This window comes from Candidatus Methylomirabilota bacterium (assembly GCA_036001065.1).
Taxonomy (GTDB): domain Bacteria; phylum Methylomirabilota; class Methylomirabilia; order Rokubacteriales; family CSP1-6; genus MNEF01.
On record DASYUQ010000169.1, the window covers coordinates 1 to 55692 of the forward strand.

58 protein-coding genes (1 of these 58 only partly in view) are annotated in these 55692 nt (G+C 70.1%); 23 read left to right on the forward strand and 35 right to left on the reverse strand.

The genetic code is table 11. The features are described from left to right. Together VGV13_16365 and VGV13_16370 are read right to left on the reverse strand one after the other, a co-directional pair. On the reverse strand, positions 1-332 hold a 332-nt coding region (locus tag VGV13_16365; GenBank protein HEV8642664.1), incomplete at its 3' end, for an FAD-dependent oxidoreductase. A gap of 34 nt (positions 333-366) precedes the next feature. Beyond that, entirely contained in the window at positions 367-1536 is a 1170-nt protein-coding gene (locus VGV13_16370; GenBank protein ID HEV8642665.1) for a YeeE/YedE thiosulfate transporter family protein, read from the reverse strand. A 164-nt stretch (positions 1537-1700) separates the two neighbouring features. Between VGV13_16370 and VGV13_16375 the strand changes: the two genes are divergently transcribed. The 4 genes from VGV13_16375 (at position 1701) to VGV13_16390 (ending at position 5012) form a co-directional block, all read left to right on the forward strand. Continuing rightward, on the forward strand, positions 1701-1880 hold the full coding sequence (locus tag VGV13_16375) for an ABC transporter permease subunit (GenBank protein HEV8642666.1): 180 nt from the start codon (positions 1701-1703) through the stop codon (positions 1878-1880). A 178-nt stretch (positions 1881-2058) separates the two neighbouring features. After that, on the forward strand, positions 2059-2886 hold the full coding sequence (locus VGV13_16380) for an ABC transporter permease (GenBank protein HEV8642667.1): 828 nt from the start codon (positions 2059-2061) through the stop codon (positions 2884-2886). Between the two features lie 219 nt (positions 2887-3105). Beyond that, positions 3106-4086 (forward strand): hypothetical protein, encoded by a 981-nt coding sequence (locus VGV13_16385; protein HEV8642668.1) that lies wholly within the window; start codon positions 3106-3108, stop codon positions 4084-4086. Positions 4087-4238: 152 nt separating this feature from the next. Continuing rightward, positions 4239-5012 (forward strand): transporter, encoded by a 774-nt coding sequence (locus VGV13_16390; GenBank protein HEV8642669.1) that lies wholly within the window; start codon positions 4239-4241, stop codon positions 5010-5012. Between the two features lie 68 nt (positions 5013-5080). On the opposite strand, the gene fusA is transcribed toward VGV13_16390, so the two are convergent. Further along, entirely contained in the window at positions 5081-7159 is a 2079-nt protein-coding gene (gene fusA, locus VGV13_16395) for an elongation factor G (protein ID HEV8642670.1), read from the reverse strand. 272 nt (positions 7160-7431) lie between these two features. Further along, the gene (locus VGV13_16400) at positions 7432-8667 is read right to left on the reverse strand and encodes a threonine synthase (GenBank protein ID HEV8642671.1); all 1236 of its coding nucleotides are present in this window, start codon (positions 8665-8667) and stop codon (positions 7432-7434) included. Between the two features lie 99 nt (positions 8668-8766). Here VGV13_16400 and VGV13_16405 point away from each other — a divergent pair, with 99 nt between their 5' ends. Further along, on the forward strand, positions 8767-9330 hold the full coding sequence (locus VGV13_16405) for a Uma2 family endonuclease (protein ID HEV8642672.1): 564 nt from the start codon (positions 8767-8769) through the stop codon (positions 9328-9330). Between the two features lie 196 nt (positions 9331-9526). Here VGV13_16405 and ispH read toward each other — a convergent pair whose 3' ends face one another. The 10 genes from ispH to VGV13_16455 all read right to left on the reverse strand — a co-directional run bounded on the left by ispH (position 9527) and on the right by VGV13_16455 (position 18084). After that, positions 9527-10519 (reverse strand): 4-hydroxy-3-methylbut-2-enyl diphosphate reductase, encoded by a 993-nt coding sequence (gene ispH / locus VGV13_16410; protein ID HEV8642673.1) that lies wholly within the window; start codon positions 10517-10519, stop codon positions 9527-9529. A gap of 7 nt (positions 10520-10526) precedes the next feature. Next, the gene (locus VGV13_16415) at positions 10527-11132 is read right to left on the reverse strand and encodes an acyloxyacyl hydrolase (GenBank protein HEV8642674.1); all 606 of its coding nucleotides are present in this window, start codon (positions 11130-11132) and stop codon (positions 10527-10529) included. Then, the gene (locus tag VGV13_16420) at positions 11129-12154 is read right to left on the reverse strand and encodes an alcohol dehydrogenase catalytic domain-containing protein (GenBank protein HEV8642675.1); all 1026 of its coding nucleotides are present in this window, start codon (positions 12152-12154) and stop codon (positions 11129-11131) included. The genes VGV13_16415 and VGV13_16420 overlap by 4 nt, the downstream gene beginning before the upstream one ends. Next, positions 12151-13158 (reverse strand): alcohol dehydrogenase catalytic domain-containing protein, encoded by a 1008-nt coding sequence (locus tag VGV13_16425; protein HEV8642676.1) that lies wholly within the window; start codon positions 13156-13158, stop codon positions 12151-12153. The genes VGV13_16420 and VGV13_16425 overlap by 4 nt, the downstream gene beginning before the upstream one ends. Further along, the gene (gene hpnD / locus VGV13_16430) at positions 13155-14045 is read right to left on the reverse strand and encodes a presqualene diphosphate synthase HpnD (GenBank protein HEV8642677.1); all 891 of its coding nucleotides are present in this window, start codon (positions 14043-14045) and stop codon (positions 13155-13157) included. The genes VGV13_16425 and hpnD overlap by 4 nt, the downstream gene beginning before the upstream one ends. Then, entirely contained in the window at positions 14042-15061 is a 1020-nt protein-coding gene (gene hpnA / locus VGV13_16435; protein HEV8642678.1) for a hopanoid-associated sugar epimerase, read from the reverse strand. The genes hpnD and hpnA overlap by 4 nt, the downstream gene beginning before the upstream one ends. A 192-nt stretch (positions 15062-15253) precedes the next feature. Continuing rightward, positions 15254-15928 (reverse strand): hypothetical protein, encoded by a 675-nt coding sequence (locus tag VGV13_16440; protein ID HEV8642679.1) that lies wholly within the window; start codon positions 15926-15928, stop codon positions 15254-15256. Continuing rightward, complete coding sequence (locus VGV13_16445; protein ID HEV8642680.1) at positions 15925-16257, reverse strand: hypothetical protein; 333 nt, start codon at positions 16255-16257, stop codon at positions 15925-15927. Before VGV13_16445 ends, VGV13_16440 begins: the two co-directional genes overlap by 4 nt. Before the next feature lie 58 nt (positions 16258-16315). Then, positions 16316-17338 (reverse strand): adenosyl-hopene transferase HpnH, encoded by a 1023-nt coding sequence (gene hpnH, locus VGV13_16450; protein HEV8642681.1) that lies wholly within the window; start codon positions 17336-17338, stop codon positions 16316-16318. Then, positions 17335-18084 (reverse strand): carotenoid biosynthesis protein, encoded by a 750-nt coding sequence (locus tag VGV13_16455; protein HEV8642682.1) that lies wholly within the window; start codon positions 18082-18084, stop codon positions 17335-17337. The genes hpnH and VGV13_16455 overlap by 4 nt, the downstream gene beginning before the upstream one ends. A 23-nt stretch (positions 18085-18107) precedes the next feature. Between VGV13_16455 and shc the strand changes: the two genes are divergently transcribed. From shc to VGV13_16500, 9 genes are read left to right on the forward strand one after another with little or no spacing between them, the layout of a single operon-like run. Then, complete coding sequence (gene shc / locus VGV13_16460; GenBank protein HEV8642683.1) at positions 18108-20030, forward strand: squalene--hopene cyclase; 1923 nt, start codon at positions 18108-18110, stop codon at positions 20028-20030. Then, complete coding sequence (locus tag VGV13_16465) at positions 20023-20817, forward strand: MlaE family lipid ABC transporter permease subunit (protein HEV8642684.1); 795 nt, start codon at positions 20023-20025, stop codon at positions 20815-20817. Before shc ends, VGV13_16465 begins: the two co-directional genes overlap by 8 nt. A 13-nt stretch (positions 20818-20830) precedes the next feature. After that, on the forward strand, positions 20831-21586 hold the full coding sequence (locus VGV13_16470; protein HEV8642685.1) for an ABC transporter ATP-binding protein: 756 nt from the start codon (positions 20831-20833) through the stop codon (positions 21584-21586). After that, on the forward strand, positions 21586-22026 hold the full coding sequence (gene mlaD / locus VGV13_16475) for an outer membrane lipid asymmetry maintenance protein MlaD (protein ID HEV8642686.1): 441 nt from the start codon (positions 21586-21588) through the stop codon (positions 22024-22026). The genes VGV13_16470 and mlaD overlap by 1 nt, the downstream gene beginning before the upstream one ends. A 23-nt stretch (positions 22027-22049) precedes the next feature. Then, positions 22050-22682: an ABC transporter substrate-binding protein gene (locus VGV13_16480; protein ID HEV8642687.1), complete on the forward strand. Its 633-nt coding sequence runs from the start codon at positions 22050-22052 to the stop codon at positions 22680-22682. Beyond that, on the forward strand, positions 22679-24346 hold the full coding sequence (locus VGV13_16485) for an isocitrate lyase/phosphoenolpyruvate mutase family protein (GenBank protein ID HEV8642688.1): 1668 nt from the start codon (positions 22679-22681) through the stop codon (positions 24344-24346). Before VGV13_16480 ends, VGV13_16485 begins: the two co-directional genes overlap by 4 nt. After that, entirely contained in the window at positions 24346-25560 is a 1215-nt protein-coding gene (locus VGV13_16490; protein ID HEV8642689.1) for a thiamine pyrophosphate-dependent enzyme, read from the forward strand. The genes VGV13_16485 and VGV13_16490 overlap by 1 nt, the downstream gene beginning before the upstream one ends. Continuing rightward, positions 25557-26297 carry a phosphocholine cytidylyltransferase family protein gene (locus VGV13_16495; protein HEV8642690.1) on the forward strand — a complete coding sequence of 247 codons (741 nt, stop codon included), beginning with the start codon at positions 25557-25559 and terminating at the stop codon, positions 26295-26297. The genes VGV13_16490 and VGV13_16495 overlap by 4 nt, the downstream gene beginning before the upstream one ends. Further along, positions 26294-27457, forward strand: a complete 1164-nt coding sequence (locus VGV13_16500; protein HEV8642691.1) for a CDP-alcohol phosphatidyltransferase family protein — start codon at positions 26294-26296, stop codon at positions 27455-27457. Before VGV13_16495 ends, VGV13_16500 begins: the two co-directional genes overlap by 4 nt. Here the strand turns inward: VGV13_16500 and VGV13_16505 are convergent. Continuing rightward, the gene (locus VGV13_16505) at positions 27450-28202 is read right to left on the reverse strand and encodes a 2OG-Fe(II) oxygenase (GenBank protein ID HEV8642692.1); all 753 of its coding nucleotides are present in this window, start codon (positions 28200-28202) and stop codon (positions 27450-27452) included. The two genes, VGV13_16500 and VGV13_16505, sit on opposite strands and share 8 nt — an antisense overlap. Before the next feature lie 133 nt (positions 28203-28335). Between VGV13_16505 and VGV13_16510 the strand changes: the two genes are divergently transcribed. Next, the gene (locus VGV13_16510) at positions 28336-29409 is read left to right on the forward strand and encodes an inositol-3-phosphate synthase (GenBank protein HEV8642693.1); all 1074 of its coding nucleotides are present in this window, start codon (positions 28336-28338) and stop codon (positions 29407-29409) included. 1 nt (position 29410) lies between these two features. Then, positions 29411-32167, forward strand: coding sequence for an MMPL family transporter (locus VGV13_16515; GenBank protein ID HEV8642694.1), 2757 nt, complete (start codon positions 29411-29413; stop codon positions 32165-32167). A 137-nt stretch (positions 32168-32304) separates the two neighbouring features. Here VGV13_16515 and VGV13_16520 read toward each other — a convergent pair whose 3' ends face one another. Beyond that, positions 32305-33033: an iron-containing redox enzyme family protein gene (locus tag VGV13_16520; GenBank protein ID HEV8642695.1), complete on the reverse strand. Its 729-nt coding sequence runs from the start codon at positions 33031-33033 to the stop codon at positions 32305-32307. Between the two features lie 280 nt (positions 33034-33313). Here VGV13_16520 and VGV13_16525 point away from each other — a divergent pair, with 280 nt between their 5' ends. After that, the gene (locus VGV13_16525; protein ID HEV8642696.1) at positions 33314-33637 is read left to right on the forward strand and encodes a hypothetical protein; all 324 of its coding nucleotides are present in this window, start codon (positions 33314-33316) and stop codon (positions 33635-33637) included. Positions 33638-33643: 6 nt separating this feature from the next. Further along, positions 33644-34906 carry an MFS transporter gene (locus VGV13_16530; protein ID HEV8642697.1) on the forward strand — a complete coding sequence of 421 codons (1263 nt, stop codon included), beginning with the start codon at positions 33644-33646 and terminating at the stop codon, positions 34904-34906. Between the two features lie 13 nt (positions 34907-34919). On the opposite strand, the gene VGV13_16535 is transcribed toward VGV13_16530, so the two are convergent. Next, positions 34920-35408, reverse strand: a complete 489-nt coding sequence (locus VGV13_16535; GenBank protein HEV8642698.1) for a luciferase family protein — start codon at positions 35406-35408, stop codon at positions 34920-34922. Further along, a complete protein-coding gene (locus tag VGV13_16540) occupies positions 35312-35623 on the reverse strand; it encodes a DUF4286 family protein (protein HEV8642699.1) in 312 nt (103 codons plus the stop codon). Before VGV13_16540 ends, VGV13_16535 begins: the two co-directional genes overlap by 97 nt. Before the next feature lie 139 nt (positions 35624-35762). Here VGV13_16540 and VGV13_16545 point away from each other — a divergent pair, with 139 nt between their 5' ends. After that, on the forward strand, positions 35763-37442 hold the full coding sequence (locus VGV13_16545; protein ID HEV8642700.1) for a hypothetical protein: 1680 nt from the start codon (positions 35763-35765) through the stop codon (positions 37440-37442). A 323-nt stretch (positions 37443-37765) separates the two neighbouring features. On the opposite strand, the gene mce is transcribed toward VGV13_16545, so the two are convergent. The 7 genes from mce to VGV13_16580 are packed head-to-tail and all read right to left on the reverse strand — an operon-like array spanning position 37766 to position 43740. Beyond that, positions 37766-38527: a methylmalonyl-CoA epimerase gene (gene mce, locus VGV13_16550; GenBank protein HEV8642701.1), complete on the reverse strand. Its 762-nt coding sequence runs from the start codon at positions 38525-38527 to the stop codon at positions 37766-37768. Positions 38528-38578: 51 nt separating this feature from the next. Beyond that, positions 38579-38704 (reverse strand): hypothetical protein, encoded by a 126-nt coding sequence (locus tag VGV13_16555; GenBank protein HEV8642702.1) that lies wholly within the window; start codon positions 38702-38704, stop codon positions 38579-38581. A gap of 57 nt (positions 38705-38761) precedes the next feature. Continuing rightward, on the reverse strand, positions 38762-39874 hold the full coding sequence (locus VGV13_16560; GenBank protein ID HEV8642703.1) for an aldo/keto reductase: 1113 nt from the start codon (positions 39872-39874) through the stop codon (positions 38762-38764). A 16-nt stretch (positions 39875-39890) separates the two neighbouring features. Continuing rightward, positions 39891-41465, reverse strand: a complete 1575-nt coding sequence (locus tag VGV13_16565; protein HEV8642704.1) for a CopD family protein — start codon at positions 41463-41465, stop codon at positions 39891-39893. Positions 41466-41474: 9 nt separating this feature from the next. Then, complete coding sequence (locus VGV13_16570; GenBank protein HEV8642705.1) at positions 41475-41831, reverse strand: copper resistance CopC family protein; 357 nt, start codon at positions 41829-41831, stop codon at positions 41475-41477. Further along, a complete protein-coding gene (locus VGV13_16575; protein HEV8642706.1) occupies positions 41828-42859 on the reverse strand; it encodes a GNAT family N-acetyltransferase in 1032 nt (343 codons plus the stop codon). Before VGV13_16575 ends, VGV13_16570 begins: the two co-directional genes overlap by 4 nt. Continuing rightward, on the reverse strand, positions 42856-43740 hold the full coding sequence (locus VGV13_16580; GenBank protein HEV8642707.1) for a 2-hydroxy-3-oxopropionate reductase: 885 nt from the start codon (positions 43738-43740) through the stop codon (positions 42856-42858). Before VGV13_16580 ends, VGV13_16575 begins: the two co-directional genes overlap by 4 nt. Before the next feature lie 160 nt (positions 43741-43900). Here VGV13_16580 and VGV13_16585 point away from each other — a divergent pair, with 160 nt between their 5' ends. Further along, positions 43901-44860, forward strand: coding sequence for a hypothetical protein (locus tag VGV13_16585; protein HEV8642708.1), 960 nt, complete (start codon positions 43901-43903; stop codon positions 44858-44860). Positions 44861-44894: 34 nt separating this feature from the next. On the opposite strand, the gene VGV13_16590 is transcribed toward VGV13_16585, so the two are convergent. The 7 genes from VGV13_16590 to VGV13_16620 all read right to left on the reverse strand — a co-directional run bounded on the left by VGV13_16590 (position 44895) and on the right by VGV13_16620 (position 51255). Beyond that, entirely contained in the window at positions 44895-46826 is a 1932-nt protein-coding gene (locus tag VGV13_16590) for an aldehyde ferredoxin oxidoreductase C-terminal domain-containing protein (GenBank protein ID HEV8642709.1), read from the reverse strand. Between the two features lie 157 nt (positions 46827-46983). Beyond that, positions 46984-48330: an FAD-dependent oxidoreductase gene (locus VGV13_16595; protein HEV8642710.1), complete on the reverse strand. Its 1347-nt coding sequence runs from the start codon at positions 48328-48330 to the stop codon at positions 46984-46986. Continuing rightward, positions 48330-48800: a 4Fe-4S dicluster domain-containing protein gene (locus VGV13_16600; protein ID HEV8642711.1), complete on the reverse strand. Its 471-nt coding sequence runs from the start codon at positions 48798-48800 to the stop codon at positions 48330-48332. Before VGV13_16600 ends, VGV13_16595 begins: the two co-directional genes overlap by 1 nt. Beyond that, positions 48797-49114, reverse strand: a complete 318-nt coding sequence (locus VGV13_16605; protein ID HEV8642712.1) for a GYD domain-containing protein — start codon at positions 49112-49114, stop codon at positions 48797-48799. The genes VGV13_16600 and VGV13_16605 overlap by 4 nt, the downstream gene beginning before the upstream one ends. A 137-nt stretch (positions 49115-49251) precedes the next feature. Then, on the reverse strand, positions 49252-50154 hold the full coding sequence (gene mmsB, locus VGV13_16610; protein ID HEV8642713.1) for a 3-hydroxyisobutyrate dehydrogenase: 903 nt from the start codon (positions 50152-50154) through the stop codon (positions 49252-49254). A 34-nt stretch (positions 50155-50188) separates the two neighbouring features. Then, complete coding sequence (locus VGV13_16615) at positions 50189-50842, reverse strand: cyclase family protein (GenBank protein HEV8642714.1); 654 nt, start codon at positions 50840-50842, stop codon at positions 50189-50191. Then, positions 50839-51255, reverse strand: coding sequence for a PaaI family thioesterase (locus VGV13_16620; GenBank protein HEV8642715.1), 417 nt, complete (start codon positions 51253-51255; stop codon positions 50839-50841). The genes VGV13_16615 and VGV13_16620 overlap by 4 nt, the downstream gene beginning before the upstream one ends. 30 nt (positions 51256-51285) lie before the next feature. Here VGV13_16620 and VGV13_16625 point away from each other — a divergent pair, with 30 nt between their 5' ends. Next, positions 51286-51681, forward strand: coding sequence for a hypothetical protein (locus VGV13_16625; GenBank protein ID HEV8642716.1), 396 nt, complete (start codon positions 51286-51288; stop codon positions 51679-51681). 47 nt (positions 51682-51728) lie between these two features. Here VGV13_16625 and VGV13_16630 read toward each other — a convergent pair whose 3' ends face one another. The 3 genes from VGV13_16630 to VGV13_16640 form a co-directional block, all read right to left on the reverse strand. Beyond that, the gene (locus VGV13_16630; GenBank protein ID HEV8642717.1) at positions 51729-52769 is read right to left on the reverse strand and encodes a hypothetical protein; all 1041 of its coding nucleotides are present in this window, start codon (positions 52767-52769) and stop codon (positions 51729-51731) included. 242 nt (positions 52770-53011) lie between these two features. Next, entirely contained in the window at positions 53012-53299 is a 288-nt protein-coding gene (locus VGV13_16635) for a hypothetical protein (protein HEV8642718.1), read from the reverse strand. Between the two features lie 28 nt (positions 53300-53327). Then, the gene (locus VGV13_16640) at positions 53328-53549 is read right to left on the reverse strand and encodes a hypothetical protein (GenBank protein HEV8642719.1); all 222 of its coding nucleotides are present in this window, start codon (positions 53547-53549) and stop codon (positions 53328-53330) included. Between the two features lie 30 nt (positions 53550-53579). On the opposite strand from VGV13_16640, the gene VGV13_16645 reads away from it, so the two are divergent. Both VGV13_16645 and pgl read left to right on the forward strand, forming a co-directional pair. Continuing rightward, positions 53580-55025: a gluconokinase gene (locus tag VGV13_16645; protein ID HEV8642720.1), complete on the forward strand. Its 1446-nt coding sequence runs from the start codon at positions 53580-53582 to the stop codon at positions 55023-55025. Positions 55026-55084: 59 nt separating this feature from the next. Further along, positions 55085-55692: the 5' portion of a 6-phosphogluconolactonase gene (gene pgl, locus VGV13_16650; GenBank protein HEV8642721.1), read on the forward strand. It continues 136 nt past the right edge of the window; 608 of the gene's 744 nt are visible here — the first part of the coding sequence; the start codon lies at positions 55085-55087; its stop codon lies beyond the right edge, outside the window.

A 55692-nucleotide genomic window follows, 5' to 3' on the forward strand; every position in this document is an offset into this window, starting at 1 on the left:
TGGCGCACGCTTACGCCGTGACGCCGCAGCCCGCGGTAGTCGAACGTGAGGCTGTCGATCGTCCGCACCCCGCTCAGCACGAGGTTGCTGAACGGGCAGGAGACGAACGTGCGGTTCGGCTCCAGTAGGATCACCTCGATCGAGGGGTCGGCGAGACGGACGTACTTGGCGGCCGTCGCGCCGCCCCAGCCGCCGCCGATCACGACGACGCGCTTGCCGGTCTTGGGTCCCATGTCTCCCCGGATCGCCTGCGCGCAACCACCCGCGAGGCCGCCGCCGACCATACCCGCTCCGGACGCGCGAAGGAACTCCCGGCGCGTGATTCCTGTCATGACGCTGCTCCTCCCGTTGTCGAGTGTGGAGGCTTCACACCAATGTGCTGAACTTCCCCGACTGTTCGTTCCAGGTCGCGGCGACGGCCCAGGCGGCCATGACCGCGACGATCAGCATCAGGGCCCCCGCCCAGCCGAGCACCGCGGGGAGAAAGACGGCGACGCCCAGCTTCCCGGTGAGCCCGGTCTGCGTGAGCGCGAGCCGCGCCAGTGATGCGCCCAGCGCGAAGCAGGCGATCGCGGCCCAGAGCTTCACCTGTCCTTCGCCGGCCCGCCAGATCGACCCGACGCCGCAGCCGCCCGCCAGCGTCATGCCGATGCCGAAGAGCAGGCCGCCCGCCAGCGCGCCGGCGCCGGCCGCCGCGAACACCCATTCCGATCGGTCCTTGAGGTCGGTGAATTTGAGGATGGCGAAGCCCAGCATGCTGAGGGTCAACGCCAGCGCGGCGGCGCGCGTGTGCTCGGCGTCGCCCGTCATGAAGGGCTCGCGGAAGGCGCGGACCAGGCAGAAGCGCGAGCGCTGGAAGATGACCCCGAACGCCGCGCCGAAGAGGAGGAAGATGCCCTGGGCCACGTAGCCCGCGCCGCTGTAGGCGAAGGGGACCAGCAGGAGCAGCAGGAGCAGCAGCCCGCCCACCAGCGGCTGACGGCTGCGCCTCGGGCCCCGCGCCGCGCCGAAGACGCGCGCGCGGCCGCTGGACCACGACGGGTAGTGCTCGATCTCCCACACCAGATACCGCAGGGCGAGGAAGGCGCCGGCGCCCAGACCGAGCATCATGCCGAGGCCCGCCAGCGACAGCGCGCTCGTCGCCGAGAAGAAGCCGCCGACGTTGCAGCCGAAGGCGAGGATCGCGCCGACGCCCATGAGCAGGCCGCCCAGCGCGCCCTTCACCAGCTCTCCGGGCGGCGGCACCCGCAGGGCGAACTCGCAGCTGAGCAGCGCCGCCACCAGGCCGCCCAGCAGCACGCCGGTGTTCAGCAGCGCTCCCGAGTAGAGCCACGGCGCGATCAAGTCCGGGCGGTGCAGCGCGCCGAGCCCGGTGAGGATCCAGTCCCCCCAGTTGCGCATGCCGTCGGAAGCCGTCCAGGGGCGATCGAAGGCGAAAAGGAAGACGTTCACCGTCGCCACCAGCACGGCCGCGCCCCACACGGGCCAGGGCCGGCGGAACATCGCGTCATACTGCGCGGCGAAGAGCCCCTTCATTTCGAGCGGGATTGTAGCATCTCGCCTTGACCAGCGGCGACGGCGGGGTATCATCCAGCCAAGGGGCTCGAGCGCGTGATCGTGCTCAAGCACAGCCTGCGCAACGCGGTCATCCCGATGCTCACGGTGCTGGGCATCCAGGTCGCCAGATCATCGGGGGGACCGTGATCATCGAGACCGTCTTCGGCCTGCCCGGCATGGGGCGGTTCCTGTTCGATGCCATCAACCAGCGGGACTACCCGGTCATCCAGGGCGTGAACCTCGTCGTCGTCTCCTCCATCGTGCTCGTCAACCTCACGGTCGACGCGCTCTATGCCGTCCTCGATCCGCGGATCCGCTACTAGGTCGGAGGGAGCCTCGGCGGCCCCCTCCGAAACCTCCCCCCCGCTTACTTCGGAGGGGGGCTCCGCCCCCCTTCCCAACCTCCCCCCCTCGGTTGCGCCGGCGAAGCCGGCGCGCGAGCGCGATCATCCCGTAGCGCGTGGTGCCCGAGCGGCCGCGGTCGTCCGGCTGCTGCGAGCGGTGGGGCGGTTCGGGCGGCGCAAGCCGCTGGGCGCCCTCGGCGGCCTGATCATCGGGGCCCTGCTGGTCATGGCGGTCTTCGCCGAGCGGATCGGGCCCTATAGCTACGACGAGACGATCCGCGGCGCGCGCATGAAGCCGCCGGGTCTGGCCTACTGGCTCGGCACCGACAACCTGGGACGTGACATGTGGAGCCGCATCGTGTACGGCGCGCGCGTGTCGGTGACGGTGGGATTCGCCACCATCCTGATCGGGACGCTGGTCGCCACCGCCGTCGGCGTGTCGAGCGGTTACTTCGGCGGGGCCTACGACATGGTCGTCCAGCGCGTGGTGGACGCCTGGATGTCGTTCCCCTTCCTCATCATCATCCTGTCCGTGATGGCCGTGCTGGGGCCGGGGCTCCTCAACGTGATCCTGTCGCTGTCCATCATCATCGCCGCCAACAGCTCGCGCGTCATCCGGGGGGCGACGCTGGCGACGGCCCAGAACGTTTACGTGGAGGCCGCGCGGGCGATGGGCGCCACCCACGCGCGTATTCTCCTGCGCCACATCCTCCCCAACGTCGCCGCGACGATCATCATCCTGGCGACGATCGGGCTGGGGGGCGTGATCCTGGCCGAGTCGGCTCTGTCGTTCCTGGGCTTCGGCGTGCCGCCGCCGTACCCGTCGTGGGGCGCGATGCTCTCGGGGTCGGGCCGGACCTTCATGTTCCGGGCGCCCTGGATGGCCGTCTGGCCGGGCGTGGCCATCTCGCTGGCCGTCTTCGGTTTCAACATGCTGGGCGATGCCCTTCGCGATGTGCTCGACCCGCGCCTGCGCGGGTCGTAACCCCCTGCTGCCGGAACCGATCGGAAACACTCGGCAGTGTCCGGCGTGCTGACACCGATCCCTCCCGAGGCCTCTGCGGGAGGCGCGGCGGAACCCTCGTCAAATCAGCACGATTTCGCCGCCCGCACAGTTTGGCACGAGCGGTGCAAAACCCACAGGCGGTTTCGAATTCGGGCTTGCCCGGATGGCCGAGGCGGGCCGCATGAACGAGGTGGCGCAATGGAATACGAGCAGCCCATCGTGGGGTTGAGGCGCTGGAGCGTTCTCCTCATCGCCGCGCTCATCCTCGGCGTGACGGCTCCGGCGGGAGCGCAGAAGCCCGCGGAGACCGAGACGCAGCTCGGCAAAGAGGCCAGGGAGATCGACGCCTCGGCGAGTCGCGCGGACTCTGCGCGCGTGTCCCGCCGGATCGCCGAGGAATTCTCCGCCGTCCAGGTGAAGTCGTCGGCGACGGACCCGAACGCGCGACCCCTGACGCTCCAGGACGTCCAGAGCCTCCGGAGCAAGGGGCTCGGCTACGGCGAGATCACGAATCTTCTGGCCCTCTACTCCCGCCAGTCGGGGAGCACGTTCTACACGATCGATCAGATCCGGGAGATGAAACGCTCGGGGCAGGGCTGGGGCCAGATCGCGAAGGTCCTCGGCATCGAGCGGCTGGGTGCCGTGCGACGCGACGTCAAGCGGACCGATCACGCCGTCCGCGCCCTCGCCCAACCGGTGAACGCGGGCGAGCAGACGCGCGCCTCCCAGCTCCAGGCGGAGGCCAAGCGCGTCGACGCGGGCGCGGCCGCGGCCGGATCCACTCCGGAGGGCCAGCGGCGGGTGACGCAGGCCATCGCGAAGGAATTCAAGGTCGATGAGTCGGTGGTCACGAGCCTGCGCAATCGGGGGCTCGGGTTCGGCGAGGTGGCCATCACCCTCGCGCTGGCGGACGAGCTGCCGAAGCGCGGGATGACCGACCAGGACGCCATGAAGACGATCCTGGATCGACGTGCGGCCGGCCAGGGCTGGGGCCAGATCGCCCATGACCTCGACCTCAAGCTCGGGCGCGTGCTCAGCAAGGTCAAGAAGACGCAGAAGGAAGTCGCACACGCCGAAGGCGCCAGGGCGGCGAAGGCCGAGAGACCCGAGCGCAGCGACCGCCCGGGCAAGCCCGACAAGCCCGAGAAGCCCGAGCGGGCGGAGCGGGCCGGACGCTGATGAACCGCCGGTCACCGGCGCGGCAACCTCGGCCGCGCCGGTACCGGTTCCTTTGGGAAGGCCCAGTTGTAACGCCGAGCTCCCTGTGACTATCCTGAGGCCCGAGACCGCCCGCTGACAGGCGACTCCATCATCCCGACGGGAGACCAAGTATGCGCTGCTGCGCTGTCATGATTGCGGCCGTGCTCACCCTCGTCGGCGTCACTCCCGCCCTGGCCGAGGACCCGCGCTGGCTGTTTTCGACCTCCTTCAACTACTCGCGCGGGGACTACGGCACCGACGAAGACACCACGATCGCCTACGTGCCGTTCACCTTCGGCGCCGCCTGGGACCGGCTCGAGCTGAAGCTCACCGTGCCGTACATCCGCCAGACGTCGGAGAACGTCACCGTGACCGGCGGCGGCGTCGCCGTGCGGAGCGGAAGCCGGGGGCGGACCACCGAGGACGGCGTCGGCGATATCCTGCTGCGGGGGTCCTACATCATCCTGGAGGAGCACGAGGTGCTCCCCGAGGTCGCGCCCTACGTCAAGATCAAGTTCCCCACCGCCGACGAGGGTCGGGGCCTGGGCACGGGCGAATTCGACGAAACGCTCGGCCTCGACTTTGCCAAGACTTTCCGGGAGCGCTGGACGGGATTTCTGACCCTGGCCTACACGTTCATCGGCTCGCCCTCCGGGACGGACCTCCAAAATTCCTTCGGCTGGTCCATCGGGGCGGCCTACAGCGTGACGCAGCCGCTCAGCGTCTTTGCATTCCTCGACGGCGCGGAGGCCATCTCTCCGCACCAGGTGGATCCCTGGGGGCTGCGCTTCGGCGCGGAGTACCGGCTCACCAGGGTCATGAAGCTCACCGGCTCGGTCGGCGTCGGGCTCACCAAGGGCGAGGCCGACTACTTCTTCTCGGGCGGGGTCGCGTTCCGGTTCTGAGCGGCTACTTTGACGGCCACCGGCAGGACGCGGCCGCCGGCCACGAGGAGCTGGCGGCGCGTCACCGGTCAGTGCTTCTCGGCCTTCTCGGCCTTCGTCTCCTTGACGACCTTCTCGGCGAGGAACGCGGGCAGCTCCTCGTAGTGGGAGAACTCCATCGAGTAGGCGCCACGGCCGCCCGTCATGGAGCGTAGCGAGGGCTCGTAGGTCAGCATCTCGGCCATCGGCACCTGGGCCCGGACGACCGCCGTCTCGCCGGCGGGCTCCATCCCCACGATCCGCCCCCGGCGCGAGTTGAGGTCGCCGATCACGTCGCCCGCCACCTCCGAGGGGCAGGTCACCTCGACGTTCATGATCGGCTCCAGCAGGATGGGATGGGCGTCCATGAAGACCTTCTGGAGTCCCATGGAGGCGGCGATCTGGAAGGCCATGTCCGACGAGTCCACGTCGTGGTAGGAGCCATCGTAGAGCGTGACCTTGAGGTCCACCACCGGGTAACCGGCCAGGATGCCGCGCTTCATGCAGTCACGCACGCCCTTCTCGACGGAGGGGATATAGTTCCGCGGGATGGCGCCGCCGAAGATGTCGTCGACGAACTCGAAGCCGGCGCCGCGCTGGAGCGGCTCGACCTTGAGCCAGGCGTCGCCGTACTGCCCGCGCCCGCCCGTCTGCTTCTTGTACTTGCCCTGCCCCTCGGCCCGGCCTTTCACCGTCTCCTTGTAGGGGATGCGGGGCGGTAACAAATTGACGTCCACGTTGTACTTGCGCTTCATGCGCTCGACGACCATCTCCACGTGGAGATTGCCCACGCCGGAGACCAGGAGCTGCTTGGTCTCGGGATCGAAGTGGTAGTGGACGGTGGGGTCTTCCTCGGCAATGCGGGCCAGCGCGTTGGAGATCTTGTCCTCGTCCCCGCGGGTCTTGGGCTGGATGGCGAACGAGATGGCCGGCTCCGGGAAGGTGATGCGCGGCAGCTCGAAGGGGTTGGCCTCGTCCGCGAGCGTGTCGCCGGTGAGCGTCTCCTTGAGCTTGGCGACGACGCCGATCTCGCCGGGACCGAGCGCCTCCACGGCCTTCTGGGTCTTGCCCTGCAGCCAGGCGACGTGACTCATCCGCTCCTTGGCCCCGCGCGAGACGTTCAGGAGCTGCGACTCCGATTTCAGCGTGCCGCTGAAGACGCGGAAGAGGCTGAGCTTGCCGACGTGGGGATCGCTGAGTGTCTTGAAGAAGAGCGCGACCGCGGGCGCCTTGGGGTCGGGCGCGCGCGTGCCCGGCTGCTTGGTCTTCAGGTCCGTCCCGCTCACCCCGCCGCGGTCGGCCGGCGACGGGAAGGCCTCCACGAAGAGATCGAGGAGGGCGGACGCGCCGATGTTCTTGGCGGCGGCGGCGATGAGGACCGGGACCAGCTTGCCCTCGGCGATGCCGGCCCGCAGCGCCTTGAGCATCTCGGCTTCACCGAGCGAGCCCTCCTCCAGGTACTTGTTCAGCAGCTCATCGTCCGTCTCGGCGGCCGCCTCCACGAGCTTCTCCCGGTACTCCTTGGCGCGGTCGCCGACCTCGGCCGGGATGTCCGTCTCCCTGGGCTTGCCGTCGGCGTGGACGATGCCCTTCATCTTGATGAGATCGACGAAGCCTTGAAAGCCGCTCTCCTCCCCCACCGGGACGTGGAGCGGCACCAGCCGGCCCTTGAGACGGCGTCCCAGCGAGTCGAGAGTCCGGAAGAAGTCGGCGCGCTCCCGGTCGAGGCGGTTCACCACGACGGCGCGGGGCAGGCCGAACTCGGTGGCGAACTTCCAGACCTTCTCGGTCTGGACCTGGACCCCGGCGACGGCGTCCACGACGACGATGGCCGCCTCCACCACCCGCAGCCCCGCCCGCGCGTCGGCGATGAAGTCGCCGTATCCGGGCGTGTCCACGAGATTGATGCGATGGCCCTTCCAGTCGCAGTGGGCGAGGGCGGTGTTGATCGAGATCTTCCGCTTGATTTCATCGGGGTCGAAGTCGGTGGTCGTGGTGCCGTCGTCCACCCGACCCAGCCGGGTCACGGCGCCGGCGGAGAAGAGGAGCGCCTCCACCAGGGACGTCTTCCCGACCCCGCCGTGCCCCACGACACCGACGTTGCGGATCTTGCCGATCTCGATCGTCATTCACGACCTCCTGGGGCCGAGCGATGCGGTGGGGCAGATGCTACCATATTTGCTCGGAGGGGGACTCCGTCCCCCGTCCTCGTCGGAGGGGGCGCCTTCACGGGCGCGCCCAAGGGCGCGACGGCCCCCTCCGAGACCTCCCCCTAGTGCCGTTCCAACTATTCGCGCCTAGGAAGGCACCGTGTACGTCGTTCGTGGACAGATTTAGTATCAACAAGTTGGAACGGCACTAGGATAGGTCGCGCCGGCGGAGCCGGCGCTCGAGCTCCGGTTCAGCGCGTGAGGACCTGCTGGACGCGCGCGACGATGTCGTCTTCGGAGCCTACCAGATCCGTGGCCCGCGGCAACGGTGGGGGCTCGTTCTTGATCCCGCTTCCGGTGAGGACAAGGACGATCCGGGCATCGGCGGCGAGCGCGCCCCGGTCTTTCAGCTGAATCAGCGCCGCGACCGTCGCCGCCGCCTCCGGCGCCGTCCAGACGCCGTCAAGCCGCGCCAGCAGGCGCTGGGCCTGGCGGATGGCGGTCTCGCTCACGGCCAGGGCCTCGCCCTTGCTCTCGCGGATCACGCGGAGCATCTGACGTCCCGCGAACGGAGAGGGCACGCGCAGCCCCGCCGCGTGGGTCACCGGGCTCTCCCAGGCGCTGGTGGTCTCGGCGCCCTCGCGCCACGCCTTGACGACGGGCGCGCAGCCCTCGGCCTGCACGCTGACGAAGCGCGGCAACGCGCCGGGGAGCCATCCCATCGTGCGCAGCTCCTCGTAGGCCTTGGCGATACCGACCAGGCCGGTGCCGCCGCCGGTGGGGTAGATGAGGAGGTCGGGCATCGTCCAGTCGAGCTGCTCGGCCAGCTCGAGCCCCATCGTCTTCTTGCCCTCGAGACGGTACGGCTCCTTGAGCGTCGAGAGATCGAACCAGCCGATCTGGGGCGCGGCCCTCGCGACGATCTTGCCGGCGGTGGCGATCGAGCCCTCGACCGTGAAGACATGCGCGCCGGCGATTAGCGCCTCGGCGACCGCCGCCGGTGGCGTGTCCCGCGGCACGATCACGGCGCAGGGCAGGCCGCACCGTGCCGCGTACACCGCCGCCGCGCCGCCGGCGTTGCCCGCCGACGGGATGAGGAAGCCCCGTGCCCCCAGCGTCCGGGCCCGCGTGATCGCCATGCCGAGCCCCCGGGCCTTGAAGGTGCCGGTGGGATTCTGGCCCTCGTCCTTCGCCAGCAGGTGGCGCAGCCCGAGCTGCGCGGCCAGTCGCGGCAGCGGTAGAAGCGGCGTGCCTCCCTCGCCGAGCGTCACCGGCTCCTCGCCGTCATCCAGTGGCGTCAGCTCGCGGAACCGGTACATCCCCGGCGGCCGACCGCGCAGCGCCTCCTTGCTGACCTGGGCCCTCACGCGCTCGACGTCGTAGCGTGCCGCCAGCATCTGGCTGCACCTCTCGCACACGGTGAGCAGGCGCTTGGGGTCATGGCGGTGACCGCACACGGTGCACTCGACGTGGGTGAGGAAGCTCATCTCCCGGAGTATAGCCTGCACGGCGCCCTGGACCCGGCGTATCGGAATCCCGACGGCCATCGGTACCACCGGCCACGGTAGAATGCGGCCGAGGCAGGGATGGACGAGCTTCTGACGCGGCGTCGGTTCACCGTCGAGGAGTACCACCGGATGGGCGAGGCCGGAATCCTCGCGGAGGACAGCCGGATCGAGCTCATCGCCGGGGACATCGTCGTCCGCGAGCCGGTCGGCGCGCGGCACGCTGGCACCGTTGACCGCTTGAATCGCCTGTGGACGTCGCGGCTTGGGGATCGGGCGATCGTGCGCGTCCAGAATCCCGTCCAGTTCCCGAAGGAAGACACCGAGCTCCAGCCCGACGTCATGCTCCTCCACCCGCGTGACGACTTCTACACGACCAGTCATCCCTTGGCGGCCGATGTGCTGCTCCTGATCGAGGTCGCCGACACGACGCTCCGGCTGGACCGCCGCGTGAAGATCCCCCTCTATGCGCGCGTCGGCATCCGGGAGGTCTGGCTCGTGGACCTGACCTTCGACCGGGTCGAGATGTACCGCCCGGCGCAGGGCGATCGTTACCTTGACGTCACCGTGGTCGAGCGAGGGCAGCGCCTCGGACCGCTGGCCTTTTCCGATGTGACCGTCGCCGTCGGGGATCTGATCGGTTGAGGCCATGGGCGAGCAACTCACGCGGCGCCGGTTCACCGTCGAGGACTACCACCGGATGGGCGAGGCGGGAATCCTCGCCGGACACCTCCACGCATCGCGCGGGCGCGATTGAGACGGCATTTCGAGCGCGGGCTTTTGCCCGCGCAACCCGGTCCGGGGGGAGGAATCGGAGGGGGCCGTGGAGGCCCCTTCGAAATTAAATCGACTGACGCATGACGGTCCGCGAGGGCAGTGTGATCTCCCGCTCCCGAGCCATGTGCTCGAGCTCCGAGGGCAGCCCGAACCTCACGTTCTCCTCGACAACGTGAACTTCCCGCACCGCCGCGCCGCCCCGTCGGAGCGCTGCCACCGTCTCCGTGACCAGGATCTCGGGCGTGGACGCGCCGGCGGTCACGCCGATCCGCCGGGCGCCCTGCAGCCACTCGGGCTTGACGTCCTGGACATTGTTGATCAGATAGGCCGGCGTGCCGGCCGACTGCGCCACCTCGACCAGTCGGATAGCGTTCGAGCTGTTGGCCGCCCCGATCACCAGCAGCACGTCCACGTCGCCCGCCACCGTCTTCACGGCCGCCTGGCGGTTCTGCGTCGCGTAACAGATGTCGTCCCGGGACGGGCCCACGATCTTGGGGAACCGGCGCCGGAGCGCCTCGATGACGTCGCGGGTGTCGTCCACCGACAGCGTCGTCTGCGTCAGGTAGGCGATCTTCTTCGGGTTGGGGACCTCCAGCTTCTCGACCTCGGCGACGCTATCGATGACGAAGATGCGGTCGGGCGCCTCGCCCAGGGTGCCGATCACCTCGTCGTGGTCCTCGTGGCCGATGAGGATGATGGAGTAGTGCTCCCGGGCGTACCGGATCGCCTCCAGGTGCACCTTGGTAACGAGCGGGCACGTCGCGTCGATCACCCGCAGGCCGCGGCGGCCGGCGTTCTCCCGGACGGCCGGGGAGACCCCGTGAGCGCTGAAGATCACCGTGGCGCCGTCGGGAACCTCGTTCAGCTCGTCGACGAAGACCGCGCCCTTGGCCCGGAGCTTCTCCACGACGTAACCGTTGTGGACGATCTCTCGCCGGACGTAGACGGGCGGTCGGCAGACTTCCAGCGCCAGCTCCACGATGTCGATGGCGCGCTCCACCCCGGCGCAGAAGCCTCGGGGACCGGCCAGGACGATTTCGGCGATGGACGTGGCCATGGGGCTCCTATCTGAAGAAGAATGATACGCCCGCCAGGCCCGTATGCGCCTCGAAACCTCGGTTGGGGGTCTCGGTGTTCCCGTTGGACATGTGGACCAGGCGGTAGCCGGCGTAGATCGCGGTGTTGTCGGTGATGAAGATCGAAGCCCCCACGCCGCCGACCACCCAGAACGCGAACTCGGATCGGATCTCGCTGACCTTGAGGTCGGTGGCCCCCGCGGCTCCGGCGATCTCCACGTAGGGCACGAAGCGCCCGAATGACAGGAAGTGGTACCGGCCCACCAGGCCGAGACCGGCGTAGAACGCCGCCACCGGGTCGGTGTACCGCTGGTAGATCGGCTCCAGTCCGATCTCCAGCGCCCCGTGGAAGATGCCGTTCCCCAGCGGCGCGAAGGGCAGCAGCGACGCGCGCACGCCCGCGTACCAGAGATCGAGACCGGTCTGGATGTCCTGGCCGTCGAGGTTCTGTTGGGAGCCGCCCCCCGCCTCGAGGGAAAAGATGACAGTCCCCTTCTGGTACGTTTCGTCGGGGTCGAACGCCAGGGCGGGCTCGGCCGTCGCCAGGAGTGCCCAGACCAGCGCGAGCCCGAGGCCCCTCGCCGGCCGCGTCACGGCTCGATCAACACTTTCAACGCTTCCCCTCTCGCCATGAGCTCGAGCGCCTCCTGGACGCGCTCCAGCCCCATGCGATGCGTGAGGAGGCCATCAGGATTCAGCGCGTCCGAATCGAGGAGCTCGACCGCCCGGCGGATCAGATCGGGCGTGTGATGAAACGCGCCGACCAGGGTGAGCTCGTCGTAGTGTACTCGCCGTGTATCGAGGGGCACGGTCGTCCCCGGCGCGCAGCCGCCGAAGAATACCACGGTCCCACCCCGGGTCGCCGCCGCCATCGCCTGCTGCCATACCTCCGGCCGGCCGGTGGCGTCTACGGTGACATCGGCGCCCCGGCCCGCCGTCGCCGCCCGGAGGTCGGCCACGACGTCGGCCGAGGCCGTGGCGTCGAGGCACTCCCCGATCGCCAGCGCGCGCACCCGCTCGAATCGCCAGCCGCGCTTGCCCACCAGGATCACGCGCGCCTTGCGGGAAGCCGCCACCATGCCGAGCAGGCAGCCGAGCGGCCCATGGCCGAAGACGACCACGGTCTGCCCGGGTTCGACACGGGCTCGTTCGATACCGAGCAGCGCGCAAGCCAGAGGCTCGGCGAACGCCGCCCGCGCCGCCGAAAGCGCGCGGCCCAGGGGCACGACGTTGCGCCGGACCAGACGCGGCGGCAGGACGATGGCCTCACCGTAGGCGCCGTTGACGAAGAGCAGGTCCTCACACAGGTTGGCCCGACCGCCGAGACACAACGCGCAGGCGCCGCAGGGCGCGGAGTTGGCCGCCACCACGCGATCCCCGTCGCGGAGACCGTTGACCCCGGCGCCCACGGCGGTCACGGTGCCGGCGAGCTCGTGGCCGAAGACGGTGGGCACGCGGGGGATCATGACCGGATGCCCGCGCCGGAGCGTCTTCACGTCGGTGCCGCAGGTGAGGGCGGCGTCGATCTTGACGACGATCTCGCCGGGCCCCGGCGTGGGCCAGGGCAGGTCCTCGTAGCGGAGATCGCCGGGGCCGTGGAAGACCACGGCCCTCATGGCGTCACGTACACCTTGACCGCATCATGGGTGCGCAGAAGATCGACGCCCTCGCCGAGACGCTCGAACGGCACCCGGTGGGTGTACAGCCGCGCCACGCCGATCTCGCCTCCCGTGATGAGTCGAGACGACTCCGCCAGATCCGCCGGCGATGACGAATAGGTCGCGGAGATGGTGAGCTCCCGGTGATAGAGCGTGTCGAGCGCGATCGGCAGCGCGTCGCCGTGACCGCCGGCGAAGTAATGGATGCTCCCGCCGTCCCGGACAACTCGCACCGCCCACTCCAGCACTTCGGCGGCGCCGCCGGTGACGATCACGTGATCGGCTCCCCGGCCCTCCGAGAGCTTGTCGATCCGCCCCCGGGCGGCCGTCGGGCGCAGCGCCTCCACGCCGAGTCGCTCGGCGAAGTCGATGCGGTGACCCGCGTCGTCGACGCCGACCACGGTGGCGCCGGCCCGCTGGAGCAGGGGGACGAAGAGGTGCCCGATCGAGCCCAGCCCCACCACCACGGCCGTGTCGCCTGTCTCGACACCGGCGCGCCGCACCGCGCGCAGGCAGCAGCCGAGGGGCTCGATGAACGACGCCGCCTCGTCGCTGACGTGCGGCGGGATCCTGAAGGTCGCGTGCCGCACATTGGGGGCGGGCACGCGGACGTACTCCGCGAACCCACCGGGGTCGAGGTGGCTGATCTTGAAGGCCGGGCACATGGAGTGGCTGCCGCGCCGGCAGTAGTGACAGTCGCCGCAGGGCACGTGGTGGGCGGCCACGACACGGTCGCCGGGCGCGAAGTCCGCGACGCCCGCGCCGGCCTCCACCACCTCGCCGACGATCTCGTGGCCGAAGACGGCCGGCGCCGCCGTCGTCGGCGCCAGCATCTTCACGATGTCCGAGCCGCAGAGCCCGCACCCGCGCAGCCGAAGCAGTAGCTCCCCGGAGCCGATCGAGGGGCGGGGCCACTCTTCGGTCGCCAGGCGCCCCGCGCCCCGGAAGACGGCGGCTCTCATGCCGTGGCCCCCCGGAGGCGCGGGGCGCCCGGCAGGCGCGCGGCCGTCCAGCAGGCGAGCGCGATCGCGAGCTTGCGACGCCTGGTCACGGTGATCCGCTCGTCGAAGACCCGGAACCGGCGCGCCTCGATCTCTCCGAGCAGCGCGTAGTAAATGCGCCCCATGATCTCGGCGGCCACCAGGGAGCGCGCGTCGGCCGGAGGAAAGGCGGCGCGGGCCCGGCGGTAGAAGGCATGGGCCCGGCCGGCCTGCCGCTCCATCAGGCCGACGAAGGCGGGGGTGTAGCGGCCGGCGCCCAGATCGTCGACGCTGACGCCGAACGCGCGCAGGTCCGCCTGCGGCAGGTAGACACGCCCGGCGCGGGCATCGGCGCCCACGTCTCTCAGAATGTTGGTGAGTTGCAGCGCGATCCCGAGGTTCACCGCGTACTCCCGCGCGCGCGGATCCGTGTAACCGAAGATCTCGATGGAGGCCAGGCCCACCGCGGAGGCCACCCGGTAGCAGTACGGGTAGAGCGCCTCGATCGTCTCATAGGTGACGCCGGCGAGGTCCATCTGGACGCCATCGATGATCGCCTCCAGCGCCTCGCGGGGGATGGCGTACCGATGAACTGCGGCGGCCAGCCGCTGCGCGATGGGGTGCTGGGGCACGCCGCCCGGCTCGTAGCCGCAGGCCACCTCGCGCCGCCAGCGTCCCAGCTCCTCCCGCAGCGTCGCCGGATCGGCGCCCCGCTCCAGCCCCAGGTCGGCGATGTCGTCCACGGTCCGGCAGAACGCATAGACGGCGTAGAGCGCCTCCCGGCGGGGCCGGGGCAGGGTGAGGAAGGCGTAATAGAAGTTCGAGCGGCTCCGGCGCGTGAGCCGGGAAACCAGGTCGGTGGCGCTCATGTCACGGCGGCGCGCCTGGTCGCCCCCTGCCTCACATAGCCGTGCTCGGAAAACCACTCGACCGCGTCGACCAGCGCCTCGCGCACGTCGGTCTGAGGCAGCCCGAGCTCCCGCACCGCCTTGGCCGGGCTGAAGAACATGCGCTTGCGCGCCATGCGCACCGCCGTCAGCGACACCTGCGGGCGGCGGCGGGTCAGGCGTGCCGCGCCCTCCATGCCGGCGGCGGCCAGCCAGGCGATCGCGTACGGGATGCGGAGCCACGGGGGCCGAAGCCCCGCGATGTCGGCGAGCAGGCGGAAGATCTCGGCGAGCGGGAGATTGGCGTGGCCCAGGATGTACTTCTCGCCGACCCGCCCGCGCTCGGCCGCCAGGAGATGACCGCGGGCGACGTCGCGCACGTGCACGACGTTGAGCCCCGTGTCGAGCGAGGCGAACATCCGGCCGCGAAGAAAGTCCACGATCATCTGCCCGGTCGGCGTCGGCTTGACGTCCCACGGGCCCACCGGCGCCGACGGATTGACGATGACCACGGGCGCGCCGGCGCGGGCCCGCTCGAGCGCCACCTGCTCGGCCAGGAACTTGGAGGCCTTGTAAGGGCCGACCATGTCCGCCAGCGACACGGGCGTCTCTTCGGTCCCCGGGCTGCCGTCCTTGGGGATGCCCAGCGCCCCGACCGTGGACGTGTAGACGATGCGCTTGGCCCCGGCCTCGGCCGCGGCGTCGAGGATGGCCCGCGTGCCTTCGACATTGGTGACGAAAAGCTCCTCCGGCCGCGACGCCCACAAGCGATAGTCGGCGGCGACGTGGAGCACGGTGTGAACGCCGGCGACCGCGCGGCGGAGCGAGGCGGGGTCGCGCAGATCGCCCTCGCAGATCTCGACCGCGAGCCCGGCCAGCGCGCGCCGGTCGCCCCCCGACCGCGCCAGCACGCGGACCGTCGCGCCCTGGCGCAGAAGCTCGCGCACGACGTTGGCGCCCACGAAGCCGGTGCCACCGGTGACGAGCGCCTCAGGCATGAGGGTCGTCGGGTCGAGCGGGTGGCGGGGGAGCGGTTCCCGTCCGGCCCTCGCGTGGCACCACGCGCGGAAAGCAGTGAGATATGACGCCGGACGCGACGGGTTGATCCGCCCCACCCGCAACGCAAGCCACCGACAACGAGGCCGGACGGGGGCCGCGACCCGGACAGGACCCGCTCGGCCCGACGACCCTCATGACCGCGCGATCCTTCCCAGCGCGGCCGCCACGGTTTTGAGGGCGGCGGCGGTGCCGTGCCCGAGAGTCACCGCGTCAGCCACCGCGCGCGGGCGCCCCAGCGCGACGCGCAGGGCCCGCCCGGCGCGGACGCCGCCGCCGGGCTCCACCAGCGCGGCGAGATCGGCGGGCACCGTCTGCTGCGCCGTGTCGGCGACGCCGCGCACGACGACGACCGGCACGCCGCGCGCGCGGGCCCAGGCCAGGATCGTCGCGGACTCCATGTCGACGGCCAGGGCGCCCGTCGCCACCCAGAGCCTGGCCTTGGCGGCGGGGGTCTCCACGAGCTCGGCTACGGTGAGGAGCGCGCCGGCGCGGAGGAGCCCGGGCCAGGGATCGGTTGCGTGCCGGGCCCCGGTGGGGGCCATCACGGTCTCGGGCACGACGAGATCACCCGCGGCCAGATCCGGCGCCAGCGCGCCACAAGCGCCCGCCGACACGACGAGCGAGGGCGGAGGACCGCCGGCCACGCGCTCCTCCAGGCAGGTTCCGCGCACGCCGATGCCCGCGATCTCGAGCGCGCCCCCACGATAATGCGGCCAGCGGGCGTCGCCCACGGGCGCCAGGCCCAGGTGCCGGGCCAGGCCCCGGGCTTCCAGGTCGACGGCGGTGAGCACGAGGACGTGCGTCACGCCAGCGGTGCGGACTCTTCGGCCTGGGCCTTGCGACGGAGCCAGGCCTCGTACGACTTTCCGGCCGCCGTGTCCTTGCCCGTGAACCGGACCGTGCGGACCGCGGCGTAACGCAGGGTGTGCGAGGCGCCGGTGGGGTCGAACAGCTGCAAGAACGGCTCGGGCACGTCGCGGTTGCGGTTGTAGACGTAGCCGACCACCTCGGTGCCGTCCCGCCGGACGATCGTGACGTCCCCGCGATAATCGAAGGCGAGGTCGATCACCTCGTCGAGGGTGACGCCGGCGCCGATCGTCGGCGACCAGCCCTCGACGGACCGCTCTTCCGTCATAACCTCGTCTCGGACGCGGGGGCCCCAGCCCCCGGCCGGCCTGCGACTCGCACGACCATCAGAGCCGGCCGGTGACGGTGGCGACGACGGAGTCCCTGAAGCCGCGCCAGGAACTGAAGGTGTGATCCACCGCGGTGGCCTCGTACCCGCAGTGAACCATGCAGTCACGGCACTTCGGGTTGCCGCTCTTGCGGCCGTACTGATCCCACCTGGTCGTCTCCATCAGCTCCTGGAACGTCGACGCGTACCCCTCTTGCAGCAGATAGCAGGGGCGCTGCCAGCCGAAGAGGTTGTAGGTCGGATTGCCCCAGGGCGTGCACTCGAAGTCCTGCTTGCCCATGAGGAACTGCAGGAAGAGCGGCGACTGGTTGAACCGCCACCGCCGCTTGGCCCGGGCGAGCATCGTCGAGAACAGCTCGTTGGCCCGCTGGCGCCGCAGGAAGTGCTCCTGGTCCGGCGCCTTCGAGTAGCTGTAGCCGGGGGAGATCATCATCCCCTCGACGCCGAGGTCCATCATCTCGTCGAAGAACTGGCGCATGCGGAGCGGGCTGGCGCCCTCGAAGAGGGTCGTGTTGGTGGTGACGCGGAAGCCCCGCCGGAGCGCCTCCTTGATCCCCTCCACCGCCTCGTCGTACACGCCCTCGCGGCAGACGGACTCGTCGTGCTCCTGGCGGGGGCCGTCCATATGGATGCTGAAGGAGAGGTACTTCGAGGGTGCGAACATCCCCTCCTCCAGTTTCTCCTTGAGCAGGATCGCATTGGTGCAGAGGTAGATGTACTTCTTCCGGACGACCAGCTCCTTCACCAGGGGGCCGATCTCCGGGTACATCAGCGGCTCGCCCCCGGGGATGCTGACCATCGGCGCGCCGCACTCCTCCACCGCCTGCAGGCACTGCTCCACCGTGAGGTGCCGCTTCAGGATGTGGGCGGGGTACTGGATCTTGCCGCAGCCGGCGCAGGCCAGGTTGCACCGGAACAGCGGCTCCAGCATGAGGACGAGCGGATAGCGCGCTTGCCCCTTGAGCTTCTGCTGGAGCACGTACGTCGCCACGGTCCACATCTGCGACAGCGGAACAGTCATGCGCTCTCGACCCCCCTCGCTCCGAAACCGCCGCCCCTCTCGGCGGTCAGACGCACCGCGCGCAGAGAGACCGCGCTGAGCGCGTGGAGCGCGAGGCCCACCCCGAAGAGCGGCCACTCACCGATCCACGCCGTCACGGCCAAATTGAACCCGAGCACCGCGTAGTATAGCGCGATGCCGGGCCAGAGGCGGCGGTCTCCGGGGGCTGCGCCCGCTCCTCCCGCGAGCAGATACGCGCCCACGCCGACCGCCCCCACCAGCCACCACCCGGCGAAGTTCGACAGCGGGACACCGAAGTAGGCGCCGCCCTCCGGATAGTAGAAGACCCGTCCCAGGAACCAGCGGTCGCCGCGCACGGCGAGGGGATCGATCACCACGTCCAGAAGCATCATCACGAACCCCGTGCACCCAGCCAGCGCCAGGCGGGATACCCGCCGACCGGCGAGGGCCGCGCGGGCCAGGCAGAACGCCGCGTAGGCCAGGAACGTGAACGAGAGCGAATCCATGAACGGCACGTTGGCGATGTAGAGCTCCTGCCCTCGCGTGGTGGCGGTGTAGTGGTAGAGCCCGAAGGGCACGCCCACGCGCGTCGAGGAGAACTCGGCAAGCCACGCCACCGGCCAGACCCCGGCCGCGAAGAGCAGCGTGCGGCGCCACCCGAGGTCGGCGGCCCCGGCGGCCAGGAACGCCGCCAGGAAGCCGAAGACATAGGGGCGCAGCACGATCGTGCCGACGAGCAGCTCCATTGGGTTTTCCGCGACGAATCCGCATGTTACCATCAGCGATCGTGACAGGGCTCCCCGAAGCCATTTCCCGCGCCCAGGCCCACCTCCTCTCCCGTCAAGCCGACGATGGCGCCTGGGTCGGCGAGCTGGAAGCCGACACGACGATCACGTCCGAGTACCTGCTGCTCGGTCACCTCATCGACCGGGTGAATCGGGAGCGGGAGCTCAAGGCGGTGCGGTATCTGAGGTCGCGGCAGCTCCCCGACGGGGGCTTCAATCTCTTCGAGGGGGGGCCGACCAATCTGTCGGCCACGATCAAGGCGTACTTCGCCATGAAGATGGCCGGCGTGGCGGTCGACGATCCGGCCATGGTTCGGGCCCGCCAGCGCATCCGGGCCATGGGTGGTCCGGCCCGGGCCAACGTCTTCACCAAGATCCAGCTGGCGCTCTTCGGCGAGTACGACTGGAACGGCGTGCCGGCGATGCCGGTGGAGATCATGCTGCTGCCGCCGCCGTTCTTCCTGTTCAACATCTACGAGGTCTCGTACTGGTCGCGGACCGTGATCGTGCCGCTGCTCATCATCATGGACCGCAAGCCGGTGAAGTGGCTCCCGCCTCACCTCTCCCTCGACGAGCTGTGGCCGGTGCCGCGCGAGCAGACCAGCCTGCGCTTCTCCCGCGTGCCCGAGCCGTTCTCGTGGCGCGCGCTGTTCTGGAAGAGCTTCTTCATCGCCGTGGACGACGGTCTCAAGATCTGGGAGCGGTTCTCGCCCCGGCCCCTGCGCAAGCGCGCGGTGGAGGCGGCGCGGTTGTGGCTGGAGGAGCGACTGGCCGTGCCCGGCGGGCTGGGCGGGATCTACCCGGCGATGGCCTACGCGGTGCTGGCCTTGCGACTGCTCGGCTATCCCGACGACCATCCTCTGATCCGTGGCCAGCTCAAGGAGATCGAGGCGCTCGCGCGCGAGGATGCCGACGAGATCCACTACCAGCCCTGCGTGTCGCCGGTGTGGGACACGGCGCTGGCCATCAACGCGCTCGTCGAGAGCGACCTCGAGCCCGACCATCCCGCGCTGCGACGCGCGGGCGAGTGGCTGCTCGATCGCCAGGTGCTGGTGCCCGGCGACTGGCAGGTGAGGCGGCCGTACGTGCAGCCGGGCGGCTGGGTCTTTCAGTACGCGAACGACTACTACCCGGACCTGGACGACACCGCCATCGTGCTCATGGCGCTCGAGAAGCTCCGCGGCCTCGACCCCGACCGCGTGCGGACGGCTCAGGAGCGCGGCCTGGGCTGGCTCCTCGGTATGCAGGCGACCGACGGCGGCTGGGCCTCGTTCGACACCGACCAGAAGCGGCTCTACCTCAACAACATCCCGTTCGCCGACCACGGCGCGCTGCTCGATCCCTCCACCGAGGACCTCACCGGCCGCGGGCTGGAGCTGCTCGGCACCTGTGGCTACCGACCGGACTTCGAGCCCTCCCGGCGCGCGCTCCAGTTCCTCCGGCACACGCAGCGCCACGACGGCCCCTGGTTCGGCCGCTGGGGCGTGAACTACATCTACGGCACGTGGTCGGTGCTGCGGGGACTGCGCGCGATCGGCGAGGATCTCCGGCAGGAGTACGTGCAGCGGGCGGTGCGCTGGTTGGAGCGTCACCAGAATCCGGACGGCGGCTGGGGCGAGACCTGCGAGAGCTACGACCGGCCGGAGCTGGCCGGCAAGGGCGACTCGATCCCGAGCCAGACCGCCTGGGCCTTGCTGGGGCTCCTGGCGGCCGGCTCCACCAACCGGCGCGTCATCGACGCCGGCATCGGTTATCTCTTGAGGTCGCAGCGCGAAGACGGCTCCTGGGAAGACTCGCTCTGGAACGGGACCGGCTTCCCCCGCGTCTTCATGCTCAAGTACCACCTCTACGCCGCGTACTTTCCCCTCTGGGCGCTCGGGGTCTACCGCCGCACCTTCGATGGCTGACGCTCCCACCTGGGTGGTGCTCCGTCCGTTCGAGCTGCTGGGCGAACGGGTGCTCGGCCTGCTCGAATCGCTCGGGCGCTTCGGCTCGTTCTTCGCGCGCGCCCTCCTCTCCATGGTCACGCCGCCGTTCAAGGTCCGCGCCTTCGTCGACCGCATCGATTACATCGGTTACCGCTCGCTGGTCATCATCGTCCTGACGGGCGCGTTCACCGGGATGGTGCTCGGCCTGCAACTCTTCCTGACCCTCTCCCGGTTCGGCTCGGAGGCCTTCCTGGGCCCGGCGGTGGCGCTGGGGATGATCCGGGAGATGGGGCCGGTACTGGCCGCGCTCATGGTGACGGGCCGGGCCGGCTCGGCACTCACCGCCGAGATCGGGATCATGCGGATCACCGAGCAGATCGACGCGCTCACGGTGATGGCGCTGAGCCCGTTTCGCTACCTGGTGACGCCGTCGATCCTCGCCGGCCTCGTCACCTTCCCTCTCATGACCGCGATCTTCGACGTGGTGGGGATCTTCGGCGGCTACCTGGTGGGGGTGAAGCTTCTGGGGCTTTCGGAAGGCACCTACTTCGGCGAGATGCAGACGTTCGTCCGCCTGGACGACATCCTGACCGGCTTCTGGAAGTCGCTGTCCTTCGGCGTGCTCGTCACCTGGGTCTGCACCTACAAGGGCTACTACGTCGGCCGCGGCGCCGAGGGCGTGGCGCGGGCGACGACGCAGGCGGTGGTGCTGTCGTCCGTGCTCATCCTGCTCTGGGACTACTTCATGGGCTCGGTGCTGCCGTGATCGCGGCGAGCCTATGATAAAGGTCGAGGGGCTCACCAAATCTTTTGGCAGCCAGCCGGTCCTCCGCGGCCTGGAGCTGGAAGTGCGCGATGGGTCGATCACGATCATCATCGGTCGGAGCGGCGGCGGCAAATCGGTCTTCCTCAAGCACCTGCTCGGCCTCCTGCGCCCGGACGCCGGCCGCGTCCTGGTGGGCGGCGTCGACCTGACCGGCGTCTCCCGGCGCGAGGTCGACCGGGTCCGCGAGCGATACGGGGTCGTCTTCCAAGGAGGCGCGCTCTTCGACTCGCTGACGTGCGCGCAGAACGTCGCCTTCCCGCTGCGCGAGAAGACCCGCCTGGGCCACGCGGAGATCGCCAAGCGCGTGGAGGCGGCGTTGGCCCAGGTCGGGCTGGAGGGCGTCGGCCCCAAGTTCCCGGAGGAGATCTCGGGGGGCATGCGCAAGCGCGTGGCGATCGCGCGGGCGCTCATCACGGAGCCGGAGATCGTCTTCTTCGACGAGCCGACGACCGGGCTCGATCCCATCCTCGTGAACAGCATCCACGGGCTCATCCGGGATCTCCACCGGCGCTTCGGCTTCACCGCGGTGATGGTGAGCCACGAGATCCCGGAGATCTTCGGAATCGCCGATACAGTGGCGATGCTGCACGACGGCCGGATCGTCGAGGTCGGCCCGCCGGAGGCGATCCAGGGGTCGCGGAATCCCATCGTCCAGCAGTTCATCCGCGGCGAGCCCGACCAAGGCATGGCCTTCAAGGAGAGCGGCTGATGGAGCGGTCCAAGGTGAATATCGCGGTGGGGATCTTCGTCGTCCTGGGTATCTTGGCATTGGGGTACCTTTCCATTAAACTCGGCAGGGTCAGTTTGTTCGCGGGCGGCGGCTATCTGCTGACGGCCGAATTCCCCTCCGTGGGAGGCTTGCGACCCGGAGCGAGCGTCGAGATCGCCGGCGTCGAGGTCGGACGGGTCGAGTCCATCGGGTTGGCGGACTACCAGGCGCACGTCGTCCTCCGGCTCGATTCGGACGTGAAGCTACAGGAAGATGCGATTGCGTCGATCAAGACGAAGGGCCTGATCGGGGAGAAATTCATTCGCATCAGTCCCGGCGCCTCCGAGAAGCTCATCGCGCCGGGTGGCCGCATCCGCGAGATCGAGGCTCCCGTCGACCTCGAGGAGCTGATCTCCAAGTACGTGTTCGGAAAGGTGTAGTCGCAGGAACGGGAGGTCCGCCGATGACGTCGCTACAGTGTGGGTTCGCGCTCGTGGTCGCCCTCGCCCTGGCCGCGGTGGTCCGCCCGGCGCCCGCGGCCGCCGCCGGTCCGACCGAGCAGCTTCGCGCCCAGATCGACAAGGTCGTGAAGACGCTCGAGGACCCCGAGCTCAACAAGGAAGGCAAGAACACAGAGCGCCGGGTGGCGGTGCGCAAGATCGCGGAGGAGATCTTCGACTTCGGCGAGACCGCCAAGCGCTCGCTGGCGCGCCACTGGCTGGCGCGCACGCCGGCCGAGCGCGGTGAGTTCGTGGCGCTGTTCGCCGATCTCCTGGAGCGCTCGTACATCTCGAAGGTCGAGCTGTTCGACGGCGAGCGGATCACCTACATCGGAGAGACCATCGAGGGCGACCAGGCCGTCGTGAAGACCAAGATCATCACCAAGCAGGGGACCGAGATCCCCGTCGACTACCGCCTGCTGCGGAAGGGCGAGCGCTGGCTCGTCTACGACGTGATCATCGAGGGCGTGAGCCTGGTCGCCAACTACCGCACGCAGTTCAACAAGATCATCCAGACCTCGTCCTACCAGGAGCTGGTCAAGAAGATGAAGACCAAACAGGAAGAGTTCCTCGAGCAGGAGAAGAAGCGGACATGAGCAAGGCGCGCGCGCTCCGCGAGTTGCTGGCCCGTCCCGGCCTGGTCCCCGCGGTGGGGGCCCACGACGCGCTCAGCGCCAAGCTGATCGAGGCCGCGGGGTTTCCCGTGGTCTGGTCGTCCAGCTTCACCGTCTCCGCCGCCCAGCGCGCCATGCCCGACGTCAACCTCCTGACGATGACCGAGACGCTGGAGGCGGCGCGGCACATCGACAACGCCGTGAGCGTCCCCGTCATCGCGGACTGTGACAACGGCTACGGCAATGTCGTGAACGTCGTGCGGACGGTGGAGGAATACGAGCGGGCGGGCATCGCCGGCATCTGCATGGAGGACAACCTCTTTCCCAAGAAGTGCAGCCTCTACCCGGGGATGCGGCGCGAGCTGGCATCGATCGAGGAGCACGCCGGCAAGATCCGCGCGGCCAGGAAGGCCCAGCGGGATCCGGCGACGGTCATCATCGCCCGCTCCGAGGCGCTGATCGCCGGCTGGGGGATGAAGGAGGCGCTGCGGCGCGCCTACGCCTACGCCGAGGCCGGGGCCGACATGATCCTGATGCACTCCAAGGCGCCGACCGCGGCCGAGGTGCTCGAGTTCATGCGGCTCTGGGACCGGCCCACGCCCATCGTGGTGGTGCCCACCCTCTACCCGTCGGTGACCTTCGAGGAGCTGGAGGCGGCGGGCGTCAAGCTCGTCATCTGGGCGAACCAGGTGCTGCGGGGCGCCGTGAAGGGAGTGCAGGAGACGCTGGCGACGCTCCGGCGGGCCCGCTGCCTCGACGCCCTGGCCCCCCACATCGTCACGCTGGAGGAGATCTACCGCCACGTCGGGGTGGACGAGTTCAAGCAGATCGAGACGGAGTTCCTGCCGCGGGGCGCCTCCGACGTGCGGGCCGTCATCATCGCGGCGGGCTCGGGGAAGTCGCTCCTGCCGCTGACGGAAGACCGGCCCCAGTGCATGCTCGACATCAAGGGGCGGACGGTGCTGGAGCGGCAGCTCGAGACATTGCGCGCCTGCGGCGTCCAGGAGATCGCGGTGGTCCGCGGCTACCGCAAGGAGACCGTGACGGCCCCGGGGGTGCGCTTCTACGACAACGATGCCTTCGACGAGAGCGGCGAGCTCGCCTCGCTCTTCGCGGCCGAGCCCGAGCTGCACGGCCGCGTCCTCTTCCTCTACTCGGACATCCTGTTCGAGCGCGCGGTGCTGGAGAAGGTGCTCCGCGCCGAAGGGGACGTCGTCATCGCCGTGGACCGCGCCTGGGTGGACCAGCGGGACCGCCTGCTGCCGCTGGCCAAGCCCGTGGATCTGGTGGTCACGTCCGACCCGCCCCGGCCCGGCCGCCGCTCGCTCGGCGAGGACTGGCGTGACGAGCTGGTGCTGATCGGCCAGCGCATCGCCCCGGAGGCGGCCACCGGCGAGTTCATCGGGCTGGCGGCGTTTTCGCCGCGGGGCGTGGAGCTCGCGCGCGAGACCCACGCCCGCGCCGTGGCCGCGGGCGCCGCGCCCTTTCACGAGGCGGCCAGCATCCGGTACGCCGCCTTCACGGACCTGCTGCAGACGCTGGTGGCGACCGACCACCCCGTCACGTGCGTGAGCACGTGGAAGGGCTGGCTCGAGATCGACACGTTCGAAGACTACCAGCGCGCCTGGGCCGAGATCAGGTCGTAGTGACCGGACGCGAGTTCGCCGCCCTGCTGGAGCGCCGGGGATTCGATTTCTTCGCGGGCGTACCCTGCTCGCTGATCGAGGACCTGATCGCGGCGCTCGAGAGCCATCCGCGCCTCCCCTACATCGACGCCGTCCGCGAAGACGTGGCGGTGGGCCTGGCCGGGGGTGCCTGGCTCGCCGGTCGGCGCCCCGCGGTCCTCATGCAGAACTCGGGGCTCGGCACGAGCCTGAACGCGCTCGCCTCCTTCGCCTTGATGTACGGCCTGCCGGCCCTGCTCCTCGTCACCTGGCGCGGCTTCGGCGGCCAGGACGCGCCCGAACACATTCTCATGGGCGAGATCTCGCCGCGCCTGCTGGACCTGCTGGGCATTCCCTATCACGTGCTCGCCCGCGACTCGCTCGAGGCTGACGTCGCCTGGGCGCGGGAGCAGATGGACGCCCGCATGAGCCCGGTCGCGCTGCTCGTCCCGCCCGGCCTATTTCATTCGGAGGGGGCATCTTCCTCGGAGGGGGGCTTCGCCCCCTTGCGATCGTCGGAGGGGGCCTCGACGGCCCCCTCCGAGGCCTCCCCCAGGACGAGGATTGCGCCGGCGAAGCCGGCGCTCGAAGTGCGGTCGCTCCACCACGCCGAGGATAGGCCGTTGGTGGCGAGGATTTCGCGGATGCAGGCGATCGCGGCGGCGATCAAGCAGTTGGGCGACGAGCCGGCCATCCACGCCAACGGCTACCCGTCGCGCGAGTCCTGCGCGATCGCCGACCGCCCGCAGAATTTCTACATGATCGGCTCCATGGGCCTCGCTTCGGCCATCGGCCTGGGCGTGGCGCTCGGCCGCCCCCAACGGCGCACGATCGTCTTCGACGGCGACGGTAACCTCCTGATGAACCTCGGCATCATCGCCAACGCCACCGCGCTGGCTCCCCCCAACTTCATCCACTGCGTCTTGGACAACGAGGCGTACGGCTCGACCGGCAACCAGCGGTCGGCGTCGGCCCACGTCCGGCTCGATCGAGTGGCCCGGGCAGCCGGCTACCGGACGGTGGCGGCGGTGACGGAGGCCGACGAGGTCGCCGCGGCGCTCCGGACGATGCTTTCCTCGGACGGTCCCCACTTCCTCCTCGTGAAGGTGACACGGGAGCAGGCGAAGGTCCCGCGGATCCCCCACACCCCGCCGGCGATCCGCGACCGCTTTCGCGCCACCGTGCTGGGAACATGAAGGCCATCATCCTCGCCGCCGGCGTGGCCCGCCGGCTCGCGCCGCTCACCGACCGGACGCACAAGTGCCTGCTGCCCGTGGGCGACCGGCCCCTGCTCACTCGGATGCTGGCCACCCTGGAGGCCGTCGGCGTCGCCGAAGCGGTGCTCGTCGTCGGTCACTGCGCGGACCAGATCCGCGCGGTGGCGGGCGCGCGCTTCGGCCGGATGAGGGTTCGCTATATCGACAACCCCGAGTACACCAGGGGCTCGGTGCTGTCGCTCTACGCCGCGCGCGAGCACCTCGCCGAGCCCGCCCTGGTGATGGACGCCGACGTGCTCTTTCCCCGCGAGCTCCTGCGCCGCCTGCTGGCGGCGCCGGCTCCCAGCGCCTTCCTCCTCGATCACGGATTCCAAGACACGGGTGAGGAGGTGAAGTACTACACGCGGGGCGATCGGGTGATCGCGCTCGGCAAGAAGGTCGTGCCCGAGTCCTGGGAGCTCGTGGGCGAGGGCGTGGGCTTCTTCAAGTGCGGCGCCGAGGCCGGCCCCCAGCTGGTCCGCCTGCTCGAGCGCGTCATCGCCGAGGGCAACGGCCTCAACGAGTACGAAGACGCCCTGCACCTGCTGGTCGCGCGGCATCACGTGGGGTGGGTCGACATCACCGGCCTGCCCTGGACCGAGATCGACTTCGCCGAGGACCTGCGCCGGGCGCGGGACGAGGTGCTGCCGCACGTCGTCCGGCTCGACGGCGCGTGATCACCGAGGCCGCGCTCTATCTCGCGAGCCCCGCGGACGCGAGCACGGCGAGTTCCGCGGTGGCGGGACGGCCGGTCGCCTTCCGGATGCTGATGGCGGCGGTCCGCGCGGGGTGCCGCCGGGTGTACGTTCCGGACATCTTCCGCGCCAGCCACGTCGAGCGCGCCATCGCGGCCACCCCCTCCGCGCGCGCCGCCGCCGTCTGGCTCGCTCACGACGCGAAACCGCCGGGTGGGCCGCTCCTGCTCCTGCCCGCCGCCGCCGTCGTCCCGCCCTCCGCGCTGGCCCCGCTGCTGACCGCGCCTCCCCTCGCGCTTCTGACCGCCTCCCGCGGCGGCGACGCGCCCGTGGTCGCTGCCGGCGCGGCCCTGGCCGCGACGCTCTGGACGTCGATCGCGGCGGGTCGGCCGCTGGGAGACGCGCTCGGGCGCGCCCTCCAGAGCGCGGAGGTCGCGGCGATTCCGGGCCCCGGCTGGTACGTGCGAGCGGTGTCGCCCGCGGCCCGGAAGGAGGCGGAGGCGCATCTCTGCGCTGACCTGGCCAGTGCCATCGACACCTGGCTCGACACGGTCTTCCATCGGCGCCTGTCGCGTCCGCTGAGCCGGGCGGCGGTCGCAGCGGGCATGACGCCCAACCAGGTCACCCTGGCCAGCCTGCTGGTGGGCCTGGGGGCGGTCTGGTGCTTCTGGCAGGCGACGCCGGCGCGCGCGCTCGTCGGGCTGGTGTTCTACGCGGGCGCCGTCGTCCTCGACCACGCCGATGGCGAGGTCGCGCGGCTCACGCTCAGCGAGTCACCATTCGGCGCCTGGCTCGATGTGGCGGTGGACACCGCCATCCACGCGCTGCTGGTCGTGGCCATGGGCATGACGGCCCAGCAGGTCGGGGGCGACGGCGCCGCGCTGGCCGGGTTGTTGGCGGCGATCGGCGTCGTGGCCAGCGCGACGCTGACGCAGACCTCGCCGCCGGCCCGAGGCGGCCGGATCGGTGTGCTGCTCGACGCGCTGAGCAACCGAGACGGCTTCTACGCGATGCTCGTCATCTTCATCCTGGGGCTGGCGCTCCGGCCGGGCGCGCTCCCCGCGCTCATGATCTTCCTGGCGGTCGGCTGTCACGCTTTCTGGTTGAGCCGCCTCGTCTACCGGCTGACGCGGCTCAGCTGAGGCCGCCACGGCGGGCGCCGCCGAAGACCGAGCGGAAGCCGAAGTAGGCGATCGAGTCCTTCATGTTCGACACGAACCGCGCGAGCGGACTCATCGCCGGGTCGCTTACGTACTCGAGCGTGAGGCTCACGCGCTCCTCGCCCTCGCCCAGCGGCGTGATCGCGTGCCAGAGCTTGTCGCCGTTGAACAGGACGAGGGTGCCGGGCTCGGTCGCCAGCCGGAGCTCCAGGGGCTGGCGCCGCGGGTCCTTCCGGTACGGCTGGCAGAGCAGGCGGCTCGACGACCGCTCGACGAGGCCCACCAGCACCGTGTAGCGGGCGCCCCTGTAGTAGGACGTGTCGAAGTGGAAGCCGATATGATCGCCCGGCTCGGTGTAGTAGTAGAGCGCGCACGCGTGCGGATCGGTGGCGGGGCAGCACTGGAGCGCTTGTCCCGTCACTCGGCGCAGGAAGTCGATGAACGCGGGCGAGCGGTAGAGCGCCAGGATGGCCGGGGCTTCGGCCGCCAGCGTGAAGTAGCTGACGCTGCCGCCCTTCTTGTGCCGGGGAATGTAGTTGCGGTGAACGGCCGGCCGCACGCGCTCGAGCTCGGCGACGAACGGCTCGATGACGGACGGAGGCAGGCAGCGCTCCAGATAGACGAACTCGTTCTGCCGCCAGTACGCTGCGCGCACCGCTTCCATATCCAGCGCGCGGATCACGCGCGCGATCTCTTCCTGCACCGGGTCCATCACGGGATCGAGCACTGGGACCTCCCCGCGGTCGTGTCGGCTCGCCCGCAGGCAGCGAGCCCTCGCCGCCGACTATGTTACACTGCGCGTTGCGATCGTCTCCGCTCGTCGCGTCGGGACATCGTTCACATCGGCCAAGGAGGCATCCGTGGCGTCTGTACGCGTCGCCCTCATCGGCGTCGGCAACTGCGCGTCGGCCCTCGTCCAGGGCGTGCAATTCTACCGCACCACGGTCGAGGACGGGTTCGTGCCTGGCCTGATGCACCCGCGGCTGGGCGAATACCATATCGGCGATATCGAGTTCTCGGCGGCGTTCGACATCGACGAGCGGAAGGTCGGCCGCGACCTCTCCGAGGCCATCGGGGAGGCGCCGAACAATACGGTGCGCTTCGCCCAGGTCCCGCCGCTGGGGGTACCAGTGTACCGGGGCATGACCCATGACGGGCTGGGAACCTACCTCTCGCAGATGATCCGCAAGGCCCCCGGCTCGACCGCCGACATCGTCGGTATATTGAGAGAGACGGGGACGCACGTCGTCGTCAACTTCCTCCCGGTCGGCAGCGAGATGGCGACCAAGTGGTACGTCGAGCAGATCCTCGACGCCGGCTGCGCCTTCGTCAACTGCATCCCCGTCTTCATCGCGCGGGAGGCGTACTGGCGCCGGCGCTTCGAGGAGCGCGGGCTGCCGATCGTGGGCGACGACGTCAAGTCCCAGGTGGGCGCCACCATCGTCCACCGGGCGCTGGCGCGGCTGTTCATGGACCGCGGCGTGCGCCTGGAGCGCACGAGCCAGCTCAACGTCGGGGGCAACACCGACTTCTACAACATGCTCGAGCGCGAGCGGCTGGTGTCGAAGAAGATCTCGAAGACCGACGCGGTGCGTTCGCAGCTCAGCCACGACCTGCCCAGCGAGGCGATCCACATCGGGCCCAGCGACTACGTGCCCTGGCTGGAAGACCGCAAGTGGGCGTACATCCGCCTGGAGGGCCGCAGCTTCGGCAACCAGCCGGTCACGGTGGAGCTGAAGCTCGAGGTCTGGGACTCGCCCAACTCGGCCGGCGTGGTGATCGACGCCATCCGCTGCTGCAAGATCGCGCTCGACCGCGGCCTCAAGGGCGCGCTCCTGGCGCCCTCGGCGTACCTCATGAAATCACCGCCGGAGCAGTGGGCCGACGACGCGGCCCGCCAGCGTCTGGAGCGGTTCATCAGCGGCGAAGAGTAGCTTGGCGCTCGTCACCACGACGGGCGGCGTCCTGCGCCGGCTGGTGCGGGCCGCCTGCGCGTTCCCGGCTCTCACGGTGGTCGGCGCGCTGGCGCTGTCGGCGGCCTCCATCTGGTACGCCCTCACCACGCTCACCTTCGCGACCTCCACGCGCGCGCTCCTGCCCCAGGGGCAACCCTACATCGAGCGCTACGTCGAGTACGACCGCGAGTTCGACGAGCTCGAAGACCTGGTGATCGTGGTCGAAGCGCGGTCGCTTCCGGAAGCGAAGGTCTACGCCAGCCGCCTGGTCCGCGAGCTGCGCGGGCGGCACGCCCCCCTCCGCCGCATCGCCTACCGTATCGATCCCAAGCAGTTCGAGGGCCGCGCGCTCCTGTACCTGTCGAAGGAGAAGCTGGGCGAGATCCGGGACAAGGTTTTCGACTATCAGGAATTCATGGAGACCTTCGCCGCCCGCCCCACGCTCGACCAGGTGGTGGCGGGTCTGGCCACGCAGATCGCCAACGCCTTCGTCACCGGGTTCTTCGACCTGGGGCTCGACGACTCCAAGGGCAGCAGCGACCTGCGCTTCATCGAGGACCTGGTGGTCCAGGTCTCAGCGCGCCTCGAGCGCCCGGCCCCGTATCGATCGCCGTGGGGCGCGCTCTTCTCGGCGGATGTCGACGAGTCGGGCGCCGGCTATTTCCTGTCCGACGACCAGCGCCTGCTCTTCATCCTGGCCGAGCCGGAGAGCGAGACCGGCAGCTTCAGCCGCGACCGCCACGCGGTCGAGGCGATCCGCACCGTCGTCGCCTCGCTCCGGCGCGATTTTCCCCAGGTCAACGTGGGCGTCACCGGCAAGCCGGCCCTGGCCACCGACGAGATGACGGCGGCGTTCCAGGACAGCGAGAAGGCCACCCTGCTGGCCTTCGCGCTGACGCTGGTCCTCCTGATCGTCGCCTTCCTGCGCGTGGGCAAGCCGCTGCTCATGCTGTTCGTGCTGGCCATGAGCCTCTGCTGGTCGATCGGGGTCGCCACCCTGGCCGTCGGCCACCTGTCGCTCTTCTCGGTGATGTTCATCTCGATCGTCATCGGCATCGGCATCGACTACGGCATCTACTTCTTGTTCCGCTACGAGGAGGAGCTGTTTCTGGGCCGGAGCCTGCGGGAGGCGATCGAGGTGACGGCGGCCCGCAGCGGTCCCGGCATGCTGGTGGGCGCGGCCACGGCCGCGGCCACTTTCTACGTGCTCATGCTGACGGACTTCCGGGGGCTCCAGGAGCTGGGGCTCATCGCGGGAAGCGCGATTTTAGTGTCCTGGCTGGCGATGATGACGGTCTTCCCCGCCGCCCTCATGCTAGTCGACCGGCGGCACGCCGAGCGGCCCCAGCGGTCGATCCCGCGGGCGATGGAGCTGGAGCGGATCCGCGTGCCGTTGCTCGATCTCATCGCCGCCCACCCCAAGACGGTCCTGGCCTTGGCGGTCCTGGTCACCGCCGTCTCCGCCTGGGGACTCGGCTGGGTCCAGTTCGATTACAACCTGCTCAACCTCCAGGCGAAAGGCACCGAATCCGTCGTCTGGGAGAAGAAGGTGCTGGCAACGGCGGGGCGCTCGGGGTTCGCCGCGCTGGCGAGCGCCGACTCGTTCGAAGAGCTGCGGCGCAAGCACGCGGCCTTCAGCCGGCTGCCCAGCGTGTCGGAGGTGGATTCGGCGCTGCTCCTGATCCCTGAGGACCAGGACGAGAAGCGGAAGATCATCAGTGACTTCGCCCCCCTGGCGGCGCCCGTGCGGGTGAACCGACCGCTGCCGGTGGACCTCGAGCGCCTGATCAGCGCCTTCGAGACCCTGAAACGACGCCTGGACATCGCGGCGAACGAGGCGCCGCCCGGTGACGCCAAGCGCCGCCTCGGGCGGCTGGCCGAGCGGCTCAGCGAGCTGCTGACGAAGCTCCGGCAGAGCGACCGCGACGCCACCGAGGCCGCGCTGGCCCATCTCCAGCAACAGCTCTACCGGGACTTCCTGCGGAGCTTCCAGAGGCTGCAGGCGAACCTGACGCCGCCGCGGATCGGCCTGACTGACCTGGCTCCCGAGATCCGGCGCAAGTTCGTCAGCGACCGCGGCCAGTTTCTGATGCAGATCCATCCCGCCGTCGACATCTGGGGCCGCGAGGGCGCGCGGCGTTTCGTCACCGAGCTGCGATCGGTCGACCCGGAGGTCACGGGGACGCCGGTCATCACCTTTGAGGCGATCCGGCTGATGGAGCGCGCCTATCAGCAGGGTACGGTCTACGCGATCCTGGTGGTGGCCGCCCTCACCGCGCTCACGATCCGGCGCTGGCGCGAGGCCCTCCTGGCGCTGCTGCCACTGGGGCTGGGTCTCCTGTGGACGTTCGGTCTCATGTACTTCTTCGACCTGAAGCTCACCCTGGGCAACGTCTTCGGGATCCCCCTGATACTCGGCGCGGCCGCGGAGTTCGGCTCGAACATCGTGCTGCGCTTCATGGAGGATCAAGACTACGAGGGGCCGCTCATCGCGCGCAGCACGGTCATGGCCGTGCTGGTCAACGGCCTGACCACGATCGTCGGCTTCGGCAGCCTGATGCTCGCCAGCCACCGGGGGATCTTCGGGCTGGGGCTCCTGCTCACGCTCGGGATAGTCACGAGCCTGATCGCGGCGCTGGTCGTGCTTCCCGTGCTGCTGCGGATGGTCCGGCAGATGCGCACCGCCCGCCGGGCGCCGCCCGCCCCGCGCTCGGTCGAGCCCGTCGGAACGGGTTAGGCAGGTCGGAGGGGGCGGACGTTACGGCCCCCTCCGAGATTCCTAGTCAGAGGGGGCCGCGCGCGGCCCCCTCTGAACCTCCCCACAGGTTGCGCGGACGAAACCCGCGCTCGAGCGGTGCTTAATCCGACGCGCGGCTAGGCGGCGGCGCCGACGAAGGCCTCGAGCATCCCGTCGGCGCAGATGCGCCGCACGGTGATGGCGCGCCGCATCGCCAGCCGGCCCCAGGTCTGCTGTTCATCGGTGACGGCCAGCCGCTCGAGCAGCCGCACGGCGCGCGCGGCGTGATCGCCCTCCACCTCCATGTGGACGAGGTAGAAGTCGAGCGCGTCCCGGGCCACTCCGTAGTGCTTCTCCATCGCCTCGGCCATCCGCTGCATGTGGAGGGGATTGATCGACTCGGTGGCGATGTTGCCGCCGCACAGCGCCTCCAGCGTGGAGGAGCGCTGCAGGAGGAACAGCTCGTTCTTCTCGATGATCGTGGTCGGCAGATACTCCGTCGCGAACACCTCGGCCCGCGAGATTCCCAGCGCCTCGGCCAGACGGAGAAAGAGGTAAGCGTGGGCGGTGGCCTTGCCGCCGATCGTATCCTCGCCGCCCTCCTCGACGACCAGCGGGATCAAGGCGCGCTGGCGCTCGAGGTCCTCGAACGTGGGCGTGTAGCCGCCGACGGAGACGATCTTCCACGCCGCGTGGCGGAGCGTGTCGAGGAAGAAGCAGCCCTGCTGCCGGATCACCCGCTGGACCTGGCGCCGGTCGAGCCGGCCCTCGTAGATCAGGTGAAAGAGCCGGTGGTGGAGCCAGGGGTGCGTCTCCCGGGCTTCCTCGAGTAGATTCGCCGCGAACTCCGCCGGTGACAGCGCCATGGGATCCTCCTCCAGTTCGAGCGCCGGCTCCGCCGGCGCAACCCCCTTCTTTGGGGGAGGCCTCGGAGGGGGCCGTAACGTCCGCCCTCCGATGAGTACCCGCCGGCCGGGCGTTACACCGGCGGCTATCCGCGACGATGGCCCAGGGGCCTCTGCATAGGCTCGCCTCGGGCGCAGGGGCCCCAGCCCCTGGCCGCCCTGCGGCGCGCACGACCATCCCTGGCTTGCTGCGCTGGCCGCACCGGCGCGGCTTCACCCGTCCCCGGAGGACGCGGCGGGCATGACCGGATCATACGCCGGCCGCGGGAGCGAGCGCGACCTCGACGAGGTTCGAGTGGAAGGCGTGGCCGCCGCCCAGGTCCGTTACCCGGTCGCTGGTCAGCACGTTGACGGCGCGGTCGCCCGAGTGAACGCGGTGCCACCAGATGCCTTCGATCACGACCACGCCCGGTCGCGTGGCATCGCTGACGCGAGCCGTGAAGCGCGACGATCCTCGATCGTTGAAGACACGCACCGGGTCCCCATCCCCGATCCCGCGCCGGGCCGCGTCGGCGGCGGCGTCAACACCGTGGGCGTCTTCTGCCGGCTGCGCAGCAGCGGATAAAGTATCATGGCGCCCGGGATGCTCGACCGCCTCCGAAGGCTGCACCCCTTCCAGACTCCCGACGCTCAACGCCTCGCCCTTCTCTTCGCCATCGTCTACTTCGCCCAGGGCATGTGGTACCTGCCCAACCAGACGATCACCATCGTTCTCAAGGAACGCGGGCTGTCGGCCGGCCAGGTAGCGACGTTCTTCTCGATCACCACGATCCCGTGGCTGATCAAGCCCGTCTACGGGCTCGTCTCGGACTTCGTCCCGCTCTTCGGGCGGCGGCGGAAGAGCTACCTGCTGCTCACCTCCGCGCTAGCGACGAGCGCCGGCGCCACCATGGCGCTCGTCGCGGACCATTCCTACTGGCGGCTGGCGATCTTCTTCACGATCATGGGGCTGGGCCTGGCCTTCACGGACGTGCTGGTGGACGCGCTCATGGTGGAGAACGGCCGGCCGCGCGGCCTCACCGGCGCCTTCCAGTCGGTCCAGTGGGCCGCGATCTACGCCGCGACGGTGCTGGTCGGGGTTCTCGGAGGCCATCTGGCCGAGAAGCGCGACCTCCACGCCGCCTTCGCCATCGCCGCCTGCTTCCCGCTGATCTCGTTCCTCATGGCGGTCCTGTTCGTCACCGAGGCCCCGGCGCCCGCCGACCGCGAGGCCTTCCGTGAGACCTTGGCGGCGATACGGGGGGCCCTGGGGGAGCGGGACGTGTGGGTGGTAGCCGGCTTCATCTTCTTCTGGACGTTCAGCCCCTCGTTCGGGCCCGCCCTCATCTACTACCAGACGGACGTCCTGAAGTTCAGCCAGCGGTTCATCGGCATCCTCGGCTCGCTGGGGGCCATCGCCGCCGTGGTGGGGGCGTTCGTCTATGCGCCGCTCTCGCGGTGGGTGCCGCTCAAGAGGCTGATCAACCTGGCGATCGGCATCGGCATCGGGGGCACGCTGGCCTACCTCGGCTACCGCGGCCCGCTCTCCGCCGTGGTCATCGACACGGTCTTCGGCTGCATCGGCATGATCACGCAGCTCGCCTTCCTGGACCTGGCGGCCAAGAGCTGCCCCCGCCGGGTGGAGGCGACGTTCTTCGCCCTGCTGATGTCGGTGTTCAACGGCGGCGTGCAGGGCTCGCAGATCGTGGGCGGTTACCTGTACGACTGGCTGGGCTACACGCCGCTCATCTTCATCTCGACCGGGATGACGGCCTTGGCGTGGTTCCTCGTCCCCCTGGTGAAGATCCACCGGATCGACGCCAAGGCCCGCGCCGAGGCCGCCACGTCGGGCTAGGGCCCGGCCGCGATCAGTCGGCCGCCTCGGGGCTGCGCGTGACGGCGGACCAGGCGCGCCGGAGCCAGCGCAGCGCCAGCTCCATCTGCGCGGGGTCGTCGATGATCAGTTCCACCCAGCCGCGGCGGGCGAAACGGCGGTGCGGGCGCACGCGCGGATCACGGAGCGCGCGCGTCTGGTCCTCGACGGTCAGGCGGATCCACAGGTCCCGGTCCTTCTCCCGCACGGGAAAGCAGGCGAAAAGCCGCGGGCCCACGAAGTAGCCCCAGCGCCCGAACATGGGCGTGATCTTCACGCCCGTCCACCGCGCCAGGGCCTCGTTCAGGCGGTAGGCGGGCCCGGCCCCGCCCCGCGTGAGCGTACGCCGCGTCCGGCGCCCACGGCCGAGACCGCGGAACCGCCGGACTATGGCCAGACCTGCGTGTACGCGAAGCGCGCCCGCTCGCTCGCCACGCCGAACGCGGCGTCGTACTCGGCCTTGAGCTGCTTGAAGTGCGGCGATCCCATGAGCCGGCGGAAGGTCGCTTCGTCCTGCAGCTCGTAGACGGCCATGTACTGGTAGCGGTCCTCCCCCATGATGGCCTTGTACCGGCGGGCGCTGACCGCGCCCTTGAACTGGAGAAACTGCGGAATATGCTCCTCGTTGTACCAGCGGTTGAAGGCTTCCTCCCGATCCTTGGTGATGGTGGCCTTCACCACGAACAGCACGGTGGCCATGGCGAACCTCCTGGGGACATTTCATCGCCGCGCGGCCCGCGGCGCCCGCATTCTGCCATTGACAGCACTCGGTCGCCATGCGAAAAAGGTTTGTTTTTACGCTGAAGTCGAGCCTTTATCCCGGATCAAGGAGCGATTCATGGCCGGTTCGGCAACCACCCGTGCGGGTTGGCCGCGGGTCGAAGGGGCGGCGGAACTGTTCACGCCGGCCTTCCTCGACTACCTGGTCAGCCTCCACGATCAGTTCGCGCCGCGCATCCGCGAGCTCCTGGCCCGGCGGGCGGAAGCGCTCGACCGGGCCCTCCGGCAGGGTCGCCTGCCCGCCCATCCGCCGGCCAGCGCCGCCACCACGGGGTCCTGGAAAGTTCCGCCCGTGCCGGACGATCTCCGCAAGCCCGGCATCGAGATCTCGGGGCCCTGCTCGATCACGCCCATGTTCATCAATGCGCTCAACCCCGGGCCGGAAGGCGAGCGCGCCGAGGGCGACCTGGACGACGACGAGGATTCGGGCGGCCATCGCCTCGGCGACACCGTCCGGGCGGCCCACAATCGGATCGCGGCCATTCAGCGCGAGCTGAACTACTTCGACCGGGAAAGGAACAAAGAGTACAAGATCGTCGAGGGCGAGCTGCCCTTCTTCATGCACCGCGAGCGCGGCATCCACCTGGAGGAGCACGAGATGGCCATCGACGGCGCGCCCGTGAACGCCGCCATCCTCGGCACCGCGCTGACGCTCTTCCATGCGGGCCGCGCCCAGGCCGAGCGCGGTCAGGGCATCTACTTCTACCTGCCCAAGCTCGAGTTCGCGCCCGAGGCCCGCCTCTATCGGGATCTCTTCGACGCCAGCCGCCCGCGGCTGCCCTGGCTCAAGAGCGCGACCATCCGGGCGGTCGTCCTGGTGGAGGCGCTGCCCTGCGTGTACGAGATGGAGGAGATGCTGTACGAGCTGGGGCCTTACGCGGCGGGTCTCAACGCCGCGCGCTGGGACCTCAAGGCCAGCATCTTCGAGTACGTCATGAGCGATCCCCAGTCGGTGTGGCCCGATCGCTTCGGCGTGGACATCAAGACCACGCCGTTCCTCGCCGACATCTTCCGACGCCTGGTCGCCATCTGCCTCAAGCGGGCCGCCGTGCCCATCGGGGGCATGGCCACCGCCCTGCCCAGCTCCGATCCGGAAGTCAACCGCGTCGCCGCCGAGGCGATCCGAAGCGACAAGGAGTGGGAGGCCCGGCAGGGCTTCATCCGCGGCTGGGTGGCGCACATCTTCCACATGAAGACCGCCGCCGACCCCTTCAAGAAGCTCATCGCGTCGGGCTGGAAGCCGACGCCCGAGATGGCGAATCCCGAAAACTACCCTGTGCGGATCGAGGTCCCCCGGGGACCGATCACGGTCGAGGGGACGCGCCGCAACTGCCGGATGATCACCGAGTACGTGGAGGGCTGGCTCAACGGCCGCGGCGCCAAGGGCATCGACAGCCTCGCCGGCAGGCCCGGCGTCCACCCCGCACTGATGGAAGATCTGGCCACCGGCCGCATGTCCGTGGCCCAGATCGCCCAGCGTATTCGTCACCGGGTGCGCCCGACCGAGGGACCGGCCGACGTCCACGATGTCGCCCTGGTGAAGCGGCTGCTCCAGCAGGAGGTCGAGGACATCCTGGCGCGCTCGAAGCCCGACGCGCCGGGTCAGGCGCGCTACCGCAAGGCGGTGAAGATCGCCATGAGGTGGATCAAGAACTACACCGAGCTGGACTTCCGTAGCCTCGGCTCCTACCCGCGCGCCGATCTGGAGAGGATCGCCGCCGGGCCTGACGCGCTATAGCCTCGGAGGGGGGCTTCGCCCCCCTTCCGAAATTCCTGGTCAGAGGGGGCCTCGCGGCCCCCTCCGAACCTCCCCAATGGATGTTGCGCCGGTGAAGCCGGCGCTCGAAGGCCGCGAGATCTTCCCGGTCCGCTACGGGCGCGTCGGAGTAAGCACTGTTCGAGCGCGGGCTTCGCCCGCGCAATCCTTGCTGGGGGGGAGGCCTCGGAGGGGGCCGTCGAGGCCCCCTCCGATGACCTAGTGCCGTTCCAACTTGTTGATACTAAATCTGTCCACGAACGACGTACACGGTGCCTTCCTAGGCGCGAATAGTTGGAACGGCACTAGGGGAAGCGGTAGCGGCTGATGTGCAGATGCACGCCGTGACTGGACACCGGCTCGATAGTCACCTCGCCCGTCCCCCGGAGGAACTTCACGCGGGCCCGGTCGCAGGCCTCGGTCAGCGCGGCGAACTCCTCGGCGACGAACGACAGCGCCACCAACCCCTCCGTCCCGCCCACCTCGTCGGCCGGCACGACCAGCAGCGCCCCCTGGCCCACGCCCAGCATGGTGCGGAGCCCGCCGTTCATCGCCACCTCCGGCAGCGCGAAGAGCGACCGGAAGACGTCGGCGGTGCGCTTCGGCTCGCTGGCTCCGATCACCAGGCGCTTGAGCTGCAACGGTGAGGGGCGAGCGTCCCTCCCGTCCTCGACCGGCGTGGCCAGCTCCACCAGCACCCCGGCGCACGCCCGCGGGTGCAGGAAGGCGATACGGCCGGCCAGGCCCGGGCGCGGCGCCGTGTCGATCAGCTCGATGCCGCGGTGCTTGAGCCCGTCGAGCGCGGCCTCGACGTCGGGGGTGTCGAAGCAGAGGTGGTGGAGGCCCTCGCCGTGGCGCGCGAGATAGCGCCCCACGCCGCTCGCGTCATCGAGCGGCTCCAGCAGCTCGATCTCGCACTCGCCGGCGCCCAGCAACGCCGCGCGCACGCCCTGATCCGGGAGGTCCGCCTTCCTGAGCAGCGGCAGCCCCAGCGTGTCGCGATAGAACCTATAGGACTCCGTGAGACGCTTCACCACGATACCCACGTGATGAATCCGTCGCACCACGTTCGGTCCCTCCTTTAGCGGATGAATGCCGCGACCCGGGGCGCGCGGCCGTCACGGACGCGGATGCGGTGGTTGGACAGCGGCGGGGCCGGCCGCGCCGCAGGGGAAGTCGCGAAGCGCGAGGGTCTCGACGCACGCCGCCAGCTGGCCGACGACGTCGGGGTCGATCGTGATCACCCGCACACCCTACCCGAGGGCCGGCGGCTCTGCAAGGTGCCGGGGCCGCGCCTCGAATCAAGCCGGGGTGAACAGGCGCCTGAATTTCTCCCAGGGCATCGGTGACGTCGCAGCCACGACCGCGTTCTCCTCCACGTGGGGCGCCGACTTCATTCCAATGAGCGCGGTGCCGATCCCGGGCGTGGACCGTACGAACTGGAGCGCGCGCTGCGCGTCCGTCGTGAAGCCCGGCAGGTACTCGGCGACGACCGGGGGCAGGTTCCGCGCAAGCTGGCCCTGGTACACCGACGCCGAGGCCATCACGTAGATGCCGAGGCGGCGCGCCGCCTCCAGGGCCGTCACCGTCTGGTCCCCTACGCGCTGGTTGGCGCGGGTGAACGCCTCGGGCATGGCGAGGTTGTAGGGCAGCTGAATCACCTTGAAGTGGTGATCGGGGCCGCCGACGTCGCGCGCGGCGGTGACCATCTCCTCGAGCGACAGATAGTCGGGCGCAGTGGGCAGCTGGCGGTAGCCGTTCCACGTCGCCGTGCCGTAGCAGCCGATCTTCCCCTCCCGGACGGCCTGCTCGAGGGCCTGGAAGGCGGCGCGCGTCCGGGTCAGGAACTTCTCGTGCTCGACCTCCTGGAGCTGGGTCTCCGGGTTGTGCAGGTAATAGATGTCGACGGTCTCCAGGCCGAGGTTCGCGCGGCTGCGATCGAGCTGCTCCTGAAGGTACCGCGGCGTCATGCAGTGGGCGCCGGCCACCACATCGTCGGGCCGGACGATCCCCGGGCGGAGATAGGTCTCGGTGAAGTACGTGCGCGGGTCGAGCGTGGACTCGGCGTCGAGCGGGATGTAGCCGCCCTTGGTGGCCACGACCACCTCGCCACGCTGGAAGGGGCCGCGGCCGACGAGGTCGCCGAGGGCGGCGCCGACGGCGCGCTCGCTCCGCTGGTGGCGGTAGTTCACCGCGGTGTCGATCACGTTGAAGCCGCGCTCCACCGCCCGTACGATCGCGCGCCGGTAGAGGGCGTCGGTCGCGGCGTCGTCGGCTCCGAGATAGGTGCCGAGGCCGAGGCTCGCGAGCAGTCCCAGGGGCCTCCAGCGCCGAAAATGCTCGGTGGGGACGCTCGGTGCACAGCGGGCGGCGTATCGCTCGGTGCCGGCGTCCGTCGCGCGACCGGTCAGCATGGCGCCATTATGCCCTTCAGCTCTCGCGATAGAACAGCAGGAGCAGCCCGACACCGACGAGGCAGGCGCGCCAGATCCAGCCCGGCGTCTCGCCGGCCTCGGGCAGTCGGACCTCCAGCCAGCGCCCCCAGCCGGCGAAGCTCCCGAGGATCCCCAGCGGCGCGTGCGTCACCTCGGTCAGGAATTCGTCCTTCAGGCTGAACATCGCGTGGGAGTGCGTGAGGAGGAGCCCGCCACCGACGGCGCACAGGAGTGGAAAGACGTAGCTCCAGGGCCGGGGACGCAAGCGCCCGGTGCGCACCATCCACTCGAAGACGCCGAAGGCGACGATCAGCAGCACGAAGGCGCGGTGCTGCAGGACGTCCGGCAGCGTCATGCTCTCCCAGAAGCCCGCGGGGCCGAGCGGCCAGGCGCGGGGGTCGTTGCGAATGAAGAGGAAGATCGCCAGCCCCAGCAGCGCGAGCGGCCAGTGGCGCCCCCCGCGGAGGCCGAGACGCTCGAGCACCGCGAGCAGCCCCATGGCCAGCACGAACAGTCCCGCCCAGTGGTGGTTGTACTCCGACCACGCGCGCTCGACGGGCTTGCGCTCCCCCGGCGGCGCCATGAGCGGATCGGCGGTGCGCAGCAGCTCGTCGATCGGAGGACTGGCCAGGCGCGGCGGCGCGGGCACGAACCGCGACGCGACCTCGGCGACGGTCGCACGGTCGGCCCCCACGTCCACCGCCGGCGGCAGCGAGGTGAGGGACGCCGCCACGAAGAGAACGGTGACGCCGAGCCCGAGCTCCACCTCCACCAGGCGCGCCAGGCGCGCGGTCGACGCGGCGGCGGCCCGGCGCACCAGGCGGAAGTTGGCGTAAGCGAGCACCAGGACGGCGCCGAGCAGCGTCACCTTGCTGAGGATCATCACCCCGTACGCGGTGCCTACCAGGGCCGCCAGGTCGCCGACGTAGATCACCGTCAGCGTGACCCCCGTCGCGGTCAGCGCGGTGACGGCGCCGAGCGCCACCGACGAGAAGCGGCGCGCCACCACGCGGTCGCGAGGGTCCGCCTCGCCCCGGCCCCGCACCGCGTGGAGCGTCAGGTGGGCGAGACCGCCCACCCAGACCGCGACGGCGAGCTGGTGGGCGGCGTCGACTGCAAAGAGCAGCGCGCGATCGCTCACGCGGGCGACGGCGTGGCTCAGCGCGGCGGACGAGACGACGAGGGACAGGCCCAGCGTCGCCAGCGCCGCCCAGGCGCGCCGCCCCGCCGCCCGGCGCGCCAGTCTCGCCGCCACGACGCCCAGCATCACGCCGAGGACGACGCGCCCCAGCGCGATGCGCGCGAAGGTCGTTTCTAGATAAGGCCCCAGCGGCAGTCCGCCGGTCTGGGCGGTGAGATCCGCGAGGAGCAGCAGCAGGATCACGCCCTGCACGGCCGCCGCGAGCCACGCCGCCGTCGAGACCGCGCGGAGCGAGGCGGCGGCGGCGACGTCGGGCTTCGCGTAGGGCTCCGCCCGGAGGACCAGGCGGAGCCAGGCGATGCCGCCGACGGCGACGCTGACGAACGTCAGCAGCAACCCGCGCAGGAGCACGTCCAGGAAGCCTGCCATCGTGACGCGCTACGGCCTGATCCGGAAGGGGAAGGCGCCGCTCACCAGGTGGCCGTCGGTGGAGAGCACGGACCACTCCAGGCGGTACGCTCCCGGCCCGAGGGCCGGCGCCACCGCCTCGAGCCGCTCGGGGGGCCCGCCGGGCAGCGTCGCTAGCACGCGCGCCTCACCGCGCGGGTCGACCAGACGGATGCGCGAGAGCCGCTTCTCGATCCGGTTGTTGAACCTGAGGCTGACGCGGCCCGGCCGAGCGACCACGGCGCCGGCAGCGGGTGACGAGTCGAGCAGGAGCGAGTGGGCGGAGGCGGCCGGCCCCCGGCTCAGGAGCAGGGCGCCGACGATGAGGGCAAGCCAGAGGGACGTCAACGCCAGTCGTCGAGCACCAGGTGGGTGGGGTCCTCGTACCCCTCCTGCTTGCCGCGCTGCATGCGGACCATCGTGAAGTCGACCTGATACCCCCCCCGGAGCAAGGTGCTGTAGGCCGTCCAGTAGGTCGTGTAGACAGGCAGGATGACCCGCTGGATGCCCAGCTCGTGGCCCAGATCCTCGAGGGCCGCGATGAACTGCTCGAGGTACTCCACCCGCTTCTGCTGGGGATCGAGAGCGAGGTACTTGACGTAGAGGGCGCCCGCGGGCGCCTCGCTCACGCCAGGCGTGTGATAGATCGCAAAGCCCACCAGATCGCGTCCCCGCTCCAGCAGCAGGGTATCCCCCAGCGCGAGGCCATCGACGATCTCGACTTCTTTGGCCAGGTCCAGGCCCCGGCAAACGGCGTTGGTGATCCGGTGGAATCGCGCGAGCGCCGCCTTCTTTTTCGTCTCCTCCAGCGTGGAGAAGCGGCGCGCGGCCAGCGGCGCCTTCGGCGGGCGGGGCGCCGAACCCCGGCTGTCGCGCCGCTCGAGCACGCGGCTCATCACCACCATCAGACCCTTCGGCCGGTAGCCGAACTTGTGATAGACGGCGAGGTGCTTGGGGCTCGTCGGATAGGTGACGCAGCCGTGCAAGGCGACCTTGTTCTCCTCGAAGAAGTCCTCGACCGCCTGGATGAGCTGCTGGCCGATCTTCTGGTTCTGGTAGTTCGTGAGCACCGCGATGGGCCCGAGCACGCCGACGGCGCCCCACGTCACGCCCAGCCCGGCGCCGACGATCTTGGACTGATCCTCCTCGGCGACGAAGCAGCCCCAGGGCTCCATGAGCCAGCGGTGGTGGACGTACTGGGCGCCACCGAACGGTTGCCGCGGGCGCGTTCCCAGCTGGCGCTCGAGGAAATCGCTGAAGGTCTGCTCGATGACGTCGCGGACCTTGGAGAGATCGCCCTTGCGGACGCGCCGGATCTGGACCTTGGTCGAACGCCCGTGGGAATCGACCCCGACGCGATCGACCGTCGCCCTCACGCGGAAGCGCCCGCGAGGTCTTCCAGCAAGGTGATCACGGCGGAGTGGTCGAGGCCGCCACGTCCCTTGACGCGCAGCGCGTTGAACAGCTCCTGCACGACGGCCGTCGCCGGAAGGGGCACGCCGAGCGCGCGCGCGGCCTCCATGATGAGGCCGAGATCCTTGTAGTGCAGGTCGATCTTGAAGCCCGGCTTGTAGCTGCCGGCGATGTAGTTGGGCGCCTTCTGGTCGAGGCACTTCGAGCCGGCCAGTCCGCCCGCGAGCGCCTTGAGCGTCAGCTCACGGTCGAGGCCGGCCTTCTTGGCGAGCGTCAGCGCCTCCCCGAGCGCGGTCAGGTTGATGGCGACGATGATCTGGTTGGCCAGTTTGGTGAAGCCGCCGAACCCGAGCGGCCCCAGGTGCGTGATCGTCTTGCCCATTGCCTGGAAGATCGGAAGCACCGCCTCGAAGACGGCCTTGTCGCCGCCCACCATGATGGAGAGCGCTCCCTCGATCGCGCCCTTCTCGCCCCCGGAGACGGGGGCATCCAGCATCCTGACGCCCTTGGCCTCGAGCGCCTTGCCGACCTTCTGCGACACGATAGGCGAGATCGTGGACATGTCCACGAAGACCAGCCCCGAGCGCGCGCCCTCGATGATCCCGTCCTTGCCGAGCGCGACCAGCTCGACGTCCGGGGAGTTGGGAAGCATGGTGACGAGGACGTCACACCGGCCCGCCACATCCCTGGGTGCCGTAGCGGCCTTGGCCCCGGCCGCAACCAGCTCGTCGACCGGTCCACGGCTCCGGTTGTGGACAACCAGTGGGTAACCCGCCTTGAGTAGGTTCTTGGCCATGGGGCGGCCCATGATTCCAAGGCCAATGAATCCAATTACTTGCGCCATGAAACCCCCGGAGGAGGCTGGGTGTGCTCAGTTTTGGATCGTGAGCCCGCCGACACATAACATACGGTTGCGCAGTGGGTCAAGGCGAATTCGGCCTATTGACACGCATGCACGACCATAGCAGTATTCTTGATAATCCCGGTCGAAAATAGGATTTTGCGTGATCGGAATACTCGACGAGCACCCAGAGTGGTCGAACCGGCTCCTGGCCGAGCTCGCCCAGCGTCGCTTGGCCTTCGAGAAGATCGACCTCTCGACCCACGCCCACGACCCGCGCCAGCGGGAGCGCCGCTACTCCGTGATCGTCAACCGCACGAGCCCGTCGTCGCACCGGCGGGGGCACGGCAACGTCCTCTTCTACGCCGAAGCGCTCCTCAACCATTACCAGGGGCTCGGCATTCCCGTGATCAATTCCCTCGCGGCGTGGCGCTTCGAGAAGTCCAAGGCCCTGCAGATCGACCTCTTCGAGCGCCTCGGCGTCCGCTACCCCCGGACGATCGTGGTCAACCACCGCGACCAGATCCTGAAATCCGTCGACCGCCTGCGGTTCCCGCTCCTGCTCAAGCCCAACATCGGTGGTTCGGGCGCGGGCATCGTGCGCTTCGACGCGCTCGCGGAGCTCGAGGCGGCGATCGAGCGGCTCGATTTCGGCCCCGACGGCACCGCCCTCCTCCAGGAGTTCATCGACTCCGCGGACGGCGCGATCGTGCGCGTCGAGATGCTGGACGGTGAATACCTTTACGCCATCCGCGTCGTGCGGCAGGTCCAGAGCGACTTCAATCTGTGCCCCGCCGACCTGTGCCGGGTGCCCGAAGGCGGCGGCCGGCCACCGGACGAGCTGTCGGCCTGCCCGGCCGATGCGAAGCCCGGGCTCAGCGTCACGCGGTTCGACGCGCCCGCGGAGGTGATCGAGGCGGTCCGCCGGCTCACCCGCGCCGCCTCCATCGACGTCGGCGGGATCGAGTATCTGGTGAGCCAGGCCAATGGGCAGGTGTACTTCTACGACATCAACGCCACGTCGAACTTCGTGGCGAACGCGCCGGCGGTGCTCGGCTTCGACCCCTTCCCCCGCTTCGCCGACTATATCGTCCGCGTGGCGACGCGCGGCCGGCGCGGCTGAAGCCGGCGCGCGCCGACCGGCCACCGCGGCGGCGCTACCTCTTCGGCCCCCAGAGGTCTCGCGCGAGCCAGTCGAGCCCCAGCTCCTTGAGCGTCTGGGGGAGCGGCTTGCCGGTCTTGCGGTCGTAGCCCACCTGCGTGTACCAGGTGTCGACCATCTTCTCCCATTGCTCGCTGACGGCCTGCCCCTTGGCGGGGCCGTCGTGCGGCGTGGAGCCGTAGCGGGCCGACGGCCGCTCGAGCTTCGGGCCGATGCCACAGCGGAGCCGCACCGATCGGAGGATCGCGGCGGTGCGCCGCCCGAACCTCATCGCCTCGTCCAGGGTGTAGTACCAGCCCGTGGCCGCCGAAAGCGCCCGACAGAGGTTCTCCATGCGCGTGCGCGCGGTGAAGATGCAGATGCCCAGCGAGTCCTCGAAGTGGCGACGCCCGAGGATACCGGCGACCTGCCGGGCCACCGCCTCGCCGTCGAAGGGGGTGATGCGCGTGGGCAGCCCCAGCTCGGCCACGTGGACGGGGACGCCGCTTTCCAGGGTCCCGGTGCCGGCCATGCAGGTGTCGAGCATCTCGTCCCAGCGCCCGCGGTGATCGTGGCCCCGCGGTGAAGCGCCCAGCAGCGTGTAGATCGCGCACTCCTTGGCCCGGCCGCCCAGGCGCTCGGCGGCAATCTTCACGCCCTCGGCCAGCAGGTCGCCGAACCCCTCGCGGTGCGAGATCATCCCCAGCAGCCGGCGGGCGCCCTTGATGTCGCCCCAGCCGAGCTCGAAGCCGAGCTGCTCCTTGGTGAGGTAGCCCTTCTCCTGGCACTCCATCACCCAGCCGCAGACCCAGCCGAACTCGTTGACGTCCACGCAGGCACGATCGCACTCGGTGTTGAGCCAGGAGATCCCTTCCTTGTCGCGCGCGCCGATCTGCCAGCCGCAGCCCGACCACCCCTCGTACTCCGGCTCGTCGACGACCTTCCCCTTGTGCTCGCCGCCGCGGATCACCTGCATGTGGCAGTGGTGCATGCCACAGGCGTTGCACTGGTGGCCGCGGTGGTCGAAGCCCTCCCGCAGCTTGGGGGCCTCCCAGCTCGACGTGTCGTCGTAGGGCACGTTGGTCGTGTAGTTCTTGATGGGCAGCACGCCGAGCTTGGAGAGGTTGACGACGCCCGGCAGGGTGCCGTACTCGTACAGCGACTTCGCCGAGGGATCGGTGCGGAGGTCGTGGGCGATGTCGTCGGCGGCCTGGATCACGCCGCGGTAGTCGGCGGCCGTGAGGGCCCGCGTCCCCTTCACGATGGCCACCGCCTTGAGCTTCTTCTTACCCATGACCGCGCCGCACCCGTTCTTCGAGGCGACGTGGCCATAGTCGCCGTGGATGGCCGCGAAGCGCACCAGGTTCTCGCCGGCCGGGCCGATGGCATAGACGGAGAGCTGATGGCCGGAGAGCCCGTGGGCGGCGCCGAGCGCCTCCTGCGTCTCCCAGGTGTCCTTGCCCAGCAGGAACGTCGCCTCGCGCAGCTCGACGACGTCGTCGTCGATGTAGAGGTAGACCCAGTCCTTCGACTGCCCCTGCACGATGATCGCGTCGTACCCGGAGTACTTGAGATTGGTCCCAAAGAACCCGTTGGCCTGGGTGGACGTGGGGCCGTTGGTCTGGGCGCCGATGGTGACGACCGTGAGCGCGCCCGTCCCCCACACCGGCAGGCCCGCCAGCGGACCGGTCGCGAGCACGAGCCGGTTGTCGGGATGGTCCCAGGCGACGTTGCCCTTGCCGCCGCGCGTGGCGGTCTCGCGGTACAGGATCAGCGCTCCGAGCCCGACGCCGCCCAGCAGCTCACGCATCTCGTCCGGGCTCCAGGGCTCGGCCCAGCACGTCTTGCGGGTGAGATCGACGCGGAGGAGGCGGCCGGCGTAGGCGCCGGGGCGCGCGGGGGCCCGCTTCGTCTTCGTCGCGGGCGTGGCGAGGGTGGTAGGGCTCATACGTGCTCGGAGGGGGGCTCTGCCCCCCTTCCGAATCCATAGCTGGAGGAGGCCGCACGGCCCCCTCCAAGCCACCCCAATGGTTGCGCCGGCAAAGCCGGCGCTCGAAGGAGCACGCTGGGGACGCGATACCACTTCGAGATGGACACAGGATGTCTCATACGGCCACCGGAGTCGTGCCGGGCGCCTTGGACGGACGCCCCAGCACGGTCTGAGGGAGCAGCTTGCTCGTCGCCTTCGAGGCGATGTAGGCCGGCTTGATGTCGAACGGGTTCTTCCGGAGGTAGTCCTTGAAGCGCGCGAGCGAGACCTGGGAATGCACGAGGCCCTTGAGCATGCCGATGTCGTTCGTCGTCCAGATGGCGCTCGACGGGCCCACGATGATGGCGCCGGTCAGCCGGTCGCCCGTCCACAGGAGCTTGCGATAGGCGGACCGATCCGGCTTGAGCCCCGTCACCGCCTCGGCCTTGGGGTCGTCCCAGGCGCCGAACGACGCGATGTCGAGGTGGCCGACCTCGACGATGTTCATGGAGAGGCTCCCGCGGTAGGGGACGTCGCGCCCCGCCATATTGGCGCCGACCACCCGCCCGTGCTCCTGCGCCGTCGGCTCGATGGCGTGCACCACGCTGGCTCCGGAGATCAGCTCGCGCCCCTCGGCGACGTCGCCGGCGGCATAGACGTTGGGTACGCTCGAGCGGAGATGGTCGTCGACGACGATGCCCTGGTCGATCCGGAGGCTAGCGCCCTTCAGCCATTCGAGATTCGCCTTGATCCCGGTGGCCATGATGACCACGTCGGCGACGATGTCCGCGCCTTTGGCGAACCGGAGCCGCTTCCGAATTGTCTTGGAGCCGCGGGCGCCGGGGACGTCCTCGATCTGGGCGAGCCGGGCGTCGGTGCGAATGGTGACTCCCTGGTTCCGCAGCCACGCCTCGACCACGTCGGCGCCGGTGGCGTCGATCATGCGCGGCAGGATCCGCGGCGCGATCTCGACGATGGTGAGCGTGGCGCCCAAGGCCAGGATCGAGTTGAGGATGGTGAAGGCGATGAAGCCGGCGCCCACCATGACGACATGGCTTCCCGGCCTGGTGTCGGCGATGAGCCGGCGGCACTCGTCGAGCGTCCAGAACGAGTGGACCCCCCGGCCGTCGGCGCCCGGCACCGGCGCCTTCACCGGAGAGGAGCCCGTGGCGATCAGGCAGTCGTCGTACGCGATCGTGGTCCCGTCGTCGAGCGCGCAGACGTTGGCCTTGGTATCGAGGCTGGCCGCCCGCCGGCCGAGATGGGCCTTCACCCCCCACTCGGCCAGCACGCCCGCCGTGGCCGTGAAGACGTGCGACTCGGCGATCGAGCGGTCGAGATAGTACGGCAGCACCATCCGGGAGTACGGCTTCTCGGCGCTGACGAGGGTGAGCTCCGACCGCTCCTTCTCCTCTTCGCGGATCGTGCGCATGGCGTTCATGCCCGCCGTGCCGCCGCCGATGATCAGATGGCGCGCCGGCATCACCGGACCCCCGCCAGCAGGCGCACCGTCCGCTCGGCGGCGAAATCGCCGAGCCAGTCGACGGTGGGGACGTCGTCGTAGGTGATGGCGGCGGTGGGACAGGCATGAGCGCAGGCGGGATCGCCGCCGCACAGGTTGCACTTGAACGCCTTCCGCGTGTCGGGATCGTAGAACATCGTCCCGTAGGGGCAGGCGATGGTGCAGAGCTTGCAGCCCACGCAGGTGTCGTCGAGCACGTCCTTGGCGCCCGCCGCGTTGATCGTGATGGCCCCCACCGGGCACGCGGTCATGCACCACCCCTCCGCGCACTGCGGGCACGTGTAGGGCGCGTAGGAGGTGAAGCCCTCGAAGGGGGAGACGCGGATGACCGACTTGGCCGGCTGGAACGTCCCCGTCTGTGTGTACGAGCAGGCGATCTCGCACCGCAGGCAGCCGGTGCACTTCTCGGGCGTGATCTTGAGGACTCTCATCGCTTCTTCCGCACCCTGCCCTTCCCGTTGTGCTCGAGCCGGCTGATGAACTCCTCGAGGGGGATGGCGGCCATGGTCATGCCGGCCACGCCGCCCCGCGCACCGAGCTCGACCGACACGCGCGAGATGGTGGCGTTGTCCGGCGCCTCGATGACGGTGACGAAGTCGTAGGGACCCAACACCGCGTACTGCGCGAGCACGCGGGCGCCCATGCGCTTGACGTCGCCGTTGACCTTTCGAATCCAGCCGGGACGCTCGCGAAGGACCCGCCGGCCCGATTCCGAGAGCGTGCTGAGCATGATGTAGAGACTCACCGCCGATCTCCTCTCGCCCGAAGCGCCGGCGTAGTATAGCACGCGCGTACTGACGCGCCGTTCGAGCGCGGGCTCCGCCCGCGCGATCGAATTCCTGGGGGGAGGCTTCGGAAGGGGGGCGAAGCCCCCCTCCGAGGCTAGACCGGCACCTCCCGACTCGACGGCTTGAGGAACGCGTAGACCGACGAGAAGTCCTGGCGCCCGAAGCCGTGCGACGAGGCCAGGCGGAGCAGCTGCTGGGCCGCCGGCGCCACCGCCACCGGAATGCGGAGCTCACGAGCGGCGTTGACGGCGAGCCCTAGATCCTTGGCCATCAGATCCGTCATGAACCCCGGCGCGTAGTCGCGGCTGGAGGCCGCCTTCTCCACGATGCCCGGCACCGGATGGCCGTGCTCCATCACCCAGGTGCTGCCGGAGGACTTCGAGATCACCTGGGTGAGGATCTTCGGATCGACGCCGAAGCCTTCGGCGATCCGGAAAGCCTCGCTCACCGCCACCATCGCCACGCCGGCGATCAGGTTGTTGCAGAGCTTGGCGACCTCCCCCGCGCCCACGTCCCCCACGTGGATGACGTTGGTCCCCATGGCCGCCAGGGCGGGCCGCGCCTCCTCCAGATCCCGGGCGTCGCCGCCCACCATGATCGTGAGCGTGCCCTCGACGGCGCGCGGCACCGCGCCGGACACCGGCCCATCGAGAAAGCGCACGCCCCGCTCGCGCAGCCGGCCGGCCACGCGCCGCGAGGTGCCCGGGTCGATCGTGGACATGTCGACGCAGAGCCGGCCCCGCGCCGCGCCCTCCACGACGCCCCCGGGGCCGAGGTACGCGCTCTCGACGTGGGCCGATGAGGGCAGCATGGTGATGACCAGGTCGCCCTCCTTGGCGGCCTCGGCCGCCGAGCCCGCCCGGGCGGCGCCCAGCCTCAGCGCGGCCTCGAGGGCCGCCGGGGCCACGTCGTAGGCCACGACGGCGAAGCCCTTCTTCAGCAAGTTGTTCACCATCGGTTGTCCCATGGTCCCCGTTCCGATGAACCCGACTTTCATGGGTGAGCTCCCTCGCAGATCAAGGGTGGTGCCATCATCTTTCTTCCAGCGCGAAGATGCGCGCGGGAGCGCCATCGCCGCCGCGGACTTTGAGCGGGAAGGCGCCGATGGTCAGGCGTCGCCCCCTGATGCCGGTGAGGTTCGCCAGGTTCTCCGCGATGAGGACGCCCGCCCCCAGCAGCCGGTGGTGCACCGGCCAGTCGAAGCCTGGCGGCCGCAGGGGCACCGGCAAATCCGCGGAGAAGAAGTCCACGCCTACCATCCGGGCGCCGCGCTCGACCAGCCAGGCCGCGGCCTCATCGCTGAGATAGGGGTGCGTGTGGTAGTCCGGCGTCGAAAACTTGCGGTCCCAGCCCGTCGCCAGCAGCACGATGTCGCCGCGCTCGACGGTCAGGCCCGTGGCCTCGAGATGGCGGACGGCGATCGGCTGGCTCGCCTCCGCGTCGACGGGCAGCACCACGCCGGGACCGCCCAGCTCACCGAGGTCGTAGGTGTCGATGGTCCGCCCGCCCTTGATGAAGTGGAGGGGGGCGTCCACGTGGGTGCCGAGGTGCGTGCCGAGCACGAGCCGCTGGATGTTGAAGGGGCGCTCCCCGATCGTCCAGACGTTCTCGATACAAGGCGGCCCGATCATGGGCTGCGTCGTCATGGCGGCGTGATAGTCGTGGGCCAGGTCGTGCCAGATCACGGGGTGAGCACCATCTGGGTCTGGACGGTCATGGCCAGCAGACGCCCGGACTCGTCGGTGATGCGCGTCTGCCAGACCATCGTGCGCCGCCCGCGGTGCAGCGGCGTCGCCTCCGCCCGCACCCGGCCCTCGCGGCCGGCGGCGAAGAAGTTGGTCTTCGACTCGATCGTGGTGGTCGAGGCCCCGGGCGGGAGATTGATGAACGTCGCGGTGGCGCCCACCGTGTCGGCGAACGCCATGATCGCGCCCCCGTGCAGCGCCCCGCCGAACGTTCTCAAGTCGTCGCGGATGCTCAACTCCGCCACGACGCGCTCCGGGCTGGCCTCGACGAAGCGCACGCCCAGGAGCGCCGATAGCGTGCCACGCTGCCGCTCCTCGAGCGTCTTCGGGTCGATCGTGCTCGGCTGCGGCATCTCCCCCGCCCTCCGCTATAATGCCCCGCCGTGCTGCAGGGCCTTCTGCTGATCGCTCTGGCGGCCGTCTCCTGGGGCACCACCGGCTCCGTCACCGCCGTCCTCGTCGCCCGAGCCGACGCCCACCCGCCGCTCATCGGCGCCGCGCGCCTCGCCGTGGCCGCCGTGCTGCTCCTCCTGGGCGCGCGGCTCATCACGGGCGCGCTGGCCATCGCCCGGGCCGATCTCCCCCGCTGTCTGGCGATAACCGGTTGGCCTCCGCCGGGTGCCGGCATCGGTGGCCGGGGTCGTCACCCACTCGAGCCGCTCACCGCGACCCTGCTGGGCATGTTCCTCTTCGGTGAGCGGCTCGGCGGCGCCGGAATCACCGGCGTCGCTCTGCTCCTCACCGCGATCGTGCTCCTGCTCGGCGATAGAACCCGGTAGATCCCGGCACCTCGCGCCACCTTGCGCCCGTTCGGGCTCGGTCGCCCTCACGCTTTGCGGCCCGGGACACGGATCGGACGCCAGACGGCGCGGCTGAAGCAGCAGTTGGGCACGACGCTCGAGTGCTTGCCGGGCCCACCGGCCACGATCACGAAGACGTCCTCGGGCGACGGTACGCGCGGCGGCCGCGCATCGTCGTCGCGCAACGCCATCATCCAGGCGGGCCAGTCCTGCATGCCCCAGGCGCCGCCCAGCTTGAGCGTGCGGAGCGGCAGCCGCGCGTGCTCGTAGACGAAGCGCTGCACATCCGCGCGTGTCAGGCCGTCGGCGGAAATCGTCTGAGCGTGCTCGGGCCCCAGGGCGACCAGGAGCTGGCTCTGGGAAAAATACCAGCCGACGTTGGAGCCGAGCGTGACCGCGGTGTGGGCGACGGTGGTGAGGACGCCGGAAGCGGTGGTCGAGCAGTGGTCGTTGACGTTGTGCGGCGCCTCGCCGCCGTACACGGTCACGCCATCGGCCGCGTGCAGCGGGCCCCACGGCGAGGCCGCCTCGTTCTCGGCGATGCAGTAGCTGAACTTGGCGGGGCTGCCCTGCGTCGCCATGTCGTGCCGGCCCGGCCAGCCGCCCCCGACGTTCATGAGGATCAGGCGGAGGGCCCGGCCGATCGTGGCGTTGGCCCGGAAGCCGGGGCCGAAGCAGCCGCTACCGCCGTGGAGGCCGATCTCGAGCGCGTAGGGACCGTTGGCGATGGCCAGGGGCGCCACCGGATGCGTCGTGGCCTGGACCCCGTAGAGATTGAAGGCGGGGTCCAGCATCGCCTCTACTGCGGCGACGATCACGGGAAAGTATTCCGGCCGGCACCCCGCCATCACCGCGTTGACCGCCAGCGTCTCGAGCGTGGCCTCGCGCCAGAGGGGGGGCATCGCGCCCAGCGAGCCCTGCCCGTCGCCGCCGCCCAGCATCGCCTGCACGCGGTCCTCGGTGGGCGGCACGATCGGCAGCCCGTCGCACCACTCGCGTTCGACGAAGGCCTCGAGAAGGGCCTCCGGTGCGTCCTCGACCTCGAGGTCCCGAGCCCGCGTCGCCATCAGCGACGCCCGAGGAGACTGGCGAGTTGTTCGATGGCCTGCTGAGCCCGGCGCACCACGGCCTCGGCGCGCTCGCCGCCGAGCGGATGCTCGATCACCAGCAGCGGCAGCCCGGAGACGCCGCGGGCGGCGAGCTGGCGTGCGGCCAGCCCCTGAAAGGCGGTGGTGGCGATCAGTCCGGGCGGCGTGCCGACCTTGGCCAGCTCAAGGGCGTCGTGGAGACTCCACGACGTGCACGACCCTCAGTCGGCGGAGCCGGCGAAGACGACGTCACACGCCTTCGCCAGCTCGGCGATCAGCTCGGACGATGCGGCCGTGGACGCGTTGGCTTTCCGGCGGTGGACGATCGCCTTGACGCCGTAGCGTTCGCGCAGCAGCTGGCCCATCTCGCCGGCGAGGCGGTCGAAGTTGGGCTTGGTGTTGTCGAGGAAGCCCACGGTGCGGTTCGCGAGGTCCGGCGGGAGCGCAGGAACGGTGACCGTCTCGCTGGACTCGACGCCGATGGGGCTCAGGACGCGGATGCGTGCCATCGGACCCTCCTTCGGGGCCCATTCTACTTCAGCGGCCGCCGCCCCGCGGGAAACCCTTCGACCGCGCCAGCAGTCGGCCGAGCGTGTCGTGCACCTCGCTGAGGATGGACCGCTTGATGCGCACGGTGATCGACTCCACCGGCTCGGTGCTGCCGACGCGGTGGATGACCAGCGTGCCCGTGAACTCCTCGGCGCGCTCGTCGGTCGCCGCCAGCCCGCGCAGCGTGAGAACTTCCCAGGCCTCCCCCATGAGCGGTATCTTACCCGAGGCGCCCTATCCATGATCATCGCGCTCGACATCGGCACCTCGTCCGCCCGCGCTGGGGCGTACGACGATGCGGGCCGGCCCCTGCAGGGCCGTTTCCACCGGGTGCGCTATCGCCCGAGGGTGACGCCCGACGGCGGCGTGGAATACGAGCCCCAGCAGCTCTTCGACGCGGTGGTGACCTGTCTCGACGCCGTGCAGGCGGGAGGCCGGCCGCCGGACGTGGAGGGGGTCGGCGTGGCCACCTTCTGGCACGGACTGCTCGGCTTCGACGGCGCCGGCCAGGCCGTGACGCCCATCTACATGTGGGCCGACACGCGCAGCGCGCCGGACGCGGCGCTGCTGAGAGACGCCCTGGACGAGAGGGCGGTCCATGCGCGCACCGGGTGCCACCTGCACTCCTCGTACTGGCCGGCGAGGCTGCGCTGGCTCGTCCGCGAGCGACCCGAGCAGATGGCGCGCGTCGCCCGGTGGGGCTCCATCGGCGAGTATCTGGAGCTGACCCTCTTCGGCGAAGCAGCCACCAGCGTCTCGATGGCCTCCGCCACGGGGCTGTTCGACCAGCAGGCGCTGCGCTGGGACGCCGAGGCGCTGGCCGCCGCGGAACTTGATGAGAGGCACCTGTTCCCGCTCTGTGACCGCCGCGATGCGCGGCGGGGGTTTCGGCCCCAGTGGGCGAAACGCTGGCCCGCTCTACGGGGCCGGCCCTGGTTCGCCGCCGTGGGCGACGGGGCGGCCAGCAACATCGGCTCGGACTGCATCGCTCCCGGCCGCGTCGCGCTGAACGTGGGGACGTCGGCGGCCCTTCGATTGGCCACGACCGCGCCGGGCCGCCCGCCCTGGGGGCTCTGGCGTTACCGTGTCGACCGGGAGCTATCGCTCATCGGCGGGGCCCTCTCCGAGGGCGGCAACGTGTACGAATGGTGCCGCGACGTGCTGCGCTTGCCCGCCGGCGAGGAGCTCGAGGCCGCGCTGGCCGCGGCGACGCCGGACACGCACCGCCTCACGATGCTCCCGTTTGTCGCGGGCGAGCGCGCCCCCGGCTGGCGCGGGGAGCGGCGGGCGGCGCTCACCGGGCTCGGCCTGGACACGACCGCGCTCCAGATCCTCAGAGCTGCGCTCGAAGCCGTCGCGCTCAGGATCTCGTTGGTCTACGACTTGCTCCAGCCGTGCGCGGCGCCCGACCATCAGGTCGTCGCCTCCGGCGGCGCGATCGCACGATCGCCGGCCTGGGCGCAGATGATCGCGGACGCGCTGGGTCACCCCATCACCCTGTCCGGCGAGGAGGAGGCCACGAGCCGCGGCGCCGCGCTGCTGGCGCTGGAGGCGCTGGGGCGGCTGCCGGATCTCCCGTCCGCGCCGGCGCCGCTGCCCAGGATCTTTCATCCCGATGCCGCGCGACACGCGCGCTATCGCGAGGCCCTCGACCGCCAGCGAGGGCTGGACCGGAAGCTCCTGTGAGCCGACGGCGGCCATGACGCGGGCGGCGAAACGGTCCGGGGTATGATCTGGGCATAGCCATGGAGACCAAGACGGACGTCGCGGTGTTTGCCGATCCCGGCGCGCTCGCCGACGCCGCGGCGCAGGCGATCGTCAGGGAAGCCGCCGCGGCCGTCGCCGCGCGCGGGCGCTTCCTGGTCGCGCTGGCGGGGGGCGCGACGCCGCGCGAGACGTACGCGCGGCTGGCGCTTCCTCCGCGCAGCGAGGCGATGCCGTGGCCGCGAACCTTCGTCTTCTTCGGCGACGAGCGCTGCGTGCCTCCCGAGCATCCGGAATCGAACTACCGCATGGCCCACGAGATGCTGCTAGGCAAGGTCGCCATCCCGCCTTCCCAGGTCTTTCGCATGCGCGGCGAACGCGACGACCCGGAAGCGGCGGCGGCCGAGTACGGGCGCACGCTCGCTGAGGTCTTCGGCACGCGCCGGGGGGGCACGCCGCGCTTCGATCTGATCCTGCTCGGGATGGGTCTCGACGGGCACACGGCCTCCCTCTTCCCGGGCTCTCCGGCGCTCAAGGAGGTCTTCCGCCCGGTCGCCGCCGTCCACGCCGCCGCCGCGGCCATTCCACAGCGACTCACCCTGACCTTCCCCGTGCTGAACGCGGCGGCCTGCGCGGTCTTCATCGTGGC

Coding starts and splice junctions, on each gene's coding strand:
- ispH (HEV8642673.1), bottom strand. CDS start 10,519: ATGGCCACGTCCATCGCCGAAATCGTCCTGGCCGGTCCCCGAGGCTTC.
- VGV13_16370 (HEV8642665.1), bottom strand. CDS start 1,536: ATGAAGGGGCTCTTCGCCGCGCAGTATGACGCGATGTTCCGCCGGCCC.
- VGV13_16540 (HEV8642699.1), bottom strand. CDS start 35,623: ATGGCCACCGTGCTGTTCGTGGTGAAGGCCACCATCACCAAGGATCGG.
- VGV13_16620 (HEV8642715.1), bottom strand. CDS start 51,255: ATGCCGCAGCCGAGCACGATCGACCCGAAGACGCTCGAGGAGCGGCAG.
- hpnD (HEV8642677.1), bottom strand. CDS start 14,045: ATGAGCGCCACCGACCTGGTTTCCCGGCTCACGCGCCGGAGCCGCTCG.
- VGV13_16560 (HEV8642703.1), bottom strand. CDS start 39,874: ATGCTGACCGGTCGCGCGACGGACGCCGGCACCGAGCGATACGCCGCC.
- VGV13_16400 (HEV8642671.1), bottom strand. CDS start 8,667: ATGAGCTTCCTCACCCACGTCGAGTGCACCGTGTGCGGTCACCGCCAT.
- VGV13_16455 (HEV8642682.1), bottom strand. CDS start 18,084: ATGGAGCTGCTCGTCGGCACGATCGTGCTGCGCCCCTATGTCTTCGGC.
- VGV13_16495 (HEV8642690.1), top strand. CDS start 25,557: ATGAAGGCCATCATCCTCGCCGCCGGCGTGGCCCGCCGGCTCGCGCCG.
- mlaD (HEV8642686.1), top strand. CDS start 21,586: ATGGAGCGGTCCAAGGTGAATATCGCGGTGGGGATCTTCGTCGTCCTG.
- hpnH (HEV8642681.1), bottom strand. CDS start 17,338: ATGACTGTTCCGCTGTCGCAGATGTGGACCGTGGCGACGTACGTGCTC.
- VGV13_16420 (HEV8642675.1), bottom strand. CDS start 12,154: ATGAGGGCCGTGGTCTTCCACGGCCCCGGCGATCTCCGCTACGAGGAC.
- VGV13_16390 (HEV8642669.1), top strand. CDS start 4,239: ATGCGCTGCTGCGCTGTCATGATTGCGGCCGTGCTCACCCTCGTCGGC.
- VGV13_16445 (HEV8642680.1), bottom strand. CDS start 16,257: ATGACGGAAGAGCGGTCCGTCGAGGGCTGGTCGCCGACGATCGGCGCC.
- VGV13_16530 (HEV8642697.1), top strand. CDS start 33,644: ATGGCGCCCGGGATGCTCGACCGCCTCCGAAGGCTGCACCCCTTCCAG.
- VGV13_16595 (HEV8642710.1), bottom strand. CDS start 48,330: ATGCCGGCGCGCCATCTGATCATCGGCGGCGGCACGGCGGGCATGAAC.
- shc (HEV8642683.1), top strand. CDS start 18,108: ATGTTACCATCAGCGATCGTGACAGGGCTCCCCGAAGCCATTTCCCGC.
- VGV13_16580 (HEV8642707.1), bottom strand. CDS start 43,740: ATGGCGCAAGTAATTGGATTCATTGGCCTTGGAATCATGGGCCGCCCC.
- VGV13_16525 (HEV8642696.1), top strand. CDS start 33,314: ATGACCGGATCATACGCCGGCCGCGGGAGCGAGCGCGACCTCGACGAG.
- hpnA (HEV8642678.1), bottom strand. CDS start 15,061: ATGCCTGAGGCGCTCGTCACCGGTGGCACCGGCTTCGTGGGCGCCAAC.
- VGV13_16385 (HEV8642668.1), top strand. CDS start 3,106: ATGGAATACGAGCAGCCCATCGTGGGGTTGAGGCGCTGGAGCGTTCTC.
- VGV13_16470 (HEV8642685.1), top strand. CDS start 20,831: ATGATAAAGGTCGAGGGGCTCACCAAATCTTTTGGCAGCCAGCCGGTC.
- VGV13_16465 (HEV8642684.1), top strand. CDS start 20,023: ATGGCTGACGCTCCCACCTGGGTGGTGCTCCGTCCGTTCGAGCTGCTG.
- VGV13_16425 (HEV8642676.1), bottom strand. CDS start 13,158: ATGAGAGCCGCCGTCTTCCGGGGCGCGGGGCGCCTGGCGACCGAAGAG.
- VGV13_16630 (HEV8642717.1), bottom strand. CDS start 52,769: ATGGCGACGCGGGCTCGGGACCTCGAGGTCGAGGACGCACCGGAGGCC.
- VGV13_16405 (HEV8642672.1), top strand. CDS start 8,767: ATGGACGAGCTTCTGACGCGGCGTCGGTTCACCGTCGAGGAGTACCAC.
- VGV13_16480 (HEV8642687.1), top strand. CDS start 22,050: ATGACGTCGCTACAGTGTGGGTTCGCGCTCGTGGTCGCCCTCGCCCTG.
- VGV13_16545 (HEV8642700.1), top strand. CDS start 35,763: ATGGCCGGTTCGGCAACCACCCGTGCGGGTTGGCCGCGGGTCGAAGGG.
- VGV13_16645 (HEV8642720.1), top strand. CDS start 53,580: ATGATCATCGCGCTCGACATCGGCACCTCGTCCGCCCGCGCTGGGGCG.
- VGV13_16600 (HEV8642711.1), bottom strand. CDS start 48,800: ATGAGAGTCCTCAAGATCACGCCCGAGAAGTGCACCGGCTGCCTGCGG.
- VGV13_16635 (HEV8642718.1), bottom strand. CDS start 53,299: ATGGCACGCATCCGCGTCCTGAGCCCCATCGGCGTCGAGTCCAGCGAG.
- fusA (HEV8642670.1), bottom strand. CDS start 7,159: ATGACGATCGAGATCGGCAAGATCCGCAACGTCGGTGTCGTGGGGCAC.
- VGV13_16565 (HEV8642704.1), bottom strand. CDS start 41,465: ATGGCAGGCTTCCTGGACGTGCTCCTGCGCGGGTTGCTGCTGACGTTC.
- mmsB (HEV8642713.1), bottom strand. CDS start 50,154: ATGAAAGTCGGGTTCATCGGAACGGGGACCATGGGACAACCGATGGTG.
- VGV13_16485 (HEV8642688.1), top strand. CDS start 22,679: ATGAGCAAGGCGCGCGCGCTCCGCGAGTTGCTGGCCCGTCCCGGCCTG.
- VGV13_16640 (HEV8642719.1), bottom strand. CDS start 53,549: ATGGGGGAGGCCTGGGAAGTTCTCACGCTGCGCGGGCTGGCGGCGACC.
- VGV13_16590 (HEV8642709.1), bottom strand. CDS start 46,826: ATGAGCCCTACCACCCTCGCCACGCCCGCGACGAAGACGAAGCGGGCC.
- VGV13_16520 (HEV8642695.1), bottom strand. CDS start 33,033: ATGGCGCTGTCACCGGCGGAGTTCGCGGCGAATCTACTCGAGGAAGCC.